Here is a 48,561-nt window from a genome sequence, read left to right as displayed (position 1 = left end):
GCGCCCCCCGCGCGCGGGCGGGGCGGGCGCGCCGCCCCCCGCGGCGCGGCCGCCGGCCCCGGGGGCGGCGGGCGCCCCCCCGGGCCGGGGGGCCCCCGACAGCGTACGGACCGGGGTGGGCTCCGCGACCGGCGCCGGGACCTCCACCTCCGGTCCCGCGACCTCCCGCCACACGGCGGGGCCGCCGCCCTCGTCGGCGTCGGTGCCCAGTAGCTTCCGGCAGTGCTCCACGATCTCCGCCGGGGTGGCCCGGTCCGCCGGATCGGCGGCCAGGCACCGGCCGATCAGCGGGCGCAACGCCTCCGGCAGCTCGTCCAGGTCGGGCGCCTCGTTCACGATCCGGTACAGCACGCTGAGCGAGGGGCCGTCCCCGTACAGCGGCCGCCCCAAGGCCGCGAACGCCGCCGTCTGCCCGAGCGCGAACACGTCGGTGGCCGCCGTGACCTCGTCCCCGGACGCCTGCTCGGGAGCCATGTAGGTCGGTGTGCCGACGGCCGCGCCGGTGGTCGTGTGGCGGGTGATGCCCGAGGCCAGCGAGATGCCGAAGTCGATCACGCGGGGCCCGTCGGCGGCCAGCAGCACGTTCGACGGCTTCATGTCGCGGTGCACGATCCCCGCGTCGTGGATGACCTGCAGCGCCTCGGCCACGCCCGCCACCAGCCACAGCACGGCCGGCACCGGCAGCGGTCCGCGCCGGGCGACGGCCTCGGTGAGCGAGGGGCCGGGCACGTACAGCGTGGCCAGCCAGGGCGGGGTGCCCTCGGCGTCGGCGTCGATCAGTTCGGCGGTGTACGCGCCCCGCACCCGGCGCGCCGCCTCCACCTCCCGGTGGAAGCGCCGCCGGAAGGAGGGGTCCCCGGCCAGCTCTGGCCGGACCACCTTGAGCGCCACCGGACGGCCGCCCCGGGTGTGCGACAGGTAGACCCGCCCCATGCCGCCCGCGCCCAGCCGGGCCGCTAGTCGGTAGCCGGCCACCACCTGCGGATCGTCCGCCTCGAGCGGCTGGAACATCTCGGCCGCGCTCTTCATGGGTCTTCTCCCCCTACGGTCTGCCGATCAGTAGATGAACTGATCAACGAGAGAGCTTAAGCGGCGGGCGGCGGCGGGAATCCGACGGGAGTCCGTGCGCGCCGCGGCGATGAGTCCGGGGCGGAGCGGGAGTCTGAACCGGTGCAACGGCAGCAGCAGCCGACACCGACCGCGATCCAGGAGCGCAGAGCCATGGGCAAGCTGACCCTCACCACCTTCCTCACCCTCGACGGTGTGATGCAGGCCCCCGGCGGGCCCGACGAGGACCGCCGGGGCGGCTTCGCGTACGGCGGCTGGGTGGTGCCCTTCTTCGACGACGCCGCGGGCGCGTTCGTCGACGAGAACTTCGACCGGGCCGGGGCGTTCCTGCTCGGGCGCCGGACGTACGAGATCTTCGCCGCGTACTGGCCGCAGAAGACCGACCCGGCGGACAAGATCGCGAGCCGGCTGAACAGCCTGCCGAAGTACGTCGCTTCGACCACCCTGAAGGACCCGGAGTGGGCCGGGACCACCGTCGTCGACGGGGAGGAGCCGCAGAGCGAGATCATGCGCGTCAAGGACGGCCTGGAGGAGGGCAAGGAGCTCCAGGTGCACGGCAGCGGACTGCTCGCGCAGTGGCTGCTGGCGCGGGACCTGGTGGACGAGATGCACCTGATGGTGTTCCCCGTCTACCTGGGCGGCGGACAGCGCCTGTTCCCCACCGGCGGGCTGCCGACTGCCTGCGAGCTGGTTTCCTCGCGCACGACCCCGAACGGGATCGCCATCCACACCTACCGCCCGAAGGGCCGTGCCACCTTCGGCACCTTCGACTGACGCGGAGGAGGGCGGGCGGGCCGCCGCGCCGCCGACCCCGCAGCCTCCTGAACGGGCCGCGGCCGGGCCCGCGGAGTGACCGGAAAGCGCCGGGCCAGAGGATCAACTGCCGCCGTAGGGTGGCCACATGCCTCAACCGGACATCAGCGGGAACTCCCCGGACTTCCAGGCCGACCCGTACCCCTTCTACGCCGGGCTGCGGGCCGCCGGTCCCGTCCACCCCGTCGGGGTCTCGGCGCCCGAGTACGCGCCGGGCTGGATCGTCGTCGGCCACGAGGAGGCCCGGCAGGCACTGAACCACCCGGACCTGGCCAAGGACTGGAGCAGCAGCCTGCCGGACGTGGCCCGCACCGCGGCCAACCTCAACATGCTGGAGTCCGACCCGCCCCGGCACACCCGGCTGCGGCGCCTGGTCGCCCGCGAGTTCACCACCCGCCGCGTCGAGGCGCTGCGCCCCCGCGTCCAGCAGGTCACCGACGAGCTCGTCGACGCGATGGCCGCCCGCCCCCAGCGCACCGCCGACCTCGTCGAGGCCGTCGCCTTCCCGCTGCCCATGACGGTGATCTGCGAGCTGCTCGGCGTCCCCGACCTGGACCGGGCCCGCTTCTCCTACTGGTCCAAGGAGGTCGTCGCCCCCTCCGGCGACACCCCGGACACCCGGGCCCACCGGGAGCTCAGCTCGTACCTCGGGGAGCTCCTCGCCAGCAAGGCCGAGGAGCCCGGCGAGGACCTGCTCAGCGCCCTGATCCGGACCCGGGACGAGGACGGCGACTCGCTCTCCCCGGACGAGCTGATCGGCATGGCCTTCCTGCTGCTGGTCGCCGGCCACGAGACCACCGTCCACCTCGTCGCCAACGGCGTCCGGGCCCTGCTCGCCCACCCCGCCCAGCTCGCCGACCTGCGCGCCGACTACGACGGCCTCCTCGACGGGGCGGTGGAGGAGATGCTCCGCTACGACGGCCCCGTCCAGAACGCCACGTACCGCTACGCCCGCCGGGAAGTGGATCTCGGCGGGACCACCATCCCGGCCGGGGCCACCGTCCTCGTCTCGCTGGCCGCAGCCGACCGCGACCCCCGCCGCTTCCCCGACCCGGACGCCTTCGACATCCGGCGCGCCCCGCAGGGCCACCTCGCCTTCGGCCACGGCCTGCACTTCTGCCTCGGCGCCCCGCTGGCCCGGATGGAGGGCCGGATCGCGATCCGCGCACTGCTGGAGCGGTTCCCCGGCCTGGCCGAGGACCCCGACGCCGGGCCGCCGGCCTGGATCGGCGGCAGCCTGATGCGGGGCGTGACCCGGCTTCCGGTGCGCTGGTAGCCGCTGCCCATGCCCGCACAGCTACGGCCGTCACGGTTCCGGCCGTCACAGGTCCGGCCGTCGCACGTCCGGTCGCCACAGCCCCGGCCGTCACACGTCCGGCCGTCACAGGTCCGGCAGCTCCGCCAGGGCCACCCGGCGTCGTTCCCGCCGCGACAGCTCGCAGGCCTCCGCCACCCGCAGCGCGGCGAGCGCCTCCCGGCCGTCGCAGGGGTTGGGTCCCTCGCCGCGGACCAGCCGGACGAAGGCCGTGAGCTCGGCCTCGTACGCGGGGCCGAACCGTTCCAGGAACCCCGTCCACGGCTTGGGGGCCGGGGGCGGGCCGTGCGGTTCCGTCGAGGCGATCGGCGTACGGTCGTCCAGCCCGGAGGAGACCTGGTCCAGTTCCCCGGCCAGCTCCATCCGCACGTCGTACCCGGCCCCGTTGCACCGCGTGCCCGTACAGGTCACCAGGGTGGAGTCGTCCAGGGTGAGCAAGGCCGCCGCCGTGTCCACGTCACCCACCTCGCGGAACCGGGGCGGACCCGCGTCCGAGCCGGTCGCGTACACGTCCGCGACCTCCCGCCCGGTCACCCAGCGGACCATGTCGAAGTCGTGGACCAGGCAGTCCCGGTACAGGCCCCCGGACGTGGCCAGGTACGCGGCGGGCGGCGGCGACGGATCGGCCGTCATCGTCCGTACGGTGTGCAACCGGCCCAGTGCCCCGGAGCGGACCAGCTCCCGCGCCGTACGGTAGCCCGCGTCGAAGCGGCGCATGAAGCCCAGCTGGAGCACCCCGTCCGCGGCGGCCACCTCGCGGAGCACCGCCAGGGTCCGGGGCAGGTCGGCGGCCAGCGGTTTCTCGCAGAAGACGGGCAGCCTGCTGCGGACGGCCCGCAGCACCAACTCGGCGTGCCCGTCGGTGGAGCAGGCCACGACGACGGCGTCCACGCCCCAGGTGAAGATCTGGTCCACGGACGGCGCGGCCGTGGCTCCCAGCCGGTCGGCGAGCCGGACGGCGCGCGCGGGATCGGCGTCGGCGAGCAGCAGCGAGCCGGCGTCCGGGTGGCGGGCCAGCGCCGCCGCATGGAAGGAGCCGATCCGTCCCGTTCCGATCAGCCCGATGCGCATGCACTCAACCTGGACCGCCCGGCGGAGGCTGTCAATCCGCATGGTGGCAGCAGAAGGGTGCGCGGGCGTCGGGAAGCCCCCGATGACCTCACATGCGCCCCTGTGGCGGATACTGGGCGGCTGAAACCGGAATGACCGCTTTGATATCGGCGGACGCGGCAGAGCAGCGCGCAGCGCAACGGTGCGCGGACGAGCACGGCACGAGGGAAGGGCACGCAGACGTGGCCAGGACAGGGACAGGGGTACGCGTCGTGGGCGCCGTGCTCGCGGCGGTACTGGGGGCCTCCCTCGTGGGCTGCAGCAGCACGGGCGGCAAACGCGCCGAGGAGCGGGCGAAGGCCGCCGCGGCGGGCCGGCCCGCCGTGTCCACCCCCCGCTGGACCTTCGCGATGATCACCCACGCGGGCGACGGCGACACCTTCTGGGACATCGTCCAGAAGGGCGCCAAGGAAGCAGCCGCCAAGGACAACATCAACTTCGTCTACGCCCACGACGACCAGGCGCAGCAGCAGGCCCAGTTCGTGCAGAACGCCATCGACCAGAAGGTCGACGGCATCATCGTGAGCCTGGCCAAGCCCGAGGCCCTCAAGGACGTGATCGGCAAGGCCGTCAAGGCCGGCATCCCGGTGGTCACCGTCAACTCCGGCTCCGCGCAGTCGGCGGAGTACGGCGCCCTGACCCACATCGGCCAGGACGAGCAGGTGGCGGGCGAGGCCGTCGGCACCGAGCTGACCAAGCGCGGCCGCACCAAGGCCGTCTGCGTCCTGCACGAGCAGGGCAACGTCGGCCACGAGCAGCGCTGCGCCGGGGCGAAGAAGACCTTCGGCGGCACGATGGAGAACCTGTACGTCGAGGGCACCAACATGCCCTCCGTCCAGGCCGCCGTCCAGGCGAAGCTCCAGGCCGACCCGTCCGTCGACGCGATCCTCACCCTCGGCGCCCCCTTCGCACCGACCGCCGTCAAGGCCAAGGAGGCCGCGGGCAGCAAGGCCGAGGTGGACACCTTCGACCTGAACGAGTCCGTCGCCCGCGACCTCAGGTCCGGCGCCCTCGGCTTCGCCGTCGACCAGCAGCCCTACCTCCAGGGCTACGAGGCCGTCGACCTGCTGTGGCTCTACCGCTACAACGCGGACGTGCTCGGCGGCGGCCGCCCGGTGCTCACCGGCCCGCAGATCGTGACCGGCGCCGAGGCCGCCGAGCTGGAGGAGTACATCAAGCGGGGCAGCCGATGACCACCCTCGCCCCCTCCCCGGCCCCCGGCCCGGCGCCCGCCCCGGGCGGCTCCGGCGACGAGCGGCTCGCGCCCTCCTCCCTGCTGCGCCGCCTGCTCGGCCGCCCCGAGCTGGGCGCGGTCGTCGGCGCCGCCGCCGTCTTCGTCTTCTTCTCCTTCGCCGCCCCCAGCTTCCTGCAGGCCTCCAGCCTCAGCACGATCCTGTACGCGGCCTCCACCATCGGGATCATGGCGGTCCCGGTGGCGCTGCTGATGATCGGCGGCGAGTTCGACCTCTCCGCCGGCGTCATGGTCACCACCGCGGCCCTGGTCAGCTCGATGTCCAGCTACCAGATGACCGCCAACGTGTGGGTCGGCGTCGGGGTGTCCCTGCTGGTCACCCTGGCCATCGGCTTCTTCAACGGGTTCATGCTGACCCGCACGAAGCTGCCGAGCTTCATCATCACGCTCGGCACCTTCCTGATGCTCACGGGCCTCAACCTCGGCTTCACCAAGCTGATCAGCGGCACTGTCTCCACCAAGCGCATCTCCGACATGGAGGGCTTCCCCTCCGCCCGCGCGCTCTTCGCCTCCCAGTGGACCGTCGGCGAGGTCACCCTCAAGGTCACCGTCCTGTGGTGGATCGCCCTGGTCGCCGTCGCCACCTGGATCCTGCTGCGCACCCGCGCCGGGAACTGGGTCTTCGCGGTCGGCGGGGCGGCGGACGCGGCCCGTGCCGTCGGCGTCCCGGTCGTGAAGACGCGGATCGGCCTCTACATGGGCGTCGCCCTGTGCGCCTGGATCTCCGGCCAGCACATCCTCTTCTCGTACGACGTCGTCCAGTCCGGCGAGGGCGTCGGCAACGAGCTGCTGTACATCATCGCGGCCGTCATCGGCGGCTGCCTGCTGACCGGGGGCTACGGATCCGCGATCGGCGCGGCCGTCGGCGCCTTCATCTTCGGCATGACGAGCAACGGCATCGTCTACGCCCAGTGGAACCCGGACTGGTTCAAGTTCTTCCTGGGCGCGATGCTGCTGCTGGCCGTGCTCCTCAACGCATGGGTCCGCAAGCGGGCGGAGGCACGGGCATGAGCACGGCACGGGCGAACACGGGCACGCCCCTCGTGAAGCTGACCGGCGTCAGCAAGCACTACGGCACCATCCGCGCGCTCCAGGACGTCTCCCTGGAGGTCTCCGCGGGCGAGATCACCTGCGTCCTCGGCGACAACGGCGCGGGCAAGTCCACCCTCATCAAGATCATCGCGGGGTTGCACCGGCACGATGCCGGCACCTTCGAGATCGAGGGCGAGGAGACCGTCCTCGCCAACCCGCGCGCCGCCCTCGACCTCGGCATCGCCACCGTCTACCAGGACCTCGCCGTCGTCCCGCTCATGCCCGTCTGGCGGAACTTCTTCCTCGGCTCCGAGCCCACCCGGGGCCGCGGCCCCTTCCGCCGCCTCGACGTGGACCTCATGCGCGCGACCACCCGCGCCGAGCTGCTGCGCATGGGCATCGACCTGCGCGACGTCGACCAGCCGATCGGCACCCTGTCCGGCGGCGAGCGGCAGTGCGTGGCCATCGCCCGCGCCGTCCACTTCGGCGCGAAGGTCCTCGTCCTCGACGAGCCCACCGCCGCCCTCGGCGTCAAGCAGTCCGGGGTCGTCCTCAAGTACGTCGCGGCCGCCCGCGACGCCGGCCTCGGCGTGGTCCTCATCACCCACAACCCGCACCACGCCCATTTGGTCGGGGACCGCTTCGTCCTGCTCAAGCGGGGCACCATGGCGGGCAGTCACACCCGCGACTCGATCACCCTCGACGAGCTCACCCGGCAGATGGCCGGCGGCTCCGAGCTGGACGAGCTGAGTCACGAGCTGGAGCGGGTGGCAGAATCGGACCGGCACCCCGCATCCGACCCCGCCGCAGACGGCACCGCACACGGCACCACCGCACCCTGAGGGACGACACGACTCGATGAGCACGTACCGGGACTTCACGCTCTCCCACCGGGGGTCGGCGCGGGGCACCGTCCTGCGGACCATCGGGACCCGTGAGCGCCGGTCGCACCTGACCGCCCCGCGCGTCCCCACCGTCGGCATCGACATCGGCGGCACCAAGGTCATGGCGGGCGTCGTCGACGCCGACGGCGTGATCCTGGAGAAGATCCGCACCGAGACCCCCGACAAGTCCAAGAGCCCCAAGGTCGTCGAGGACACCATCGTCGAGCTCGTGCTGGACCTGTCCGACCGGCACGACGTCCACGCCGTGGGCATCGGTGCGGCCGGCTGGGTCGACGCCGACCGCTCCCGCGTCCTCTTCGCCCCCCACCTGGCCTGGCGCGACGAGCCGCTGCGCGACGCCCTGCAGTCCCGCCTCGCCGTCCCCGTCATGGTCGACAACGACGCCAACACCGCCGCCTGGGCGGAATGGCGCTTCGGAGCCGGCCGCGGCGAGGACCACCTCGTCATGATCACCCTCGGTACCGGCATCGGCGGCGCCATCCTGGAGGGCGGCCAGGTCAAGCGGGGCAGGTTCGGCGTCGCCGGCGAGTTCGGGCACATGCAGGTCGTGCCCGGCGGCCACCGCTGCCCCTGCGGCAACCGCGGCTGCTGGGAGCAGTACAGCTCAGGCAACGCCCTGGTGCGCGAGGCCCGCGAGCTGGCCGCCGCCGACTCCCCGGTCGCGCACAACATCATCGCCCGGGTCGGCGGCAACATCCCCGAGATCACCGGACCTCTGATCACCGAGCTCGCCCGCGAGGGCGACGCCATGTGCGTCGAGCTGCTCGAGGACATCGGCCAGTGGCTCGGGGTGGGCATCGCCAACCTCGCCGCCGCCCTCGACCCCTCCTGCTTCGTCATCGGCGGCGGTGTCAGCGCCGCCGACGACCTGCTGATCGGCCCCGCCCGGGAAGCCTTCCGACGCCACCTCACCGGCCGCGGCTACCGGCCCGAGGCCCGCATCACCAAGGCCGAGCTCGGACCCGAGGCCGGTATGGTCGGCGCCGCCGACCTCGCCCGGCTCGTCGCCCGCCGCTTCCGCCGCGCCACGCGCCGCCGCGTCGAGCGGTACGAGCGCTACGCGCAGCTGGGCCGGCGCGTCACCCCACGCCCCGAGGACCAGGAAAAGAAGCAGTGACACCCCCCACCCTGCCCCGCCAGGCGTCCGCCCCCGACGAGGTGGCGCCGCCGACCGCGCCGACCGCGCCGAGCACGCCGACCGCGCCGACCCCGGCCGAGGACCGCAAGCACGTCGTCCGGCGCCGGTGGATCACCGCCGTCATCATCCTGCTGCTGATCGGCGTGCCCGCCGGCTACCTCGCCGTGTCCGCCCAGCAGAGCCGCGCCAGTGGCCGCGACAAGGCCGCCAAGGTCGGCGCCACCAAGGTGCGGCCCGGCTGGCCCTCCCGGGTGCAGCGCAGCATCTACGACGTCCCCATCCCGCTCAAGGCCTGGCGGGTGGGCTTCCTGGAGACCAACAACTGGCACACCAGCCGGCTGTACGTGCAGTTCGCCGTCACCCCGGCCGAGCTGGACGCCTTCCTCGAAAGCCTCGGCACCAGCCGTTCCGCGCTGACCCCCGAGGTCTCCGTCTCCGCGCACGACGCCGCCGTCGCCGGCTGGAGCTGGGGCCCGTCCAACAGCTGGTACGGGATCACCCTGGGGCAGCCCGCGCCGCGCCCCACCCGCGACGTCACCGTCGACCTCACCGACCCGGCCAAGCCCCGCGTCTACGTGGTCTCCACCGCCGTCCCGTAGCCGCCGGGCCCGGCGGGCGCTGGCCGCCGAGCGGCCTCGGGGACGTGGGGCACGTCTCCGCGCCGCCGGGCACGGCACCTCGCCGCGTTGCCGCGGAAACGCACCCCACTTCCCCGAGGCCGCTTAGCCTGGGATCATGAAGCTCACCAAGCGGCTGCACTCCTGCGTCCAGCTGGAGAAGGACGGGCGCGTGCTCGTCATCGACCCCGGCGCCTTCAGCGAGCCCGACGCGGGCCTCGGCGCCGACGTCCTGCTCGTCACGCACGAGCACCCGGACCACTTCGACGAGGGACGGCTGCGGGCCGCCCTCGACGCCAACCCCGCCGCCGGACTGTGGACCCTGCGCAGCGTCGCGGACCGCCTCGCGCCCGCCTACCCGGGCCGCGTGCACACCGTGGGCGACGGCGACGCCTTCACCGCGGCCGGCTTCGAGGTGCAGGTGCACGGCGAGCTCCACGCCGTGATCCACCCCGACGTCCCCCGGGTCACCAACGTCGGCTACCTCGTCGACGGCTCCCTCTTCCACCCCGGCGACGCGCTGACCGTCCCCGGCACCCCGGTGGAGACGCTGATGCTCCCCGTGCACGCCCCGTGGAACAAGGTCGCGGAAGTGATCGACTACGTCCGCGAGGTCAAGCCGGTCCGTGCCATCGACATCCACGATGCCTACCTCTCCGACATCGCCCGGCCCATCTACGACACGGCCCTGGAGAACCTGGGCGGAGCGCCGCACAGCCGGATGGCAGCAGGCGAGAGCGCCGCCCTCTGAGCGCCGCCCTCTGAGCGCCGCCCGCTGAGCGCAGGCCTCCGTGCGCAGGCCTCCGTGCGCCGGCCTCCGTGCGTCGGCCGGGTGTCGGCGCCGGGCGGTAGGTTGTCTGGTATGCGTATCGCCACCTTCAACGTCAACTCGATCACCGCCCGGCTGCCGCGGCTGCTGGCCTGGCTGGAGTCCTCCGGCACCGATGTGCTCTGCGTCCAGGAGACCAAGTGCACCGCCGAGCAGTTCCCCTTCGACGAGCTGCGCGAGCTGGGGTACGAGGCGGCCGTCAACGCCACCGGCCGGTGGAACGGCGTCGCCCTGATCTCCCGGGTCGGTCTGGAGGACGTGGTCGCGGGCCTGTCGGGCGGGCCCGACTACGAGGGCGTGCAGGAGCCCCGGGCGATCTCCGCGACCTGCGGCGGCGTCCGCCTGTGGTCGGTGTACGTGCCCAATGGCCGCGAGGTCGAGCACGACCACTACGGCTACAAGCTGGACTGGTTCGGCGCTCTGACCACCGCCGTCGCCGAGGACGCCGCCGGCCCCCGGCCCTTCGCGGTGCTCGGCGACTTCAACGTGGCCCCCACCGACGAGGACGTCTACGACGTGGCGGCCTTCGCGGGCCTCACCCACGTCACCCCCGCCGAGCGGGCCGCCCTGGAGGCACTGCGCGCCGCCGGCCTGTCGGACGTGGTGCCCCGCCCGCTGAAGTACGACCGCCCGTACACGTACTGGGACTACCGCCAGCTCTGTTTCCCCAAGAACCGCGGCATGCGCATCGACCTGGTGTACGGCAACGGGCCGTTCACCAAGGCCGTCAAGGACGCCTACGTGGACCGCGAGGAGCGCAAGGGCAAGGGCGCCTCCGACCACGCCCCCGTCGTTGTGGATCTCGACCTCGACGCGTAACGGCGGATTCAGGCGCGCCCTGTGGCCAGCAGGGCGCCGCGGTGCCAGGCTGGGCGGCATGAACATCCCCTTCCTGGACCACTGGCTCAACCGGAACGACACGGAACGGGGTGGTGCGGGACTCGCCGCCGCCCTCGCGCAGGACCCCGAAGGCGTCAGCGAGTTGTTCTCGGAGTGCGAGATGCTGCGCGTCCAGGCCCGCGCGGCCGGACTCGAACTCGACGAGACCCCGGCCTCCTTGGAGGCGCTGGACCAGCTGATGCCGCGCTGGCGCCGGGACCCCGAGCTCGTGCCGTGGCTCGGCAACGACGCCGGCCTCTACCTCGGCACGGTGATCATCCGGACCCGCCCGGGTGCGGGCTGGCAGGTGCGCCCGGACGGGCAGCCGGTGATCCTCCTGGCCTCGGGTCGGGAGCTGAACGTGGTGGAGTCCGGGGTGTCCTGGGCGATGACGGGATCCCCCGAACTCTCCCAGGCCTACGCCGAAGCCTCCGAAGGCTTCTAGACCCCGGGAACCGATCACCGGAGCCGCCGACCGGAACCGGAACCGGAACGGAGACCGTATGGCCGTCGACATCGTCTTCGAGACCCACTCGCTCACCGAGGACAACGAACGGGGCATCGCCACCGGCCTGCTGCCCGGCAGGCTCTCCGCGGCGGGCCGGCGCCTCGCCGCCGAGCTCGGCGAACGCCGCCGGGACGACGGTCTCGCGGCCGTCTTCGTCTCGGACCTGCACCGGGCGGTGGAGACCGCCGACATCGCCTTCGCCGGCAGCCCCGTCCCCGTGCACCGCGACCCGCGGCTGCGGGAATGCGACTACGGCACCCTGAACGGCCGCCCGGTGGCCGATCTGGCCGGCCGCCGCGCCCGGCACGTCGACACCCCCTTCCCCGGCGGCCAGAGCTACCGGCAGGTCATCGAGGCCACCGCCGACTTCCTCCGCGACCTGGCCGCCGCCCGGGGCGGTCAGCGCGTCCTCCTCATCTCCCACTCGGCCAACAAGTGGGCGCTCGACTGCCTCCTGCGCGGGGCCTCGATCGAGGACCTGGTGGACGCACCGTTCGACTGGCGGGAGGGCTGGCACTACACCCTCCCCGCGGACTGGGTGCCGGCGGAAGCCGCCCCCGGTGCGCCCGGCCCCGGGCGTGTCGACGGGTGAAGTGCGGCCGTTGCCCGGATAGTTGAGCCTGGCCTCGGCACACGACCAAGGGGGCGGGCATGGCCGTCGAACCGCTGATCGAGCTGCGGGACGTGAACAAGCACTACGGGCAGCTACACGTCCTGAAGGACATCAACCTCACCGTCGGCCGCGGGGAGGTGGTGGTGGTCATCGGCCCGTCCGGCTCCGGCAAGTCGACCCTGTGCCGGACCATCAACCGGCTGGAGACCGTCGAGTCGGGCACGATCACCCTCGACGGCCAGCCGATGCCCGCCGAGGGCAAGGACCTGGCCGCGCTGCGCGCCGAGGTCGGGATGGTCTTCCAGTCCTTCAACCTCTTCGCGCACAAGACGGTCCTCGCCAACGTCTCGCTCGCGCAGGTCAAGGTCAGGAAGCGCGGCAGGGCGGAGGCCGACCGGCGCTCCCGGGAGCTGCTGGAGCGCGTCGGCCTCGCCGACCAGGCCGCGAAGTTCCCCGCGCAGCTCTCGGGCGGCCAGCAGCAGCGGGTGGCCATCGCCCGCGCCCTGGCCATGGACCCCAAGGCGCTCCTCTTCGACGAGCCCACCTCCGCCCTCGACCCAGAGATGATCAACGAGGTGCTGGAGGTCATGCGGCAGCTGGCGGCGGAGGGCATGACCATGGTCGTGGTCACCCACGAGATGGGCTTCGCCCGCTCCGCCGCCAACCGCGTCGTCTTCATGGCCGACGGCACGATCGTCGAGGACCGCTCGCCGGAGGAGTTCTTCACCGCTCCCGCGAGCGACCGCGCCAAGGACTTCCTCTCCAAGATCCTCAAGCACTGAGCTCAGCGCAGGGGGACCGCCACGTACGACGGGTCGGTGGCGGGGGAGGTGAAGGTGAGCTGGGCGCCGAAGGGGTTGTACTCCGCGTAGAGGGGGTCGACGGTGTCGATGACGAGGGCCAGCCGGTGGCCGGCCGGGACGTCGTACGCCGTCGAGAACAGGTCCAGGTCCACGCCGAAGGAGCGACCAGGGGTCTTGCCGTGGAAGGTGTACGGGGCGTGGGTGACCAGCTTGCCGATGCCGAGCGGGCCCACGTCGTAGAGGTACGCGACGAAGGTGCCGTCGGCCTTGGTGGGCGTGACGGTGGTGTGCAGTCGCGCCGTGCCGCGGACCTGCTTGTCGCTGCCGTACCGCTCCGACTGCCAGACGGCGGCGAAGGTGCGCGGCAGCAGCGGGATGGACGCCGTCGGCGGGATCTTGACGAACTGGTCCAGGGCGCTGGAGAGGAGGACGACGCCGCCGTCGGCCCCGGTGTTGACGCCGGTGAAGAGGTGCTCGGTGTCGTTCAGCGCGAGCTTCTCGGTGGCGGCCGCGCCGACCGACTTCCAGTCCGCGTAGCCCTCGTAGCCGCCGGCGCTGCGGGACTTGATCTGCACCGGGGCCTCGGTGTCCACCCCGTTGCGCTCGCCCTTGAGGTGGCGGTCGAACCAGCGGCGGGCGTTGGTCCAGGTGTCGTTGGGCAGGCCGAGCAGGCCCGTGCCCTCGGCGGTGGCGTGGTCGCCGGGGCGGAACTCCAGCCGCTTGGGACCGGTCAGCTTCTCGAAGAAGGAGGCGTACTGGTTGGGCGGGAAGATGGTGTCGCCCCAGGCGTTGCCCAGCATGACCGCGGTGCCGTTGGCGTTGATGCGGTCGACCTGCTCCGAGGCCGAGCGCACCCGGCCCCACTCGATCATCTCGTGCTCCCGGTCCAGGCGGGAGCTCATGAAGTCGGCGAGGATCTTGTCGAGTTCGGGGCCCGGGCGGCCGGTGGCGCGGCCGACGGCGCCGAGCAGGCCGGCGGCCTGGAGGTGCTGGGTGCGGCCGGAGTAGATGGACTCGATGAGGTCGGCCCAGCCGCTGAGCGCCACCACGGTCGTGATCCGCGGGTCGTGTGCGGAGGCGAGCAGGCTGATGCCCGCCCCGTACGAGACCCCGCCCACGCCGATGCGGCCGGCGTCGGCGGGGGTGTGGGCCAGCGCCCAGTCGATGACGGCGGAGACGTCGGCGACGTCCGGCGGGCCGGCCACCTCGATCTGCCCGCCGGAGAGCCAGAAACCGCGGGAGGCGTAACTGACCACGACGTAGCCCGAGTCGGCGAGCTTCTTCGCCTGGGCGATGTATTCGATCTGCGGCATGCCCCAGCTGCCGGGCAGCACGATCAGCGGGTACGTCCGGCCCGCCCCGGCGCCGGCCGGGGCGAACACGTTGCCCTTGAGGGTGATGCCGCCCGACCCCGGGATGTCGTGGAAGGTGAGCCCGGGCACGGCCGCTGACGCCGCGGCGGAAGGGTCGGTGGGGGAGGGGGCCGGTGCCGCCGCCCGGGCCTGCTGGGGGGTCAGCCCCAGGGCGGCCACGGTCAGGGCAGCAGCCACGGCCGCCGCGGTGGGGGTGCGGACCATCGTGGGCTCCTCGCATGCGCCTACGTCGAAGTGACCCGACGGTAACGGGAGTTGCTTACCTCAGGTAACCCATCAGTAAGTTACGCGAGGGTAACGATTGATCGAATTCCCCGTGAGATCGCGGCGGACGCGGCGGCCCTGTCGGCCCCGGTGGAACGGTCGTCCCTGGTCAGCCGTTCTGCGGGGCGCCGTTCAGCGCGCTCTTGGCCTTCCACTCGTCCCAGGACAGGTTCCACTCGCCGTACCCGTTGCCGATGTCCGCCTTGCCCTTGGAGCCGTTCCCCGTCACCTCGACCGCGTCGCCGACCTGGGACGAGTCGAACAGCCACTTCGCGTCGGAGTCGCTCATCCCCACGCAGCCGGAACTGGCGTTGGCCCGGCCGAAGTTTCCGGCGTTCCACGGCGCGGCGTGGATGTACATGCCCGACCAGGTCACCCGCATCGAGTAGTCGACCAACTTGTCGTAGGAGTCGCCCAGCCCGACGGTCTGGGAGTCCATCCGGATGGTGCCCTCCTTGGTCATCAGCACCATCTTCCCGGACCAGGAGGCCTTCTTGCCGCCGGGCGTGCCTGCCGAGACCGGGATCGTCTTCACGGTCTGGCCGTCCTCGACCACCGACATCTTCTTGCTGTCGAGGTCGACCTGCAGCCTGCGGTCCTTGCCGATCTTGAAGTTGGTGTCGTAGTCGCGCACGAAGTAACCGCCGCCCTGGCCGGAGTCCACGCCGTTCAGGCTCATCTCGACCTTGACCTCGGTGCCCGACTTCCAGTACTCCTTCGGCCGCCAGTCCACGCGGTCGTTGCCGGCGTGGTCCTTGACCCAGCCCCAGGAGCCCTCGGTGTTGTTCGAGGTGGTCACCTTCAGGCGCTTCTCCACCTCGGCCTTGTTCTTCACCGGGTTGTCGAAGACCAGCGAGACGGGCTGGGCCACGCCCACCGTGGAGCCCTTGCCGGGGACGATCGAGACCTTGTTCACCTTGTCCGCGGCCGCGGTCTTGAACTGGGCGCTCGCGTTCTGGCTGTTCGTGTCCTGCGCCTCGACCTTGTAGTCCGTGCCGGGCGCCGCGTTGCGCTCCGAGGTCCAGGTCCGGCCGTCGTCGGCTATCTTCCCGGGCAGCTCGCCGCCCTTGCCGTCGGACACCTTCACCTGGGCGAACTTGCCCGCGGTGAGCGTGACCTTCACCGGCTCGCCGGGCTTGGCCTGGTCGCCCGTGAGGTTCACGGAGATCGCCATGGGCGGCTGGTTCTTCGGGTCCGCCGCGCCGTCGGCCTTGTCGCCCCCACCGGAGCCGCCCGTGCAGGCGGTCAGCGCTGCGGCCATGAGTGCGGTGCCCGCCAGCATGGCGTGGCGGCGGTGTGCGAAACGGCGTGTGCGGCTCAACGAAAACCCCTCCAAAGCAACGGTCGTCCGGATTGGGAGATGCGGACAGGGCGACTCTAGGTTGCGTAAACCGCGGAAAAGATCTGACTTTCCGCTTGTGACACGGACCGCAGCGAAACGGTCATCATTCGGTCACGAACGCCGCGCAGGTCCGTCACGGACGCCTGTGAGGCTCCTGTGCATCCCGCCCCGGACGTACAGGAAGGCCGATCCGCCGTGTGCGCACTGCTCGCGACCCCCGCCCACCGGAAGCGGGAGCTGGAGACCCGCTCCCTGACGGCGGCCGAATACCGTGCCTTCCTCGACCGGAACCGGAATGCAAGCTTTCTGCAGTACCCGTCCTGGGCCGGGGTAAAGGACCTGTGGCGCTCGGAAACGGTCGGATGGCACCACCCCGACGGGGAAATCGCCGGAGCCGCGCTCGTGCTCTACCGCCAATTCCCCGGCACCCGGAAATACTTCGCCTACCTCCCCGAGGGCCCCGTCGCGGACTGGGCCGACCCGGACCTCGATCGCTGGCTCACCCCGCTGCTGCGCCACCTGCGCGCGGCCGGCGCCTTCGCCGTGCGGATCGGGCCCTCTCCCGCTTACCGCCGCTGGGAGGCCGCCACCCTCAAGGCCGCCGCCGGCCCCGGTCGGCGGCTGTCGGACGTCCTGGCCGCCGAGGTCGACCCGGTCGGTGCCGCACTCGCCGACCGGCTGCGCACCCGGGGCTGGCGGCGCTGCGGCGGCGAGGACGACGGCGACGCCCAGCCCCGCCACGTCTTCCGCGTCCCGCTGGCCGGCCGCACCGTGGACGACCTGTGGTCCGGGCTCAACCAGGAGTGGCGGCGCAACGTGCGCAAGGCCGAGAAATCCGGTGTCCGGGTGGTCCTCGGGACCGCCGCCGACCTGCCCGAGTTCCACCGGCTGCTGGGCGTCACGGAGGAACGCGACGGCTTCCGGCTCGGCCGCTCCCTGGCGTACTACGAGCAGCAGTACGCGGCACTCAACGCCGAGGCCCCGGGCCGGATGCGGCTCTACCTGGCCGTCCACGAGGGCGAGGTCCTCGCCGCCCACACCATGATCACCGCCGGTCGCCGGGTCTGGTACCAGACCGGCGCCTCCGCCGACCACCGCCGCGAGGTGCGCCCCAGCAACGCCCTGCAGTGGCACATGATGCGCGACGCACACGCCCTCGGAGCGGACGAATACGACATGCGCGGGATACCCTCCACTCTTGACCCCGCCGAACGCTCATTCGGACTGCTGCGCTGGAAGCTCGGTACCGGCGGACACGTCGTCGAAACGCTCGGAGAGTGGGAGATACCGTTGGAGGGATACGCCAACACGGCGTTCTACAAGGCCTTCCAGGCCTACCTGGCCCGCCGGTGACGGCCGCCGCACCCGCCGCCGATGCCGCGGCCAGCGCCGCCGGCGCGCACCACACCACGCCCGCCGCCGCAGCCCCCACGACCTCGGTGCTGCGCAGCGGAGCGCTGATGGCCGCCGGCTCGATCGTCTCCCGCGCCACCGGGTTCGTCCGCTCCGCCGTCGTCGTCGCCGCGCTCGGCACCGGGCTGCTCGGCGACGCCTACGCCGTCTCCAACACCGTCCCGAACATCCTCTACATGCTGCTCGTCGGCGGCGCCCTCAACGCCGTCTTCGTGCCCGAGCTGGTCCGCGCCGCCAAGGAGCACCAGGACCGCGGCGCCGCCTACACCGACCGGCTGCTGACCGCCTGCACGACCGTGCTCGTGCTGCTCACCGCCGTCGCCGTGCTGGCCGCGCCGCTGATCGTGGCCGCGTACACCCCGTACACCGGCAGCCAGGCGAGCACCACCGTGGCCCTGGCCCGCTACTGCCTCCCGCAGATCCTGTTCTACGGCCTGTTCACCCTGCTCGGGCAAGTGCTGAACGCCCGTGGCCGGTTCGGCGCGATGATGTGGACCCCGGTCCTCAACAACCTCGTCATCATCGGCGTCTTCGGCCTCTTCCTGTACCTCTCGCACCACGGCGCACAGGGGCTCACCGCCGGCGAGACCCGGCTCCTCGGCCTCGGCACCACCGCCGGCATCGTCGTCCAGGCCCTCGCCCTCATACCCTCCCTGCGCGCCGCCGGCTTCCGCTGGCGCCCCCGCTTCGACTGGCGCGGCCAGGGCATGGCCCGGCCGCTGCGCAACGCGGGCTGGCTGGTCATGCTCGTGTTCACCAACCAGATCGGCTACTGGGTCGTGACCCGCCTGTCCACCACCGCCGGCCGGCAGGCCGTGGAAGCCGGCCTCGCGGGCGGCGCCGGCTACACCGCCTACAGCAACGCCTACCAGCTGTGGATCGTCCCGCAGGGCATCATCACCGTCTCCCTCGTGACCGCCCTCATGCCCCGGATGAGCGCCGCCGCCACCGACGGCGACCTCGCCGCGGTCCGCCGCGACGTGTCGTACGCGCTGCGCTCCAGCGCCGCCCTCGTCGTTCCGGCCGCAGCGCTCTTCGCCGCCCTCGCCCCCTGGGTGATGGGCAGCGTCTTCGGGTACGGCCGCACCGGCGCCGCCGACATCGAGGTCATGGCGGGCATGCTCGTCGCGTTCGCCCCCGGCCTGATCGCCTTCTCCGGCCAGTACGTCCTCTCGCGCGGCTTCTACGCCCTCTCCGACACCCGGACCCCGTTCTTCCTCAACCTGGTCATCGCCGGGCTGAACGCCGGACTCTCCGCCGCCGCCTACCTGCTGCTGCCCCCGCGCTGGTCCGTCACCGGCATGGCCGCCGCCTACACCGTCGCGCTCTTCGCCGGCCTCGCCCTCACCGCGTACGTCCTCGCCCGCCGGCTCGGCCCGCGCCGGAGCGGCCCCGCAGCGGACCCCGCAGCGGACCCCGCCACCGCGCTCGGCACCCACCTGCGGCTGCTCGCCGCCGCCCTGCCGGCCGCCGCCGCCGGGTACGCGGCCGCCCGCGTCGCCGACCGGTACGGCCTCGGCGACCTCACCGCGGCCGGAGCGGGAACCGCAGTGATCGCCCTCGTCGTCGTCCTCCTCGCCGGGCCGCTGCGCCTGACCGGGATCACCGATCTGCTGCGCTCCCTGCGGCGCCGGACCGGCCGCCGCTAGCCGGGGGACACCGACCACCACCACCCTTGGACACGACCGGATGCCACGCGTACTGCTGATCGAGGACGACCCCTCCGTACGGGAGGGGGTGGGCCTGGGCCTGCGCCGCCGGGGCCACGAGGTGAGCGCCGCCGACACCGGCGAGGCCGGCCTCGCCCTGATGGGGAGCTTCCGCCCGGAACTGGTACTGCTCGACCTCATGCTCCCCGGCATCAACGGGGTGCAGGTCTGCCGCCGGATCCGCGAGACCAGCCAGGTCCCGATCATCATGCTGACCGCCCGCGGCGACGACTTCGACATCGTCGTCGGCCTGGAGGCCGGGGCCGACGACTACATCGTCAAACCCGCCCGCACCGAGGTCATCGAGGCCCGTATCAAGGCCGTCCTGCGCCGCCTCGGCGACACCGCGACCGCCGCCCGGCCCGGGGTGGAGTTCCACGCGGAGCTCGCCATCGACCGCGCCGGCCTGACCGTCGCCAGGAACGGCGCACGCGTCCCCCTCGCCCCCAGCGAGCTCAAACTGCTGCTGCACCTGTCCGCCTCGCCCGAGCAGGTCTTCTCCCGCCAGCAACTGCTGGAGTACGTGTGGGAGCACAGCTACCACGCCGACGCCCGGCTCGTGGACGCCTGCGTCCGCCGGCTGCGCCACAAGCTGGAGGACCCCGCCGCGGCCCCCCGCTACATCCAGACCGTCCGCGGCTTCGGCTACCGCTTCGGCCCCCTGTAGGCACCCCGGTGGGACGCATCGCACGCATCGCCCCCCTCGGGCTGCGCACCCGGCTGATCGCGGCCTTCCTGCTGGTCGCCGCGATCAGCGCGGTGAGCACGGCCGCCCTCACCTACCAGCAGGCCCGCAACGCCGTCCTCAAGCAGAGCCAGGACACCGCCGTCAGCACGCTGCGCGACCTGGTCGAGAGCCAGTCCGTCACCCTGCCGATGGACCAGCCGCAGCTCCAGCGCATCGTGAGCGAGCTCGGCAAGCGCGGCAAACCGCACCCCTGGACCGTCTTCGCCGAGTACGGCAGCCTGCGCGCCTCCAGTTTCGGCGACCCCGTCTCCACCGTGGTCACCGACCAGCTCCGCCGGCAGGTCGGCAAGAACCCGCACGGCGCCTTCCAGCGGGTCGTCGACGACAGCGGCGCCCCGTTCGTCGCCGTCGGGATGCCCGCCGTCTTCGAACGCCAGGGCGTCCGCCGGCCCACCGGCCTCGTCGTCTTCGCCACCATGCCGCTGGTCACCGAGCGCCAGACCGTGGAGGCCATGGTCGAAGCCGCCAAACAGGGCGCCGTACCCGGCCTCGCCATCGCCGTCGTCCCCGCGCTCCTCGCCGCCCGCAGCGTGCTGCGCCCCGTACGGGACATGCGCTCGGCCGCCGAGCACCTGGGCCGCGGCCGCCTCGACACCCGGATCGAGGTCCGCGGCGCCGACGAACTCGCCGGACTCGCCCGCACCTTCAACGAGACCGCCGGCGCCCTCGAACGGTCCGTGAGCGAACTGCGGGAGGCCGAGACCCGGGCGCGGCGCTTCGCCTCCGACGTCTCCCACGAACTGCGCACCCCGCTCGCCGGGATGCTCGCCGTCACCGAGGTCCTCGACGAGGACGCCGAGCGCCTCGACCCCGACACGGCCGCCGCCCTCCGCCTGATCAGCGCCGAGACCGGCAAACTCGCCGTCCTCGTCGAGGACCTGATGGAGATCTCCCGCTTCGACGCCCGCGCCGCCGAGCTCAACCTCGACGACGTCGACGCCGCCGAAGCCGTCCGCAAGTCCCTGGAGCGCCGCCACTGGGACGACGAACGCGTCGTCACCGACCTGCCGCGGCAGGTCCGCGCCCGGCTCGACCCCCGCCGCTTCGACGTGGTCCTCGCCAACCTCGTCGGCAACGCCCTGCGGCACGGCAGCGCCCCGGTCCGCGTCACCGTGCGGACCGAACCCCGGCCGGGCGGGCCCCGGCTCCTGATCGAGGTCGCCGACAGCGGGCCCGGCATCGCCCCCGAGGTGCTGCCGCACATCTTCGACCGGTTCTTCAAGGCCGACGCCGCCCGCACCCGTTCCGCGGGCAGCGGCCTCGGCCTCGCCATCACCCTGGAGAACGTCCGCCTGCACGGCGGGACCCTGCGCGCCGCGAACGGGCCCGCCGGGGGAGCCGTGTTCACCATCGACATGCCGCTGGAGGCCGACGCGTGACCAGGAGCGTGACGAGGAGCGTGACCCGGACGCGCCCGGCGGCCGCCGCCGGACTCCCCGCCCTGCTCGCCTGCACGGTGCTCGCCGGCTGCGGGATCAAGCCCACCGGGGTCGTCGAGAGCGGCGCCCCCGCCAAGGTGACCGTGGCCGCGCCCGCCGCACGGCCGCTCGTGTACTTCGTCGACCCCGAAGACCGGCTCCTCGCCACCCCGCAGGTGGCGTACGCGGGGGACGGGCTGGACGTCGGCCTGGTCCGGCTGCTCGCGGGCCCCGCCGAGGAGGACAAGGCCGCCGGGCTGCGGACCGCGCTGCCCCGCGTCGACTTCAAGACGGCCACCGGGACCCGGGTCGTCGCCACCGCGCAGGACGTGATCGAGGTGCGGCTCCCGTTCAAGGTCGGCGGCCTGTCGGAACTCGCCCGCCGCCAGGTCGTGTGCACCGCGCTCTCCAACAGCGCCTCGCACGTCCGCGCCGCGCTGCGCGGCACGGACACCGTCCTGCAGGCCCAGCAGTGCACCACGGGCGTCGTCCTCTGACCGGAGGCACCCGGCCGGTCAGCTGCCGGAGCCGCGGTCTCTTGCGGGGAACGCCCCGCGCCGCCACCGTGGGCGCATGCATCCCCCCGCCGCCCCGCGGCCCGAAGCCGACCTCCCCGACATCGCCGACCTCCCCGACGTCTTCGACCCCCGCATCTACGCCACGGGCATCCCGCACGACGGCTACCGGCTGCTGCGCGACCGGCACCCGGTGGCCCGGCAGGACGAGCCGGAGATCCAGGGCTGGCCGGCCGGACCCGGCTTCTGGGCGGTCACCCGCCACGCCGACGTGGTCCGCGTGCTCCGCGACCACACCACCTACTCCTCCTGGCTGGGGGCCACCCAGATCCGCGACCCCGACCCGGCCGACCTGCCCTTCCTGCGCCGCACCATGCTCAACCAGGACCCTTCCCCCGGGCCCTGCGGGCCCGGGCGGACCGCTACGGACCACGGCCGGCTGCGCCGCCTGGTCTCCCGCGCCTTCACCCCCGCCCGCGTCGACGCCTTCGCCGCCCGGGTCCGGGAGCGGGCCCGTACGCTGCTCGCCGAAGCCCGCGCGAAGGCCGAGGACGGGGCCGCCGACGTCGTCGCCGCCGTCACCGACGAGTACGCCCTGCTGAACCTGACGGACCTGCTGGGCATCCCGCCCGGCGACCGTGCCCTGCTGCTGGAGTGGACCGTACGGGTCATCGGCTACCAGGACCCCGAGGACGCGCCCGAACCCCTGCGCGGCCCCGACGGCACGCCCCTCAACCCCCGGTCACCGGCGCTGCTGGGCGAGATGTTCGGCTACGCGCGCGAACTGGCCGCCCACAAGCGCCGCCACCCGGGCGACGACGTGATGACCTCCCTCGCCGAGGCCGGACTCGAACCGGCCGAGCTGGAGATGTTCTTCTTCCTGCTCACCGTCGCGGGCAACGACACCGTGCGCAGCGCGGCCCCCGGCGGACTGCTCGCCCTCGCGCAGGCCCCGGACGCGTACCGCAGGCTGGCCGCCGGGGAGGTGCCGGCCGGCCGGGCCGTGGAGGAGCTCCTGCGCGTCCACCCGCCCGTGCTCAGCTTCCGCCGCACCGCGGCCGTCGACACCGAACTCGCCGGTCAGCCGATCCGGGCCGGGGACAAGGTGGTGGTCTTCCACGCCTCCGCCAACCACGACGAGCGCGTCTTCGCCGATCCCGGCCGCCTCGACCTCGACCGGTTCCCCAATCCGCACGTCTCCTTCGGGGACGGCCCGCACGTCTGCCTCGGCGCCCACTTCGCCCGGCTCCAGCTGCGCGTCCTCCACGAGGAGTGGCGTGCGGCCATGCCCGCGCCGGAACTCGCCGGCCCGCCGCGCCGGCTGGTGTCGAACTTCATCAACGGGATCACGCGGCTGCCGCTGCGGGTGTCCGGGCCGGCTCGGTGACGTCCGCGAGCAGCTCGGTCACGTCCGGGCCGTAGGCGTCGGAGTTGGTCACCTTCAGCACGACGCAGAACGAGTCCCCCCGGTACTTGCGGGCCAGCTCCCGGTGGTTGCGGGCCAGGTACCGGGCGCCCGCCTGGTTGCTGATCGCCGTCTGCCCCGATATCAGGAACACCGGTCGGGTTCCCGGACCGGTCGTCAGTCGGGCCAGCAGCACGTGCTCCGCCCGGCCCTTGTCGTAGCGGTACGCCTCTGCTCCGACGTGGATCGCCAGGCGGTCCGGTTCCGGCTCCTCGAACGCGCCGATCCGCACGCCCGGCAGCATGGTGGACAGGTGGGCCACCGTCCGGGCGTTCGAGGAGGGGCCGCCCACACAGAATTCCGTGCGTTCGCCGACGCCCTGGCGGACCTCGTCGTGGGAGACGAGCTGGAGGGTCGCGCCACAGTCCTTGATCAGGGCCGATATCTCCAGCAGCGCGAAGGCGTCGTTACGGTGTACCGACCACGCATCGGCGTCCGGCTTACGGTTGACCACGAACAGGCAGTCCGAGCCGGTGGGCAGGCCGAAGAGCGCCTGTTTGCGGCGCAGCGCGCGGCGCCACAGGAAGGTCCGCGCGAACCAGCCGAAGCCGCCGCTGACGGCGGTGGCCACCACCCCGAGCACGATGTTGCGCAGGTCGTCGTTCATGCGCGGGATGCTAGCCCGTACCGGGTCTTCCTGACGCGGGGGGTTCGGTGAAGTTACAGTGCCGACCGCAGCCCTGTCGCAGGGGGCCTGACAGGCCGTCGACCGGAGGTACGCCATGCGTCGTCCCGCTCCACGCCACTTAAGCCTCGCCGCCGCCCTCGCCGGGGCGCTCGTGTCCACCGGCGCCGCGGCCCCGCCGTCGACGGCCGGTGGACCTCCGGCCAAGGTGCCCGTCGCCGTGGGCTACGGCGGGGTCGTCGCCAGCGTCGACCCCGACGCCACCGCCGTCGGCATCGCCGTCCTGCGGGCCGGCGGGAACGCGACGGACGCCGCGGTCGCCACGGCCGCCGCGCTCGGCGTCACCGAGCCGTACTCCGCCGGCATCGGCGGGGGCGGCTACTTCGTCCACTACGACGCCAGGACCCGCCGGGTGCAGACCATCGACGGCCGCGAGACCGCGCCGAAGTCGGCCACCGCCGGGCTCTTCCTGGAGAACGGGGTGCCCATCCCGTTCGCCGAGGCCCAGACCAGCGGCCTCTCGGTCGGTGTCCCCGGCACGCCCGCCACCTGGCAGAGCGCCCTGGACGCCTGGGGAACCCGCCCGCTGTCCAAGCTGCTGAAGCCCGCCGAGAAGCTGGCCCGCGACGGGTTCAAGGTCGACGCCACCTTCCGCGCCCAGACCGAGGCCAACGAGGCCCGCTTCAAGGACTTCCCGGCCACGAGCGAGCTGTTCCTGCCGGGCGGCGCCCTGCCGGTGGTCGGCTCCACCTTCAAGAACCCGGACCTGGCGGCCACGTACGCCGAGCTCGCACGCAACGGCGCCGGAGCGATGTACCGGTGGCCGCTCGCCGACGAGATCGTCAACACCGTCCGCAAGCCCCCCGTCGGCCCGTCCGCCACCCGCACCGTCCGTCCCGGCGACCTCACCACCCAGGACATGCGCGCCTACGGGACCAAGCGGCAGGAGCCGACCCGGATCGAGTACCGCGGGCTCGACGTCTACAGCATGGCGCCGTCCTCCTCCGGCGGCACCACCGTGGGCGAGGCCCTGAACATGCTGGAGCGCACCGATCTGCGAGCCCTCTCCGAGGTGCAGTACTTCCAACACGTGATCGAGGCCTCCCGGATCTCCTTCGCCGACCGGGGTCGGTGGGTCGGCGACCCGGCCTTCGAGCAGGTGCCCACCCGCCAGCTGCTGTCGCAGCGGTTCGCCGACGCGCGCGGCTGCCTGATCAACCCGGAACACGCCCTGACCAGCCCGCTGGCGCCGGGTGACCCGTACCACCCGAAGCCCTGCGACGCCCCGGGCCGGCCCGCGCCGACCACGTACGAGGGCGAGAACACCACGCACCTGACGGTCGCCGACCGCTGGGGGAACGTCGTCTCGTACACCCTGACCATCGAGTCCACCGGCGGCAGCGCGATCACCGTGCCCGGCCGCGGCTTCCTCCTCAACAACGAGCTGACCGACTTCTCCTTCGCCCCGGCCGCGCCAGGGGTACCCGACCCGAACCTGCCCGGCCCGGGCAAGCGGCCCCGCTCGTCCATGTCCCCGACGATCGTGCTGGAGCACGGCCGGCCGGTCCTCGCGGTGGGCTCGCCGGGCGGCGCCACCATCATCACCACCGTCCTGCAGGTCCTCACCGAGCACCTGGACCGGGGCTTGCCGCTGGTCGACGCGATCGCCGCGCCGCGGGCCAGCCAGCGCAACCAGCCCACCACGGAGCTGGAACCCGCCCTGTGGAACAGTCCGCTGCGCGGCCAGCTGGAGAAACTGGGCCAGGCGTTCCGGCTGAACCAGGAGATCGGCGCAGCCACCGGCGTCCAGCGGCTCCCGGACGGGCGCTGGCTCGCGGCCACCGAGAAGACCCGGCGGGGCGGCGGCTCGGCCATGGCGGTCCACCCGCACGGCAAGCCGTAACACGATCAGAGCGCGGTGAGGATCCTCGGGCCGTCGGCGGTGATCGCGACCGTGTGCTCCGCGTGCGCGGCACGGCTGCCGTCGACGGTCCGCAGGGTCCAGCCGTCCCCGTCGCAGCGGTATTCGTCCCCGCCGCCCGCCGTCACCATCGGCTCGATCGCCAGGACCATGCCCGGGCGCAGCTCCATGCCGCGCCCGGGCCGGCCCTCGTTGGGCACGGACGGGTCCTCGTGCATGCTGCGGCCGATGCCGTGGCCCCCGAAGTCCTCCGGGATGCCGTATCCGGCGGCGCGGCAGACCGTGCCGACGGCGTGCGCGATGTCCCCGATCCGGTTGCCGGGCACGGCGGCGGCGATACCGGCGGCCAGGGCCGCCTCGGCCGTCTCGATCAGCCGCAGGTCGGCGGGGCGGGGGCGGCCGACGGTGAAGCTGACCGCCGCGTCCCCGACCCAGCCGCCGAGCCGGGCCCCGCAGTCGATGCTCACCAGGTCGCCGTCGCGGAGCCGGCGGCCGTCCGGGACGCCGTGCACGATCGCGTCGTTGACGGAGGCACAGATCACCCCCGGGAAGGGGACCGGCGCGAAATGCGGCCGGTAGCCGAGGAAGGGCGAGGTCGCCCCCGCCCCGGCGAGGACGCCGCGGGCCACCCGGTCCAGCTCCAGCAGGGACACCCCGACGCGCGCGGCATCCCGTACGGCCGCCAGGGCGTGGGCGACGACCCGGCCCGCGGCGCGCATCTCGTCGATCGACTGTTCCGTCTTGATCTCTACCATGCCAATAACTATACCGGTAAACCTATACCGGTAAAGATGTAACGGTAAACTTATACCGGGATGATTGTTGGGTCGACCGGTACGATGGGCCCATGGTGCGAACCCCCCTGACCCCGGAAGAGCGCGAGCGCGGCGAGCGCCTCGGCACGTTGCTGCGCGAGGCCCGCGGCGGGCGCAGCATGGTCGAGGTCGCGGCGACGGCCGGGCTCTCCGCCGAGACCCTCCGCAAGATCGAGACGGGCCGGGCGCCCACCCCGGCCTTCTTCACCGTGGCCGCCCTCGCCGAGGCGCTCGGCCTCTCGCTGGACGACGTCATCCGCCGCTGCGCGCTCGTCCCCGCCTGACCCGTTCCGGTGCCCGCGGGCTGTCGTTCGGGCGGCCGCGCGGGCCGAACGGCGCAATCGGCGGGGCCCGCGGCCGGGCGCGGGGCAACGTGAAGGGGTGTCAGCCAGCAACGCAGCCGAACGACTCGGACTCGGACTCCTCGGTGCCCTCCTGGCGGGCGGCCTGCTGGTCGCCGCCTGCGCCGTCCCCGACGGCCGGCCCGCAGACCCGGGCCGCCACCCGGCCGCACCCCCGACCGCCCCCGACGGGAGGGCCATGGCAAGGTGACACGGCGGGTCGGGGCGCACCGAACCGCGGGCATTCGGGTGAATGGTCGCCCCTCAGCCCGGGGTGAAGCGTTTCGGCAGGTCAGGGCCCTCCTACGCTGCACGGCATGCACAACCGCACCACCGCGGCCGGCATCGCCGCCGCCTCCTCCTTCCTGCTCCTGTCCGTCGTCGGCCCGGCCGATGCACATCCCGTGCCCGGCCAGCTGTCCTACGCGTACACCGACGGCGACGACCGCCCGGCCGCGGACGTCCTCCGGGCCCCGGAGAGCGGGGTGTGCATCGACCTGCCGGCCCTCGGCGACGCCCCGGCCGTGCACCTGCACAACGACAGCCCCGCCACGGTCAAGCTCTTCGGCACCCGCGACTGCCTCGGCCACCCCCTCGCCACGGTGCACCCGGGCGACCGCTCCGCGGTCCACACCTTCTCGGTCTGGCTGGAACTGCCCCGCTAGGGCGTAGGGGCCGCCCCGGAGACGGGGTGCGGGCGGTGGCGTAGCCTCGGGGGATGACCCTCGAAGAGCTCGGGCGGGCGAAGTACGTCAGCCTCACCACCTTCCGGAAGGACGGCACGCCCGTCGCGACGCCCGTGTGGGCCGTGGCCGACGCCGGCGAGCTGTACATCTGGACCCGGTCCGATTCGTGGAAGGTCAAGCGGATCCGGAACAACGGCCGGGTCACCCTCCAGCCGTGCGACGTGCGCGGGCGGGTCGCGCCCGGCGCGCCGGTGATCGAGGGCCGGGCGCGGCTGCTCGACGAAGCCGGGCTGAAGCGGGTGCGGCGGCTGATGTCGCGGAAGTACACGTGGCAGTTCTGGTCGGTGGACGTCCCGGGCGCGCTCGTTCGGTTCGGGCGGCGCCCGCACACGGGGATCGCCGTCAAGGTGTGAGATTCCCGTAGCCCGCCCGTAACAACGGTGGGTTCCAATGCCGGCATGGAGACCGCGGCTTCGCTGGTGATCACGCAACTCTCGGACTACTTACGCGGGTTGACGCAGAGACTGGACCCCGAGGCAGGATGGTACGGGGAGTTCCTGCGCCGGGACGCCGAGGGGCTGCGGGCCTGCCTGGACGGGGCCGCGATGCCGCCGTGGGACGTGGTGGAGTCACTGCTCGGCGATCTCGCGGGGGCGCGGGGGGCCGAGTTCGCGGCGCGGGAGACGCAGTACGCGGCCCGACTCCGGGCGGAGGCCGCCGCCGCGTGGGACCGGCTCCCGGGCGGGGCCGAGGAGTTGCAAACCCTGGCCGTGGCCGCCGCCGAGCAGCGGGAGGCCGCGGAGGCTGCGGCACGGTCCCTGACGGCGCGGCTCGCCGCCACGGCGGACCGGGCGGAGGCCGAAGCGGTCGCCGGGGAGCTCGCCTGGCTCCGGGACGACGCGGCCCGGGCCGCATCCCGGCACGAGGACCTCACGACCCGCCTGACGGCCCTGACCACCACCCCCGACCCGCTCCCCGCAGTGCCCCGCCAGCGCAGCAATGCGCCGGCCGCGCCTGCCGCCGCACCTCCCGCCGCAACACCGTCGTCCGGGGAGCCCGGCGGAGGCACGTGCCGTTACGGGACACCGCGGGAGCCTGCCGAGCAGCTCCCGGGGCGGGAGCCGCCCGAGGGGTCGGGCGGGGTCCCGGGGCCGGCCTCCGGTGGCGGGGCGCCGGGCCGGGTGCGGCGGGCCGAGGGGCGGTGGCTGCGGGGCGGCGGCACCGCCCGCAAGGCCGGAGGGGCGCGGTACGCCGGCTCGGCGGCCCCCACGCCGACCCCCTTCACCCCGCCCCCCGGGCATCAGGCCGGCCCCGCCGCCGCCCCGCCGCGCGGCGCCCGCTTCGGCCACCTGGAGCCGGACACCCGGTCGCAGCCCCAACCCCACCCGCAACCCCAACCCCAGCCCCAGGACGCCGGTCCGCCAGCGGGTCCGCCGCACGACGCCCGCTTCGGGCAGCCGGAGCCGCAGGGGGCCGGGGCAGCACCGCCCGGCGGGCGGAGGGTCGGGGGCGCGGTGGCGGAACTGATCGCGTTGCGGGCCCAGGGGCGCAGTGGCGAGGCGCACGTGCTGCTGTGCGAGGCCGCCGCCTGGCCGCCCGGGCTGCTGCCGGAGCTCGCCGTCGAGCTGGCCCGCGCCGGGCTGGGCGCCGACTGGGCCACCCTGCTGTGGGAGGCGGCCTCGCTCCCGCCCGAGCGGCTCGCCGCGGTGGCCGCGGCCCTCGGCGCGGCAGGCCGGACCGCCGACTGCGAGGCGCTGCTGCGCCAGGGCGTGTCCCGTCCCGCCGCCGAGATCGCCGAGGCGGCCCTGGCCCTGGCGGAGGCGGGCCGGCTCGTCGAGGCCGACGCCCTGCTCGGCGCCTTCGTCCGGGTCCGCTCCGCCGAGGAGGCGGCCCGCCTCGCCCGCCGGGACCCGCAGTGGTTCGTCCCGCGCCTGCTCAGGGCTGCCGAGACCGCTTCCGCCGGGCGTCACCGCGACCTCGTGCACGCCCTCCGCGTCGGCAAACTCTTGGCTTCCTGAACACCGCTCCTGAACACCGCTCCTGCACAACAATTGATCGGAGCCGACCGTTTCGCGACCCAATCCGACCGACTGCGCCATCAGTGCAAGGCGGTCTTGCCCCGCGGTGTGACGAGGCCTACGTTCTAGTCCCTACGCACACCATCTACGTGCGTAGAAGTCGGCGTTCCCGTCGCGAGGAGCAGCTCATGGCCCAAGTCGTCCGCGCCGCACTCGTCCAGGCCACCTGGACCGGAGACACCGAGTCGATGATCGCCAAACACGAGGAGCACGCCCGCAGAGCGGCCGCCGAGGGCGCGCGGATCATCGGCTTCCAGGAGGTCTTCAACGCCCCCTACTTCTGCCAGGTCCAGGAGCCCGAGCACTACCGCTGGGCGGAGCGGGTCCCGGACGGGCCGACGGTCCGCCGGATGCAGGACCTCGCCCGCGAGACCGGAATGGTGATCGTCGTCCCGGTCTTCGAGATCGAGGACTCCGGCTTCTACTACAACACCGCCGCCGTCATCGACGCTGACGGCAGCTACCTCGGCAAGTACCGCAAGCACCACATCCCGCAGGTCAAGGGCTTCTGGGAGAAGTACTACTTCCGCCCCGGCAACCTCGGCTGGCCCGTCTTCGACACCGCCGTCGGCAAGGTCGGCGTCTACATCTGCTACGACCGCCACTTCCCCGAGGGTTGGCGGGCGCTGGGCCTGGCCGGCGCGCAGCTGGTCTACAACCCGTCCGCCACCCACCGCGGCCTGTCCGCCCACCTGTGGCAGCTGGAGCAGCCCGCGGCGGCCGTCGCCAACGAGTACTTCGTCGCCGCCATCAACCGGGTCGGCCGGGAGGAGTACGGCGACAACGACTTCTACGGCACCAGCTACTTCGTCGACCCGCGCGGCCAGTTCGTCGGCGAGACGGCCGGCGACAAGGAGGAGGAACTCCTCGTCCGCGACCTCGACTTCGGCCTCATCGAAGAGGTCCGCACCCAATGGGCGTTCTACCGCGACCGCCGCCCCGACGCCTACGGAGGGCTCGTACAGCCGTGACCAACCCGATCCCCCTGCTCAGCCGCCACCGCTCCGTCCTGCCCGACTGGCTCGCGCTCTACTACGACCGCCCCCTCGAACTCACCCACGGCGAAGGCCGCCACGTCTGGGACGCCGACGGCAACCGCTACCTCGACTTCTTCGGCGGCATCCTCACCACGATGACCGCCCACGCCCTGCCCGAGGTCACCAAGGCCGTCAGCGAGCAGGCCGGGCGGCTCATCCACTCCTCCACCCTCTACCTCAACCGGCCGATGATCGAGCTGGCCGAGCGGATCGCCGCCCTGTCCGGCATCCCCGAGGCGCGGGTCTTCTTCACCACGTCCGGCACCGAGGCCAACGACACCGCCCTGCTGCTGGCGACCGCGTACCGCCGCTCCAACCAGATCCTGGCGATGCGCAACAGCTACCACGGCCGGTCCTTCTCCACCGTCGGCATCACCGGCAACCGCGGTTGGTCCCCGACGAGCCTGTCGCCGCTCCAGACGTACTACGTCCACGGCGCGGTCCGCACCCGCGGCCCCTTCGCCGGGCTGTCCGACGAGGCGTTCACCGCGGCCGCCGTCGCCGACCTGGAGGACGTGCTCGGCCAGGCCCGCGGCTCCGTCGCCGCCCTGATCGCCGAGCCGATCCAGGGCGTCGGCGGCTTCACCTCCCCGCCCGACGGCCTGTACGGGGCCTTCCGCGAGGTGCTGGACCGGCACGGCATCCTGTGGATCAGCGACGAGGTGCAGACCGGTTGGGGCCGTACCGGCGAGCACTTCTGGGGCTGGCAGGCGCACGCCCGCAGCGGCCCGCCGGACATGCTCACCTTCGCCAAGGGCATCGGCAACGGCATGTCCATCGGCGGCGTCGTCGCCCGCGCCGACATCATGAACTGTCTCGACGCCAACTCCATCTCCACGTTCGGCGGTTCCCCGGTCACCATGGCCGCCGGCCTCGCCAACCTCGGCCACCTGCTGGAGCACGACCTCCAGGGCAACGCCCGCCGCGTCGGCGGCCTGCTCCTGGAGCGGCTGCGCGCCATCGCCGCCACCGTGCCCGCCGTACGGGAGGTACGCGGCCGGGGGCTGATGGCCGGGGTGGAGCTGACCCGGCCCGGCACCGACCGCGCCGACCCGGACGCGGCCGCCGCCGTCCTGGAAGCCGCCCGCGAAGGCGGTCTGCTGCTCGGCAAGGGCGGCGGGCACGACACCAGCGTGCTGCGCATCGCGCCGCCGCTGTCCCTCACCGTCGCCGAGGCGGAAGAGGGTGCCGAGATCATCGAACGGGCCCTGCGCAGCATCGTGTAGCCGGGAGGCACCGCACATGTCCATCCGCACCCTGATCCGCGGCGGCCTCGTCATCACGGCCGCCGACGAGCTCCACGCCGACGTGCTCGTCGAGGACGGCCGGGTGACCGCCCTCGCGGCGCACGGCTCCGACACCGCCGAGGGCTGGACCGCCGGCGCGGGCCGCGTCCTCGACGCGTCCGGGAAGTACGTCATCCCCGGCGGGGTCGACGCCCACACCCACATGGAGCTGCCCTTCGGCGGCACCTTCGCCTCGGACACCTTCGAGACCGGGACCCGGGCCGCCGCCTGGGGCGGCACGACCACCATCGTCGACTTCGCCGTGCAGAGCGTGGGCCGCGCCCTGCGCGAGGGGCTCGACGCCTGGTACGACAAGGCCGACGGCAAGTGCGCCGTCGACTACGGCTTCCACATGATCCTCTCGGACGTCAACGAGGGCACCCTGAAGGAGATGGACCTCCTCGTCGACGAGGGCATCACCTCCTTCAAGCTCTTCATGGCCTACCCGGGGGTCTTCTACAGCGACGACGGGCGGATCCTGCGCGCCATGCAGCGGGCCACCGGCAACGGCGGGCTGATCATGATGCACGCCGAGAACGGCATCGCGATCGACGTGCTCGTCGAACAGGCCCTCGCCCGCGGGGAGACCGACCCCCGCCACCACGGAGAGGTCCGCAAGGCGCTGCTGGAGGCCGAGGCCACGCACCGGGCGATCCAGCTCGCGCGTGTCGCGGGCTCCCCGCTGTACGTCGTCCACGTCTCGGCGGAGGAGGCGGTGGCCGAGCTGGCGGCCGCCCGCGACAAGGGCCTGCCGGTGTTCGGGGAGACCTGCCCGCAGTACCTCTTCCTGTCCACCGACAACCTCGCGGAGCCGGACTTCGAGGGCGCCAAGTACGTCTGCTCCACACCGCTGCGGCCGCGCGAGCACCAGGCCGCGCTGTGGCGGGGCCTGCGCACCGACGACCTCCAGGTGGTCTCCACCGACCACTGCCCGTTCTGCTTCAAGGGGCAGAAGGAGCTGGGCCGCGGCGACTTCTCGAAGATCCCGAACGGCCTCCCGGGCGTGGAGAACCGGATGGACCTCCTCCACCAGGCGGTCCTGGACGGGCACATCACCCGTCGCCGGTGGATCGAGATCGCCTGCGCGACCCCGGCCCGGATGTTCGGCCTCTACCCGCAGAAGGGCACCATCGCCCCCGGCTCGGACGCCGACATCGTGCTCTACGACCCGCGCGCCGAGCAGGTCATCTCCGCACGGACGCACCACATGAACGTGGACTACTCGGCGTACGAGGGCAAGCGGGTCACCGGCCGCGTCGACACCGTGCTCTCCCGCGGCGAACTCGTGATCGACCGGCGCGAGTTCACCGGGCGGGCCGGCCACGGAACCTTCGTGCCGCGCTCCACCTGCCAGTACCTGTAGGCCGCGCGGGGGACGCCGCCCCCCGCCCCCGTACGCGTCCCGTACGCCGTACCCCGCACCCGTCGCACCCCGCCCCGTACGCCGCACCGCCCACGCAAGGAGCCGCCCATGGACTTCGGCCTCGTCCTGCAGACCGACCCGCCCGCCTCCCAGGTGATCAGCCTGATGAAGCGGGCCGAACGCAACGGCTTCCGCTACGGCTGGACCTTCGACTCGGCCGTGCTGTGGCAGGAGCCCTTCGTCATCTACAGCCAGATCCTGGCCAACACGACGAAGCTGACCGTCGGCCCGATGGTCACCAACCCCGGCACCCGCACCTGGGAGGTCACCGCCTCCACCTTCGCCACCCTCAACGACATGTACGGCAACCGCACGGTGTGCGGCATCGGCCGCGGCGACTCGGCGATGCGCGTCGCCGGGCGCAAACCCAACACCCTCGCCCGGCTCGGCGAGGCCATCGACGTCATCCGGGACCTCGCCGAGGGCCGTCAGGCCGAGGTCGACGGCCAGCCGGTGCGGATCCCGTGGGTGAAGGAGGGCCGCCTCCCCGTCTGGATGGCCGCGTACGGGCCGAAGGCCCTGGCCCTCGCCGGACAGAAGGCGGACGGGTTCATCCTCCAGCTGGCCGACCCCTACCTCACCGAGTGGATGGTGCACTCGGTCCGCACCGCCGCCGAGGAGGCCGGCCGCGACCCGGACGCCATCACCATCTGCGTGGCCGCGCCCGCCTACGTGGGCGAGGACCTGGCCCACGCCCGCGACCAGTGCCGCTGGTTCGGCGGCATGGTCGGCAACCACGTCGCCGACCTGGTCAGCCGGTACGGCGAGCACTCGGGCATGGTGCCCGCCGCCCTCACCGACTACATCAAGGCCCGCCAGGGCTACGACTACAGCCACCACGGGCGGGCCGACAACCCGTCCACGGACTTCGTCCCCGACGAGATCGTCGACCGGTTCTGCCTGCTGGGCCCGGCCGAGGCGCACATCGAGAAGCTGCGTGCCCTGCGCGCCCTGGGCGTCGACCAGTTCGCCGTCTACGACATGCACGACGCCAAGGAGGCCACCATCGACGCGTACGGGCAGCACATCATCCCGGCGCTGGGCGGCTGACCTCCACGGCGGCCCGCCTCTGCCGGGGCCGGCCTCCGCCGGGGCCGGCCTCCACGGCAGGGCCCCGGTACGACGGGCGTCGGGCGTCGTACCGGGGCCCCGAACGTGAGCGGCGCCGCGAGCGCGACCGCACGGACCGGAGGTGGGCGGTCAGCCGCCGTACCGGGCCCGGAACCACCAGGCGGCCAGGGTGATCACCGTGGTCCCGGCGCCGTAGGACGCACCCCGGACGAACTGGTGCGCCGCCATACGGCGGCGGCGGGCCGCCCAGGCCGCCAGCCGGCGCACCCGGTCACGGGACGTCCGGTAGCCGCGGGCCGGGCGGGACAGGAGACGGAAGAGGAAACCGGAATTCACTGTGTGCTCCTTGGCGTGATCGTCCGTGTACACCTGCGAGGGGATGCCGGACCGGGAGCCGCGGGGAGTCCGCGCCCGCCGGCCGGCAGGGGTGGGTGTACGTGTAACAGGGTGTCGATCACGGCCCCGGCCCGGCCAGGACAGATGTCCCTCGCCCGCCGGGAGGGTTCACGGGTACGCGGCCCGGACGGCCTCGTCGAGGAAGAACTGCCAGTTCCCCGCGGCATAGCGGACGAGGTCGACGAAGGGGGTCCGGCTCTCGGGCAGGCCGATGTCGAACTCGGTGAGGTCCTGGTACATCTCGGGGATCAGCCTGCCCACCGTACGCGGCGCGTACCCGGCGAGCGCCCCGATCTCCTGCCGGGTGCGCGCCCCCAGGGCGACGGCCCGCCAGATGGCCCGCTTGGTCTCGTCCTCCAGCAGGATCCGGCTGGTCGACCGGGCCTTCCCGGAGGGGAGGTAGGGATTGAGGACCGGGTCGACGTAGGGCGCGCCGGCGACCGCCTGCCGTGCTGCCGCCTCCAGGACGTCCAGGCGCCCTGTTCCCGGGCTCTTGGAGCAGTAGCTGCGCACGCCGAGGTCCTGGTACGAGTACAGCAGGTGGAGCCGTCGGTTGGCCTCGCCCGAGGTCCAGACGACGGTGGGCACCGGTGCCGGACGGCTCTGGAGGGTGCGGATCGCGGTCAGTCCGCTGACCAGCAGGGCGTCCCCGCGGATGCGGAGGCCCCCGGACAGCCTGAGTGTGTCGAAGTCCTTGTTGAGGTGCTCGTACAGGAGGTCGACGACGGCCACGTCGAAGCGCTCCGTGTCCAGCAGGCCGTCCAGCCCCAGGGGGTCGCGTACGGCCGTCACCAGGTGGCCGTACTCCCGTTCGAGTTCCCTGCCCACTGCACCGGCCAGCAGATCGGAGTCCTCCACGAGGAGGATCCGCATGCCCTGCTTCATGTCGACGTCCTCTTGCTCTGAAGCGGAATGGTCAGTTTCATCGCGGTGCCGGTCCCGCCCGTGCCGGGGTGCGCGGTCAGGTCGCCGCCCAGCGAACGGGCCGCGCCGCGCAGTCGGTTGAGGCTGCGTGACGCGTCGTCCAGCACGCCGTCGGGCAGTCCCGGGCCGTTGTCCGCCACCTCCAGCGAGATCCCGTCCCGGCTGAGGTCGCAGTCGATGTCCACTGCGGTCGCGCCGTACTTGGCCGAGTTGGACAGCAGGTCGCCCAGCGCCCGCCCGACCAGGACGGCGACGGGCCGGGCGACGGAGGCCGGCCCCACCCGCGGCGTGGAACCGACGCACAGCACACCGGAGAAGGTGCGGATGCGCTCGCTGAGCAGGGTGGCCAGCGGCACCTGGTCCCGCGTCAGGAGCAGCTCGATCCGGTAGCTGCCGACCGCCTGCTCCAGTTCGTCGAGCTTCTCCTGGACACGCGGTGGATCCTGGACGTCGGCCCTGATGGCCGCGATGCCCGACTTCACGTGGGAGTGCAGGAACTCGAAGAACTCGGAGAAGTTCTGCTGCTGGACCTCGATCTGTTTCTCCGCGGCCGCCATGCACATCTTGCTGATCGCCATGCCGAGGATGAAGCCGACGGAGAGCCACATCACGGAGACGCCGGCCGAGGCGGCGTGCGCCCAGGTGATCCTGCCGTTGTTCCCGTACGCCAGGAGCAGGAAGAACGCGAAGTACCCGGCGAGTGCCGCCGCCTCGACGGCCCGCCGCCACGGCACCAGCCGGCCCGACGGCCACGGGTAGTAGGCGAGGAACAGCCACATCGGTGCGGAGTAGTTGCACCCCGGCACGCAGAGGATCGACTGCCCGTACGTCCCGGGATCGGACATGGCCATCAGGAGCGAGTTGACCAGCAGGGCCTGCACCGGATACCCGATCGTCCACCAGCCGCCGCGGGCCAGCGGGCCGTGGCCGCGCCACCAGAACGGGACGAAGGCGAGGTGTGCGCACGCCAGCCAGAAGACGATCGTGTCCCCCCGGCCGCTGTACGGATCGAACACCGAGCTGACGAACAGCGTCATCGCCTGGAACACCGGTCCGGACCATTCGAGGTTCCCGACCATGTACTTGATCGTCGTGCTGGTCAGTTGCTCCCGGTCCGCAAGGCGGCGGACCTCCGCGTCTGTGGCCACAGGACCGCCCAGGACGTGCTCACCGCGGAACGGGACCGACCGGGGGCCGGCCCGGCCCGCGCAACCGGTGGGACGTGGACGATCGTTGCACACCCCGCGGCGCGAGGAGAGGACAACTGTCCTTCAGCCCAGGTGCGTTCCCCGGCCACGCTGGCGCAGTCGCGTGAGACGCCGCGTCCCGCACGCGCGGGCCGGCGTGTCCCGGCAGCAGGACCGACACAGTTCCGAGGAGTGCACGTGGCAAAGATGCTGGATACCTCGCTCCGCACCGACGCCGCCGGCCCGTCCGGCAGCCGCCCGCTCAACTACGTCCGTTTCCTCCGCAACCCCGCCCGCTACCTCCTCGACCGCGTCGCGCCGCTGGCCGCCGAAGGCCTCACGCCCGTCAGCGGCCGCAACGGCGCGCTGCTGGTCGCCCGCGGCCAGGACGCCGTGAAGGCCTTCTTCACCGACGAGGGGGCGTTCGAACGGGCGGACGGCGGGATCTTCTCCCTGCCGGCCGGGCACAGCTGGTCCGGCATGTTCGACACCGTCCTGACCGCCAACGGCCAGGACCACCGGCGCCGCCGGAAGCTGATCGCACCGGCGTTCCACGGCAGCCTGGCCGATGGATGGGCGCGCGTGTTCGAGGACACCTTCCGGGCGTCGCGGTTCGCCGACGCCGATGCGGGCACGTTCGACCTCGTCGCGGAGTGCCGGCGCATCGCCAGGGCCAACATGCTGGTCTGTCTCCTCGGCCTGCGACCCACCCCCGGGAACCTCCGCCTGGCCGCCGACATCACCGACCTGCTGAACTCCATGTTCAACCCCTCCGTGATCCTGTTCCGGTCGTACCGCACGTGGACGCCCTACGGGCGCTGGGCCCGGCGGGTCGAGAGCGCCTACCGGCGCCTCACCGCCCTGGTCGAGCACAGGCGGCAGGAGCCGCCGCAGCGGGACGCCCTCTCCGTGCTGTGCCACACGGTGGACGAGGAGGGCGGGACCCTCACCACCCAGGAGATCGCGGCGGAGCTGCACGGCCTGTTCGCGGCGGGATACGAGACCACGGCGAGCGCCATGGCCTGGTCGGCACTGACCGCCATGAGCCGGCCCGACCTCGTGCCGGACGGCCTGGACGCCGTGGTCAAGGAGACGCAGCGGATGCTCCCTCCGGTGGCCCTTTCCCTGCCGCGCAGGGCGCGCCGCGAGGTCCGCCTCGGCGGGTCGGGGCCCGCACCCGCGGGCGCGGTGGTGTTCGTCTCGCCGCTGCTGGAGCACCGCGACCCGGAGGTCTACGCCGATCCCCACCGGTTCCGGCCGGAGCGCTGGAAGGACCTGCGCCCCCTGCCGTACGCGTTCCTGCCCTTCGGGATCGGAAGGCGTCGGTGCCCGGGCGCCGGGTTCGCCGACCTACAGGTACGGACCACCCTCCGACTGCTCTTCGAACGGTCCGGCTGGCAGCTCAGGGACACGCACATCGGCTTCCGGACCGAGAGCGGCGTGATCCTGCTGCCCGACCGCCCCCTCCCGGTACGGCGGGGCCGGGGCCGGACGCTGGAGCGGATCACGGGCCCGCTGGCGGCCGTCTGGCAGCCCGTCGGCTGACGCGCAGCGACGCGTCCGAGGCCGGCCGGGCCCCGGGGAGGTCACCCCGGCACGGGCGGAGCCGTAGGGTCCGCGGAGCCGGACGGCTCCGTGAGGCGCGGGTCGAGAGCGATCTGCTGCGGGGTGTAGCAGTCGGCCGTCTCCACGGCGACCTCGGCGCCGCACCCCGCACAGGCCAGGTTCGGCCCCTGCGAGCCGCTCGGCCCGCAACAGCCCTGCCGTCGCCGCGGGATCGGCTCGACCCCGCGGACGTCGTCCGGGCCGATCACCGCGCTGCGCAGCCCGGAGCCGGGCCGGACCCGCGGGGCCGGCACGCCCTTCGGCGGGTGCGCCCAGGACAGGTGGTAGGGCTCCGGGTCGTAGGCGAAGGTGCCCGGGGCCAGCCGCGGCGGGCAGTCCTCCCCGTCCGGCACGGCGAACGGCAGCGGCGCCTCGTCCAGCGGCGGTAGCGGGACCTCCCGTACCGGTGCGGTCAGGGCGGTCCCACAGGCCGCGCAGCGGAATACGATCACCCCTCCATCCTGCCCCACTCCCCCGGACGGGTTCACCCGATGGTCACCGCGGGTACGGCCTCCCTTCCGGGAATGCGGTGGGGATCGCGGGCCGGGCGTGGTCTGATGGGGGCATGATCGAACAGTTCCTGGCACGTGACCTGTCCGCCGTCGAGGAGGCCGTCCGCAAGGCGGCCGCCGCCGAGATCATGCCGAGGTTCCGGCAGCTCGCCGAGCACGAGGTGGACGAGAAGAGCGGCCCGCACGATCTGGTGACCGTCGCCGACCGGAAGGCCGAGGAGCACCTCACGGCCTCCCTCACCCGGCTGCTGCCCGGCTCGGCCGTCGTCGGCGAGGAGGCCGTGCACGCCGACCCGACCGTGTACGGGGCACTGCGCGGCGACGCCCCGGTCTGGATCGTGGACCCCGTCGACGGCACCCGACAGTTCGTGTCCGGCGACCCCCACTTCTGCACCCTGGTCGCGCTCGCCCACCACGGGGAGGTCCTCGCCTCCTGGACCTTCGCCCCGGCGCTGGACGAGATGGCCACCGCCGTGCGCGGGCAGGGCGCGTACCTGGGGGAGGAGCGCCTGTACTGCGGGTCCCCGGACCCCGGCGCCGACCTGCGCGTCGCCATGGCGCACCCGCTGTACACCACCGACGGCGACAAGCGGATCCTGTCCCGCCTGGACGTGCCGGGCGTCGCCGCCCGCCCCTGCGGTTCGGCCGGACTGGAGTACCTGAAGGTGGCCCGCGGCGAGATGGACGGCCTCGCCTTCACCTGGCCCTCGGCCTGGGACCACGCGGCCGGGCTGCTGCTGGTCGCCGAGGCCGGCGGCGCGCAGAGCACCGTCGCCGGGGTGCCCTTCCGTATCGACCGGGACAACGAGCTGCCCTTCGCGGTGGGCCGCGACGAGGCCACGGTCGCACGGATCCGCGAGCTGCTGCGCGGCGCGTGACCCCGCACCCGATCCCGATCCCGCCCCGACCCCGCCCGACCCTGATCTGACGAACCCGGGGGCCGCCGAGGCCGTCCCCGGGGCCCGCGGAGGCGGTCCGAATATCCTGGGGGCGGTGCCGCCACCGGACGAAGGAGTCGCACAGTGCCGTTGATTCTCGATGCGGTCGTGGTCGGGGCGGGGCCCAACGGGCTGACAGCCGCCGTCGAACTGGCCCGGCGCGGCTTTTCGGTGGCCGTTTTCGAAGCCGCGGAGGCCGTCGGCGGCGGCGCCCGCACCGAGGAGCTCACCCTCCCCGGATTCCGGCACGACCCCTGTTCGGCGGTCCACCCGTTGGGCGCCGGCTCCCCGGCATTCGCCGCGATGCCGCTGAAGCGGTACGGGCTGGAGTGGGTACACGCCCCGCTGCCGATGGCGCACCCCTTCGACGACGGCACGGCCGCCGTGCTGTCCCGCTCCGTCGCCGAGACCGCCGCCTCCTTCGGGCCGCGCGACGCCGGCGCCTACCGGCGGCTCGTCGCGCCGTTCCTCGGCCGATGGGACACCCTGGCCCGGGACTTCATGTCCCTGCCCGCCACCGCCCTGCCCCGCGACCCGGTCACCCTGGCCCGCTTCGGGCTGGCCGGACTGCCGCCGTCCACCTGGCTGATGCGACGCTTCCGGGACGAGCGGGCCAAGGCCCTGTTCGCGGGGCTCGTCGCCCATGTCATCGCCCCGCTGGGCGGCATCGCCACCGGCGCCGTCGGTCTCGTCTTCGCCCTCGCCGCGCACGCGGGCGGCTGGCCCATGGCGCGCGGCGGCTCCCAGGCGGTCTCCGACGCCCTTGCCGGCTACCTCGCCGACCTCGGCGGCAGCGTCCACACGGACTTCGAGGTCAAGCGCCTGGACGAGCTCCCGCCGGCCCGCGCGTACGTCTTCGACACCTCGCCGACCGCACTGGCCCGCATCGCCGGCCTGGGGCGGGCGTACGACGGCTACCGGTACGGCGCCTCCGTCTTCAAGATCGACTACGCGCTGTCCGGGCCGGTGCCGTGGACCGCCGAGGCCCCGCGCCGCGCCGGCACCGTCCAGATCGGGCCGCGCGCCCGCGACATCGATGCCGCCCTGCAACTCGCCTCCGGCGGGCGGGCCCCCCGCACCCCGTTCCTGATCACCGCTCAACCCAGCCTCGCCGACCCGGGCCGGGCACCCGAGGGCAAGCACGTCTTCTGGGCGTACGGGCACGTCCCCGCAGGCTGGGACGGCGACCTCACCGACGCCGTCGAACGCCAACTGGAGCGCTTCGCGCCGGGCTTCCGCGACCTGGTGCTGGCCCGGGCCACGGCCGGCCCGCCGCAGCTCGCCGCCCGCAACCCCAACTACATCGGCGGGGACATCGCCTGCGGCGCGGCCTCCGGGCTCCAGCTGCTGCTCCGCCCGAAACTGTCCCTGTCCCCGTACACGACCTCCCACCCCGCCGTCTTCCTCTGCTCTTCCGCCACCCCGCCCGGCCCCGGTGTGCACGGCATGTCCGGCCACAACGCCGCCAAGGCGGTCTGGCGGCACCTGCGAAAGGCAGCCCCCTGATGGTCCGCATCACCCTCGTCCAGGGCGACATCACCGCCGAGCAGGCGGACGCGCTGGTCAACGCCGCCAACTCCTCGCTGCTGGGCGGCGGGGGAGTGGACGGAGCCATTCACCGGCGCGGCGGCCCGGAGATCCTGGAGGCCTGCCGGGCCCTGCGCGCCTCCCACTACGGCAAGGGCCTCCCGACGGGCCGGGCCGTGGCCACGACCGCGGGCCGCCTGCACGCCCAGTGGGTGATCCACACCGTGGGCCCGGTCTGGTCCGCCACCGAAGACCGCTCGGACCTCCTGGCCTCCTGCTACCGAGAGTCGCTGCGCGTCGCGGACGAACTGGGAGCCCGTACGGTCGCCTTCCCGGCCATTTCCACCGGCGTGTACGGCTGGCCGATGGACGACGGCGCCCGCATCGCGGTGGAAACGGTCCGCGCGGCGAACACCGCCGTCGAGGAGGTCCGCTTCGTCCTCTTCGACGAGGCGGCGTACGCGGCCTTCGCCGAACAGGTCCACTGACGGCACTCGGCCCTTGCGCCGCACGTCCGCCTCGGGGGTCACGGTCCCCGGAGCGGTGCTCCCCGTACGCGCAGTCAGCGTACGGGCACACAGGGTGGACGGTACGGTGTGGCGTCCGTCACCCTGAGTGAGTCGAGCGCGGGATGATCCCGCGGGTGCGTACGTGGAGGTGGCCGCGGATGACGGTGGTCGAGGGTGAAGCGGGCGGGGCGTGCGGGGACGGGGAGCGGGAGCCGGACCCGTCGGACAGTCTGCGGACGTTCGGCGCGGTGGTCCAGGCCCTGAGGGAGCACGCCGGGCTCAGCCGGGTGGAGTTCGGCACCAGGGTCCGGTTCTCCAAGCACACGGTGGAGTCGGTGGAGCTGGGCCGGCGGATGCCGGACGAGGCGTTCGTGGAACGGGCGGAGGCGGCCCTGGGCGACACGGGCGCGCTCAGGAAGGCGGCCAGGCACCTGACCCGGGGCGAACCGGGACTGGCAGCGTGGTTCCGGCGGTGGGCGCGGCTGGAGAAGATGGCGGTCAGCCTGTACACGTACGAGTGCCGGCTGGTGCCGGGGCTGTTGCAGTCGGAAGCGTATGCGCGGGCGGTGTTCGAGAACCACATTCCGCTGCTGACGGACGAACAGTTGGAGGCGCAGGTCACGGCTCGGCTGGACAGGCAGAAGATGCTCCGTGAGCGGCCGCATGTGCCGTTCAGCTTCATCGTGGAGGAGCATGTCTTTCGGCGAAGGTTCGACTCGGCGGCCACGATGCGAGAACTGCTGGATCACGTCCTGGAACAGACGCGGCCGCGCAATGTGAAGCTTCAAATCGTGCCGCTGGAAGCCGGGTTGCACCCATGTCTGGACGGGCCCGTGCGGCTGCTGGAAACGCCGGAAGGGCGTAGGCTCGCGTACTCCGAGGGGCAGGAGAACGGGCGGCTCATCACTGACCCAAAGGAGGTGAGCCTCCTTCACCAGCGCTATGACACACTGCGCTCACAGGCCCTGACTCCCCAAGAATCGCGGGGCCTGCTGGAGCAACTGCGAGGAGTGCTATGAGCGTGACGGAACTCGTCTGGTTCAAGTCCAGCCACAGCGGCTCGGCGGGTGACGACTGCGTGGAGGTGGCATTCGCCGCGCAGGCCATCCATGTGCGGGACTCCAAGGACCTCGCACGCCCGGCTTTCGCGGTCGGCCGTGAAGGCTGGGCTCGGTTCGTGCAGTACGCCGTCGACCGCTGAGCGGCCGTCGGCGCCCGAACTGCGCGGCCCGGCGGGACGAACCATCCCGTGCGGGCCGCGGTACGTGCCTCAGGGCTGCACGGTCTCATCGTCGTTGACGCTGCGGCACCTTCTGCGGTCAGGTCCTCGCCTTGCGCAGGCGCTGGCAGCCGCGCAGTTGGTCGCGGCCGTCGGAGTCGCAGACCTCGAACCACACGTTCTTCGCGCCGTAGCGGATGTCGTCCTTGCCGGCGTCGGGTTCGCCGTCCGGGTTGTCGGTGAGGTCGACGGTGTGGGTGCCGAAGCGGTCCTCGTAGTGCATCCGGAGCTTGCCGCCCCAGCCGTCCTGGTAGGCGTCGGGTTCGTCACGGGAGTACGGCGTCACGTACTCGATCCCGAACCAGCCGTCCCCGGTGTCCCAGAAGCGGTAGCCCACGCTGGCCGCCGTCGTGCCCTTCAGGGACCGCCCCTCGAAGAGGGTGAATCCGGTGGCGGGCTGCTTCGCCGGTGTCGCGGATGGCGGGGTGTCCTCGGCGGGAGGGCTCTGGGCGGCGCCGGGGATTCCTTTCGCCAACCCGTAGCCCAGTCCCAGTGCGGCCACCGCTGTGCCGAGCACCGCCAGGACACGGCGTGACCGTAATCGTCCGGCGGGTACGGTCCCCGGCGCGGGATCGGACTGCGGGGAGCCGGCGGACGCCGCCGGCGCCGCGGTCGACCCGGCATCGGCCTCCGCCTCGGCGGCGAGCCGTTCCCGGGCGGCGAGCCACGCGTCCGTCTCGGGTTCGTGGCCGCACGCCGCGACGAAGGCGGCCAGCATGTCGGGGCGCGGCAAGGAGGGGCGGGTCAGGACGTACGAGATCGTGCTGCGCGTCAGGACCCGCCCTTGTGTCGCAGCTCGGTTCTCCAGCTGGCGATAGCTCAGACCGGAACGGTCCTGGAGCTTCCTCATGAGTGCCACGAGCTCGGCGGCGTTCCGGGCGCGGCTCGGGTCGATGTCTTCGTGGAGTCCCATGGGCGGAATCCTCGGCGACGGGCCGGGGCGGGGAAAGGTCGCATCGGACACCCGCGCACGTCGGCCGCACTCGGCCCGGTGACGGGCCGGTGCGGGTGCCGGGTGCGGGGGATCAGGTGGCGGAGAGCAGGATCTCCGTCGACTTGATCAGTGCGACGACGGGAGAGCCGACGGCCAGAGCGAGCGCCTCCACCGCCTCGTTGGTGATCACCGAGACCAGGCCGCCGCCCTCCACGTCCACCTGGACGGAGGCCATCGAGCCGCCGACGGCGATGCCCGCGACGGTCCCGGCGAGCTGGTTGCGGATGGAGATGCCCTCCACGTGATCGGTGGCCAGGGCCACCTCGGTGGCCTTGACCAGCGCTTTCACCGGGATGCCGGGGGCGATGCCGAGGTCTTTGACGGCCCCGGCGGTGACGGCGGCCGTGATGTGCTGGCCGCCGTCCAGTCGGACCTTCACCGTCGCCATGGCCTCGTCCGCGGTGACGGCCGTGACGGTGCCGGGGATCCGGTTGCGGATGCTCAGGCTCATGAGTCGCCCGTCCTCGTGGTGGTGTCGGTGTGGTGTGCTCGGGTGCTGCGCCGGTCCGGCAGGACCGATCAAGATCGACCGTAGTGGGCGTCCCGCCGGCCCCGGCTCGGCCCCTCGCAGCGGCCCGCCGGAATCACCCGCCCGGCCCGGGAACCGGCCGTCGTGGTCCGCGGCGTCCCCGCCGGCCCGCCCGTTCACGCCCGCCCGCTATCGTCTGCCGCGGTCGGGGCCCGGACGGGGCTCCGCGGCGAGGGGAGCAGGGCATGGCGGATCCGGCGGCTGCGGCCGGGGGGCCGGACGAGCTGCGGCGGCGGCTGGGGGTCACCGACGCGGTGGTCATCGGCCTGGGCTCGATGATCGGCGCGGGGATCTTCGCCGCCCTCGCCCCCGCCGCACGTGCGGCGGGATCGGGGCTGCTGGTCGGGCTGGCCCTGGCGGCCGTGGTCGCGTTCTGCAACGCCACCTCCTCCGCCCGCCTCGCCGCCCGCTACCCGGCCTCCGGCGGCACCTACGTGTACGGCCGCGAGCGGCTCGGGGAGTTCTGGGGGTACCTCGCCGGGTGGGCCTTCGTCGTCGGCAAGACCGCCTCCTGCGCGGCGATGGCCCTGACCGTCGGCTCGTACGTGTGGCCCGGCCAGGCGCACGCGGTGGCCGTCGCGGCCGTGGTGGCGCTGACCGCCGTGAACTACGCCGGGGTGCAGAAGTCGGCCCTGCTGACCCGGGTGATCGTGGCGGTGGTCCTGGCGGTGCTCGCCGCCTTCGCCGTCACCGCCGCGACCTCGCAGGCGACGGACCCGGCCCGGCTCGCCATCGGCACCGCAGCGGGCCCCGGCGGGGTGCTCCAGGCCGCGGGCCTGCTGTTCTTCGCGTTCGCCGGATACGCGCGCATCGCCACCCTCGGCGAGGAGGTCCGCGACCCGGCGCGCACGATCCCGCGGGCCGTCCCGATCGCGCTCGGCATCACCCTCGCCGTGTACGTCCTGGTCGCGCTCGCCGTCCTGGCGGTGCTCGGCCCGCAGGGGCTGGCGGACTCCGCGGCCCCGCTGGCGGACGCGGCCCGCGCCGCGGGCGCCGAGTGGCTCGTACCGGTCGTGCGGGTCGGGGCGGCGGTGGCCGCGCTCGGCTCGCTGCTGGCGCTGATCCTGGGCGTCTCCCGCACCACCCTGGCCATGGCCCGGGACCGGCACCTGCCGCACGCGCTGGCCGCCGTCCACCCGAGGTTCAAGGTCCCCCACCGGGCCGAGCTCCTCGTCGGCGGCGTGGTCGCCGTCCTGGCGGCGACCGCCGACGTGCGCGGCGCCATCGGCTTCTCCTCCTTCGGGGTGCTCGCGTACTACGCCGTCGCCAATGCCTCGGCGTGGACCCTCACCCCGGACGAGGGCCGGCCGCCCCGGATCGTCCCCGTCCTCGGCCTGGCCGGCTGCCTGGTCCTGGCCTTCGCCCTGCCGGCCTCCTCGGTGGTCTCCGGGGCCGCGGTGCTCGCCGCCGGAGCGGCCGCCTTCGGAATCCGCAAGGCCGTGGGACAGCGCATCCGGTAGCCCCGGCGCACCCCCGTGCCATGCGCCATTACCGGCCAACTCTCCTCTGCGCAAGGGGTGGTGAGTGTGTGCCGGGGGTGTGTGGTGGTGCGCAGGATCTCGACATGGTCACAGGTCACCCGGGTTCCGGAAATGGATCTTAGGGCTGCCTTACCTAAGTTGTATGGTGGCGCTCAAGAACCCGACACAGGGGAGGGACGCGGTGGCGTTAGGCGACGTCCGGCTGGTGGCGGAAAGACTCGACGTCGGGCATGCGGGCCGACCGGTGCTCAAGCAGGTGGACTTCTCGCTCCGCTCCGGAGCGATCACGGTGCTGGTCGGCCCCAATGGCTGCGGGAAATCGACCCTGTTGCGCACGGTGGCCGGACTGCTGCCCCCCATCGGCGGCGAGGTGCGCGTCGACGACGCGCCGCTGCGCTCCTTCGGCCGCCGGACCCTGTCCCAGCGCCTGGCGTTCCTGCCGCAGACCTCGCAGGCCCCCGCCGGGGTCACCGTGCGCGAGCTGGTCCGCCACGGCCGCTACGCCCACCGCGGCGCCCTCTCCCGACACACGGGCGAGGACACCGAGGCGATCGACTGGGCCCTCGACGTCACCGACGCCGCCCCCCTCGTCGACCGGCGGCTCGACGAACTCTCGGGCGGCGAGCGCCAGCGCGCCTGGCTGGCCATGGTGCTGGCGCAGCGGGCCGGCGTGCTGCTGCTGGACGAGCCCACCACCTACCTGGACATGCGCCACCAGTTCGAAGTCCTCGACGTCGTACGCCGGCTGGCCCGCGAGCACGCCATCGCCTGCGGCGTGGTCCTGCACGACCTGATGCAGGCCGCGGCCTACGCCGACGAGGTCGTGGTCGTCGCCGGCGGCGGGATCACGGCCGCGGGGGATCCCGCCGCCGTGCTGACCCCCGAGGTCATCGACCGGGCCTTCGGCCTGCGCGTGAGCGTCGTCCGCGACCCGGCGACCGGGTACCTCGCCTGTTTCCCGCAGCGGCCGGCAGCCGAGTCCGAGCCGGCAGCCGAGTCCGAGCCGCCCGCCGAGTCCGTGCCGTCCGCCGAGGCCGCGCCCCCCGCCGGCTGAGACCACCCCCGGTCCGGCGCCCGCGGCGCCGTTCGACCGCAACACCCCCCTTCCTTCACTGAGGAGAGATTCGCCATGCAGAGGATGTCGCGCGCCTTGACGACGGCGGGTGCCGCCCTGGCACTGATGCTGGCCGCGGTCGCCTGCGGGTCCGGGACGGTCGGCGAAACCGCGGACCCCAAGAAGAGCGGGGACGCGCCCGCGGGCGCCGCCATCGTCCTCGACACGGCCCAGGGCAAGGTCACCCTGGCCAAACCCGCCACCAAGGTGGTGACGTTGGAATGGACGTACACCGAGGAGCTGGTCGCGCTCGGGGTCACGCCGGTGGGGAACGCCGACAACAAGGGCTACGGCACCTGGATCACCGCCAAGGGCGCCGCCCTGCCGCAGGACGTCACCGACGTCGGCACCCGCAACGAGCCGAGCCTGGAGAAGATCCGGGCCCTCCAGCCGGACCTCATCGTGATCGACAACGACCGCTCCAAGGCGAACCTGAAGCAGCTCCAGGAGATCGCTCCGGTGGTGTCGTTCACGTACACCACCAAGCCGCAGCTCCAGACCATGAAGAAGAACTTCGCCGAACTGGCCAAGGCCGTCGGCAAGCAGGACAAGGCCGCCGAGGTCACCGGCCAGATCGACGCCCGGGCCGCCGACCTCAAGGCCCGCCTCGACAAGGCCGGCAAGGGCGGCCTGAAGTACGCCGTCGGGCAGGGCTTCACCGCCAACGGCACCGCAACCGTCCGCATGCTCACCGACGACGCCATCGCCCCGCAGGTGCTGAACCTCGCCGGACTGAAGAACGGCTGGAAGGGCGAGCCCGACGCCTGGGGCATGACCACGGTCGGCGTCGAGGGCATGACCAAGGTGGAGGGCGACGCCACCTTCCTCTACGTCGCCGCCGAGAAGGACAACCCGTTCACCGGGGCCCTCGCCGCCAACGCCGTGTGGAAGGGACTCGACTTCGTCAAGAGCGACAAGGCCGTCCCGCTCGACCCCGGCACCTGGCTCTTCGGCGGCCCGCTCTCGGCGCTGCACATCCTCGACGAGACCGGCAAGGCCCTGAAGGTCTGATGGCTCCGGACACCCTCACGGCAGCCGCCGGCCCCCGGCCGGGGGGCCGCCCGCCCGCCCGGGGGCGCACCCGCGCCCGGCTCACGGGCGGCGCCCTGGCGCTGGGGCTGTGCCAGGTGGCCCGGGTCCACCACCGGCCGGGC

49 protein-coding genes are annotated in these 48,561 nt (G+C 73.1%); 37 read left to right on the top strand and 12 right to left on the bottom strand.

Going from position 1 to position 48,561, the window contains the following annotated elements; all coding sequences use genetic code 11:
* Positions 1-1,029: serine/threonine-protein kinase (locus ACFVGY_RS23145; RefSeq protein ID WP_385680291.1), on the bottom strand; the 1,029-nt coding region annotated here is incomplete at its 3' end.
* A gap of 192 nt (positions 1,030-1,221) precedes the next feature.
* Between ACFVGY_RS23145 and ACFVGY_RS23140 the strand changes: the two genes are divergently transcribed.
* Together ACFVGY_RS23140 and ACFVGY_RS23135 are read left to right on the top strand one after the other, a co-directional pair.
* Entirely contained in the window at positions 1,222-1,842 is a 621-nt protein-coding gene (locus tag ACFVGY_RS23140) for a dihydrofolate reductase family protein (RefSeq protein WP_385680289.1), read from the top strand.
* A gap of 127 nt (positions 1,843-1,969) precedes the next feature.
* Positions 1,970-3,157, top strand: a complete 1,188-nt coding sequence (locus ACFVGY_RS23135; RefSeq protein WP_385680287.1) for a cytochrome P450 — start codon at positions 1,970-1,972, stop codon at positions 3,155-3,157.
* A 105-nt stretch (positions 3,158-3,262) separates the two neighbouring features.
* Here the strand turns inward: ACFVGY_RS23135 and ACFVGY_RS23130 are convergent, their stop codons facing one another.
* Positions 3,263-4,267, bottom strand: coding sequence for a Gfo/Idh/MocA family oxidoreductase (locus ACFVGY_RS23130; protein ID WP_385680353.1), 1,005 nt, complete (start codon positions 4,265-4,267; stop codon positions 3,263-3,265).
* Positions 4,268-4,518: 251 nt separating this feature from the next.
* Between ACFVGY_RS23130 and ACFVGY_RS23125 the strand changes: the two genes are divergently transcribed.
* From ACFVGY_RS23125 to ACFVGY_RS23080, 10 genes are all read left to right on the top strand, one after another.
* The gene (locus ACFVGY_RS23125) at positions 4,519-5,499 is read left to right on the top strand and encodes a sugar ABC transporter substrate-binding protein (RefSeq protein ID WP_385680285.1); all 981 of its coding nucleotides are present in this window, start codon (positions 4,519-4,521) and stop codon (positions 5,497-5,499) included.
* Positions 5,496-6,569 carry an ABC transporter permease gene (locus ACFVGY_RS23120; RefSeq protein WP_385680283.1) on the top strand — a complete coding sequence of 358 codons (1,074 nt, stop codon included), beginning with the start codon at positions 5,496-5,498 and terminating at the stop codon, positions 6,567-6,569. Before ACFVGY_RS23125 ends, ACFVGY_RS23120 begins: the two co-directional genes overlap by 4 nt.
* Positions 6,566-7,432 (top strand): ATP-binding cassette domain-containing protein, encoded by an 867-nt coding sequence (locus tag ACFVGY_RS23115; protein ID WP_385680281.1) that lies wholly within the window; start codon positions 6,566-6,568, stop codon positions 7,430-7,432. The genes ACFVGY_RS23120 and ACFVGY_RS23115 overlap by 4 nt, the downstream gene beginning before the upstream one ends.
* A 16-nt stretch (positions 7,433-7,448) precedes the next feature.
* The gene (locus ACFVGY_RS23110) at positions 7,449-8,612 is read left to right on the top strand and encodes an ROK family glucokinase (RefSeq protein ID WP_385680279.1); all 1,164 of its coding nucleotides are present in this window, start codon (positions 7,449-7,451) and stop codon (positions 8,610-8,612) included.
* Complete coding sequence (locus ACFVGY_RS23105) at positions 8,609-9,232, top strand: hypothetical protein (RefSeq protein ID WP_385680277.1); 624 nt, start codon at positions 8,609-8,611, stop codon at positions 9,230-9,232. The genes ACFVGY_RS23110 and ACFVGY_RS23105 overlap by 4 nt, the downstream gene beginning before the upstream one ends.
* A 136-nt stretch (positions 9,233-9,368) precedes the next feature.
* Positions 9,369-10,001, top strand: coding sequence for an MBL fold metallo-hydrolase (locus tag ACFVGY_RS23100; RefSeq protein WP_385680275.1), 633 nt, complete (start codon positions 9,369-9,371; stop codon positions 9,999-10,001).
* Positions 10,002-10,112: 111 nt separating this feature from the next.
* Complete coding sequence (locus ACFVGY_RS23095; RefSeq protein WP_385680273.1) at positions 10,113-10,898, top strand: exodeoxyribonuclease III; 786 nt, start codon at positions 10,113-10,115, stop codon at positions 10,896-10,898.
* Between the two features lie 58 nt (positions 10,899-10,956).
* Complete coding sequence (locus ACFVGY_RS23090; protein WP_385680271.1) at positions 10,957-11,403, top strand: DUF6278 family protein; 447 nt, start codon at positions 10,957-10,959, stop codon at positions 11,401-11,403.
* Between the two features lie 58 nt (positions 11,404-11,461).
* Positions 11,462-12,058: a histidine phosphatase family protein gene (locus tag ACFVGY_RS23085; protein WP_385680269.1), complete on the top strand. Its 597-nt coding sequence runs from the start codon at positions 11,462-11,464 to the stop codon at positions 12,056-12,058.
* Positions 12,059-12,117: 59 nt separating this feature from the next.
* Complete coding sequence (locus ACFVGY_RS23080; RefSeq protein WP_385680267.1) at positions 12,118-12,861, top strand: amino acid ABC transporter ATP-binding protein; 744 nt, start codon at positions 12,118-12,120, stop codon at positions 12,859-12,861.
* 2 nt (positions 12,862-12,863) lie between these two features.
* Here ACFVGY_RS23080 and ACFVGY_RS23075 read toward each other — a convergent pair whose 3' ends face one another.
* Positions 12,864-14,459 (bottom strand): CocE/NonD family hydrolase, encoded by a 1,596-nt coding sequence (locus ACFVGY_RS23075; RefSeq protein ID WP_385680265.1) that lies wholly within the window; start codon positions 14,457-14,459, stop codon positions 12,864-12,866.
* Between the two features lie 169 nt (positions 14,460-14,628).
* A complete protein-coding gene (locus ACFVGY_RS23070) occupies positions 14,629-15,840 on the bottom strand; it encodes an Ig-like domain-containing protein (protein ID WP_385680263.1) in 1,212 nt (403 codons plus the stop codon).
* A gap of 216 nt (positions 15,841-16,056) precedes the next feature.
* Between ACFVGY_RS23070 and ACFVGY_RS23065 the strand changes: the two genes are divergently transcribed.
* The 6 genes from ACFVGY_RS23065 (at position 16,057) to ACFVGY_RS23040 (ending at position 23,051) form a co-directional block, all read left to right on the top strand.
* Positions 16,057-17,214, top strand: a complete 1,158-nt coding sequence (locus ACFVGY_RS23065) for a lipid II:glycine glycyltransferase FemX (RefSeq protein WP_385680261.1) — start codon at positions 16,057-16,059, stop codon at positions 17,212-17,214.
* Positions 17,211-18,923, top strand: coding sequence for a murein biosynthesis integral membrane protein MurJ (gene murJ, locus ACFVGY_RS23060; RefSeq protein WP_385680259.1), 1,713 nt, complete (start codon positions 17,211-17,213; stop codon positions 18,921-18,923). Before ACFVGY_RS23065 ends, murJ begins: the two co-directional genes overlap by 4 nt.
* Positions 18,924-18,963: 40 nt before the next feature.
* Positions 18,964-19,650 carry a response regulator gene (locus tag ACFVGY_RS23055; RefSeq protein WP_385680257.1) on the top strand — a complete coding sequence of 229 codons (687 nt, stop codon included), beginning with the start codon at positions 18,964-18,966 and terminating at the stop codon, positions 19,648-19,650.
* 17 nt (positions 19,651-19,667) lie between these two features.
* The gene (locus ACFVGY_RS23050; protein ID WP_385680351.1) at positions 19,668-21,110 is read left to right on the top strand and encodes an ATP-binding protein; all 1,443 of its coding nucleotides are present in this window, start codon (positions 19,668-19,670) and stop codon (positions 21,108-21,110) included.
* A gap of 20 nt (positions 21,111-21,130) precedes the next feature.
* Positions 21,131-21,646, top strand: a complete 516-nt coding sequence (locus tag ACFVGY_RS23045) for a hypothetical protein (RefSeq protein WP_385680255.1) — start codon at positions 21,131-21,133, stop codon at positions 21,644-21,646.
* A gap of 76 nt (positions 21,647-21,722) precedes the next feature.
* Positions 21,723-23,051 carry a cytochrome P450 gene (locus ACFVGY_RS23040; protein WP_385680253.1) on the top strand — a complete coding sequence of 443 codons (1,329 nt, stop codon included), beginning with the start codon at positions 21,723-21,725 and terminating at the stop codon, positions 23,049-23,051.
* Here ACFVGY_RS23040 and ACFVGY_RS23035 read toward each other — a convergent pair.
* On the bottom strand, positions 23,011-23,736 hold the full coding sequence (locus ACFVGY_RS23035; RefSeq protein WP_385680251.1) for a hypothetical protein: 726 nt from the start codon (positions 23,734-23,736) through the stop codon (positions 23,011-23,013). The genes ACFVGY_RS23040 and ACFVGY_RS23035 overlap by 41 nt on opposite strands.
* Before the next feature lie 115 nt (positions 23,737-23,851).
* Here ACFVGY_RS23035 and ggt point away from each other — a divergent pair, with 115 nt between their 5' ends.
* Positions 23,852-25,657, top strand: a complete 1,806-nt coding sequence (ggt, locus tag ACFVGY_RS23030; protein ID WP_385680249.1) for a gamma-glutamyltransferase — start codon at positions 23,852-23,854, stop codon at positions 25,655-25,657.
* 5 nt (positions 25,658-25,662) lie between these two features.
* On the opposite strand, the gene map is transcribed toward ggt, so the two are convergent.
* On the bottom strand, positions 25,663-26,430 hold the full coding sequence (gene map / locus ACFVGY_RS23025; protein WP_385680247.1) for a type I methionyl aminopeptidase: 768 nt from the start codon (positions 26,428-26,430) through the stop codon (positions 25,663-25,665).
* 92 nt (positions 26,431-26,522) lie between these two features.
* Here map and ACFVGY_RS23020 point away from each other — a divergent pair, with 92 nt between their 5' ends.
* The 9 genes from ACFVGY_RS23020 (at position 26,523) to ACFVGY_RS22980 (ending at position 34,391) form a co-directional block, all read left to right on the top strand.
* A complete protein-coding gene (locus ACFVGY_RS23020) occupies positions 26,523-26,774 on the top strand; it encodes a helix-turn-helix domain-containing protein (RefSeq protein WP_385680245.1) in 252 nt (83 codons plus the stop codon).
* Positions 26,775-26,871: 97 nt separating this feature from the next.
* The gene (locus tag ACFVGY_RS23015) at positions 26,872-27,042 is read left to right on the top strand and encodes a hypothetical protein (RefSeq protein ID WP_385680243.1); all 171 of its coding nucleotides are present in this window, start codon (positions 26,872-26,874) and stop codon (positions 27,040-27,042) included.
* A gap of 106 nt (positions 27,043-27,148) precedes the next feature.
* Positions 27,149-27,496 carry a hypothetical protein gene (locus ACFVGY_RS23010; RefSeq protein ID WP_385680241.1) on the top strand — a complete coding sequence of 116 codons (348 nt, stop codon included), beginning with the start codon at positions 27,149-27,151 and terminating at the stop codon, positions 27,494-27,496.
* Between the two features lie 53 nt (positions 27,497-27,549).
* Positions 27,550-27,930, top strand: a complete 381-nt coding sequence (locus ACFVGY_RS23005; RefSeq protein WP_385680240.1) for a PPOX class F420-dependent oxidoreductase — start codon at positions 27,550-27,552, stop codon at positions 27,928-27,930.
* A 45-nt stretch (positions 27,931-27,975) separates the two neighbouring features.
* Positions 27,976-29,535, top strand: a complete 1,560-nt coding sequence (locus ACFVGY_RS23000; protein WP_385680238.1) for a hypothetical protein — start codon at positions 27,976-27,978, stop codon at positions 29,533-29,535.
* Between the two features lie 188 nt (positions 29,536-29,723).
* Positions 29,724-30,566 (top strand): nitrilase-related carbon-nitrogen hydrolase, encoded by an 843-nt coding sequence (locus ACFVGY_RS22995; protein WP_385680236.1) that lies wholly within the window; start codon positions 29,724-29,726, stop codon positions 30,564-30,566.
* Positions 30,563-31,858, top strand: coding sequence for an aspartate aminotransferase family protein (locus ACFVGY_RS22990; protein WP_385680234.1), 1,296 nt, complete (start codon positions 30,563-30,565; stop codon positions 31,856-31,858). The genes ACFVGY_RS22995 and ACFVGY_RS22990 overlap by 4 nt, the downstream gene beginning before the upstream one ends.
* 16 nt (positions 31,859-31,874) lie before the next feature.
* Positions 31,875-33,281, top strand: coding sequence for a dihydropyrimidinase (hydA, locus tag ACFVGY_RS22985; RefSeq protein WP_385680232.1), 1,407 nt, complete (start codon positions 31,875-31,877; stop codon positions 33,279-33,281).
* 108 nt (positions 33,282-33,389) lie between these two features.
* Positions 33,390-34,391 (top strand): TIGR03842 family LLM class F420-dependent oxidoreductase, encoded by a 1,002-nt coding sequence (locus ACFVGY_RS22980; RefSeq protein WP_385680230.1) that lies wholly within the window; start codon positions 33,390-33,392, stop codon positions 34,389-34,391.
* Positions 34,392-34,541: 150 nt separating this feature from the next.
* Here ACFVGY_RS22980 and ACFVGY_RS22975 read toward each other — a convergent pair whose 3' ends face one another.
* From ACFVGY_RS22975 to ACFVGY_RS22965, 3 genes are all read right to left on the bottom strand, one after another.
* Positions 34,542-34,748, bottom strand: coding sequence for a hypothetical protein (locus tag ACFVGY_RS22975; RefSeq protein ID WP_385680228.1), 207 nt, complete (start codon positions 34,746-34,748; stop codon positions 34,542-34,544).
* 168 nt (positions 34,749-34,916) lie between these two features.
* Entirely contained in the window at positions 34,917-35,693 is a 777-nt protein-coding gene (locus tag ACFVGY_RS22970) for a hypothetical protein (RefSeq protein ID WP_385680227.1), read from the bottom strand.
* Positions 35,690-36,880 carry a sensor histidine kinase gene (locus tag ACFVGY_RS22965; RefSeq protein WP_385680226.1) on the bottom strand — a complete coding sequence of 397 codons (1,191 nt, stop codon included), beginning with the start codon at positions 36,878-36,880 and terminating at the stop codon, positions 35,690-35,692. Before ACFVGY_RS22965 ends, ACFVGY_RS22970 begins: the two co-directional genes overlap by 4 nt.
* A gap of 246 nt (positions 36,881-37,126) precedes the next feature.
* Between ACFVGY_RS22965 and ACFVGY_RS22960 the strand changes: the two genes are divergently transcribed.
* Complete coding sequence (locus ACFVGY_RS22960) at positions 37,127-38,464, top strand: cytochrome P450 (protein WP_385680349.1); 1,338 nt, start codon at positions 37,127-37,129, stop codon at positions 38,462-38,464.
* Between the two features lie 41 nt (positions 38,465-38,505).
* On the opposite strand, the gene ACFVGY_RS22955 is transcribed toward ACFVGY_RS22960, so the two are convergent.
* The gene (locus ACFVGY_RS22955; RefSeq protein ID WP_385680224.1) at positions 38,506-38,976 is read right to left on the bottom strand and encodes a hypothetical protein; all 471 of its coding nucleotides are present in this window, start codon (positions 38,974-38,976) and stop codon (positions 38,506-38,508) included.
* A 113-nt stretch (positions 38,977-39,089) separates the two neighbouring features.
* On the opposite strand from ACFVGY_RS22955, the gene ACFVGY_RS22950 reads away from it, so the two are divergent.
* The 5 genes from ACFVGY_RS22950 to ACFVGY_RS22930 all read left to right on the top strand — a co-directional run bounded on the left by ACFVGY_RS22950 (position 39,090) and on the right by ACFVGY_RS22930 (position 43,211).
* Positions 39,090-39,914 (top strand): inositol monophosphatase family protein, encoded by an 825-nt coding sequence (locus ACFVGY_RS22950; RefSeq protein WP_385680222.1) that lies wholly within the window; start codon positions 39,090-39,092, stop codon positions 39,912-39,914.
* A 144-nt stretch (positions 39,915-40,058) separates the two neighbouring features.
* On the top strand, positions 40,059-41,480 hold the full coding sequence (locus ACFVGY_RS22945) for a phytoene desaturase family protein (RefSeq protein WP_385680220.1): 1,422 nt from the start codon (positions 40,059-40,061) through the stop codon (positions 41,478-41,480).
* Positions 41,480-41,989: an O-acetyl-ADP-ribose deacetylase gene (locus tag ACFVGY_RS22940; RefSeq protein ID WP_385680218.1), complete on the top strand. Its 510-nt coding sequence runs from the start codon at positions 41,480-41,482 to the stop codon at positions 41,987-41,989. The genes ACFVGY_RS22945 and ACFVGY_RS22940 overlap by 1 nt, the downstream gene beginning before the upstream one ends.
* A gap of 179 nt (positions 41,990-42,168) precedes the next feature.
* A complete protein-coding gene (locus ACFVGY_RS22935) occupies positions 42,169-43,029 on the top strand; it encodes a Scr1 family TA system antitoxin-like transcriptional regulator (protein ID WP_385680217.1) in 861 nt (286 codons plus the stop codon).
* Positions 43,026-43,211: a DUF397 domain-containing protein gene (locus ACFVGY_RS22930; RefSeq protein WP_385680215.1), complete on the top strand. Its 186-nt coding sequence runs from the start codon at positions 43,026-43,028 to the stop codon at positions 43,209-43,211. Before ACFVGY_RS22935 ends, ACFVGY_RS22930 begins: the two co-directional genes overlap by 4 nt.
* A 118-nt stretch (positions 43,212-43,329) precedes the next feature.
* On the opposite strand, the gene ACFVGY_RS22925 is transcribed toward ACFVGY_RS22930, so the two are convergent.
* Together ACFVGY_RS22925 and ACFVGY_RS22920 are read right to left on the bottom strand one after the other, a co-directional pair.
* On the bottom strand, positions 43,330-44,202 hold the full coding sequence (locus tag ACFVGY_RS22925; RefSeq protein ID WP_385680213.1) for a helix-turn-helix domain-containing protein: 873 nt from the start codon (positions 44,200-44,202) through the stop codon (positions 43,330-43,332).
* 112 nt (positions 44,203-44,314) lie between these two features.
* Positions 44,315-44,734 (bottom strand): molybdopterin-binding protein, encoded by a 420-nt coding sequence (locus ACFVGY_RS22920; RefSeq protein ID WP_385680212.1) that lies wholly within the window; start codon positions 44,732-44,734, stop codon positions 44,315-44,317.
* Between the two features lie 263 nt (positions 44,735-44,997).
* On the opposite strand from ACFVGY_RS22920, the gene ACFVGY_RS22915 reads away from it, so the two are divergent.
* The 3 genes from ACFVGY_RS22915 (at position 44,998) to ACFVGY_RS22905 (ending at position 48,418) form a co-directional block, all read left to right on the top strand.
* On the top strand, positions 44,998-46,272 hold the full coding sequence (locus tag ACFVGY_RS22915) for an APC family permease (RefSeq protein ID WP_385680210.1): 1,275 nt from the start codon (positions 44,998-45,000) through the stop codon (positions 46,270-46,272).
* Positions 46,273-46,474: 202 nt separating this feature from the next.
* Positions 46,475-47,347 carry an ABC transporter ATP-binding protein gene (locus ACFVGY_RS22910; RefSeq protein WP_385680208.1) on the top strand — a complete coding sequence of 291 codons (873 nt, stop codon included), beginning with the start codon at positions 46,475-46,477 and terminating at the stop codon, positions 47,345-47,347.
* A 75-nt stretch (positions 47,348-47,422) separates the two neighbouring features.
* Positions 47,423-48,418: an ABC transporter substrate-binding protein gene (locus ACFVGY_RS22905; RefSeq protein WP_385680206.1), complete on the top strand. Its 996-nt coding sequence runs from the start codon at positions 47,423-47,425 to the stop codon at positions 48,416-48,418.
* Positions 48,419-48,561: the final 143 nt, after the last annotated feature.

Source organism: Streptomyces sp. NPDC127106 (assembly GCF_042677605.1).
GTDB lineage: Bacteria > Actinomycetota > Actinomycetes > Streptomycetales > Streptomycetaceae > Streptomyces.
This window is presented reverse-complemented; position numbering and strand designations above follow the sequence as displayed.

Coding starts and splice junctions, on each gene's coding strand:
- ACFVGY_RS23140 (WP_385680289.1), top strand. CDS start 1,222: ATGGGCAAGCTGACCCTCACCACCTTCCTCACCCTCGACGGTGTGATG.
- ACFVGY_RS23135 (WP_385680287.1), top strand. CDS start 1,970: ATGCCTCAACCGGACATCAGCGGGAACTCCCCGGACTTCCAGGCCGAC.
- ACFVGY_RS23130 (WP_385680353.1), bottom strand. CDS start 4,267: ATGCGCATCGGGCTGATCGGAACGGGACGGATCGGCTCCTTCCATGCG.
- ACFVGY_RS23120 (WP_385680283.1), top strand. CDS start 5,496: ATGACCACCCTCGCCCCCTCCCCGGCCCCCGGCCCGGCGCCCGCCCCG.
- ACFVGY_RS23115 (WP_385680281.1), top strand. CDS start 6,566: ATGAGCACGGCACGGGCGAACACGGGCACGCCCCTCGTGAAGCTGACC.
- ACFVGY_RS23110 (WP_385680279.1), top strand. CDS start 7,449: ATGAGCACGTACCGGGACTTCACGCTCTCCCACCGGGGGTCGGCGCGG.
- ACFVGY_RS23100 (WP_385680275.1), top strand. CDS start 9,369: ATGAAGCTCACCAAGCGGCTGCACTCCTGCGTCCAGCTGGAGAAGGAC.
- ACFVGY_RS23095 (WP_385680273.1), top strand. CDS start 10,113: ATGCGTATCGCCACCTTCAACGTCAACTCGATCACCGCCCGGCTGCCG.
- ACFVGY_RS23090 (WP_385680271.1), top strand. CDS start 10,957: ATGAACATCCCCTTCCTGGACCACTGGCTCAACCGGAACGACACGGAA.
- ACFVGY_RS23085 (WP_385680269.1), top strand. CDS start 11,462: ATGGCCGTCGACATCGTCTTCGAGACCCACTCGCTCACCGAGGACAAC.
- ACFVGY_RS23080 (WP_385680267.1), top strand. CDS start 12,118: ATGGCCGTCGAACCGCTGATCGAGCTGCGGGACGTGAACAAGCACTAC.
- ACFVGY_RS23075 (WP_385680265.1), bottom strand. CDS start 14,459: ATGGTCCGCACCCCCACCGCGGCGGCCGTGGCTGCTGCCCTGACCGTG.
- ACFVGY_RS23055 (WP_385680257.1), top strand. CDS start 18,964: ATGCCACGCGTACTGCTGATCGAGGACGACCCCTCCGTACGGGAGGGG.
- ACFVGY_RS23040 (WP_385680253.1), top strand. CDS start 21,723: ATGCATCCCCCCGCCGCCCCGCGGCCCGAAGCCGACCTCCCCGACATC.
- ACFVGY_RS23035 (WP_385680251.1), bottom strand. CDS start 23,736: ATGAACGACGACCTGCGCAACATCGTGCTCGGGGTGGTGGCCACCGCC.
- ggt (WP_385680249.1), top strand. CDS start 23,852: ATGCGTCGTCCCGCTCCACGCCACTTAAGCCTCGCCGCCGCCCTCGCC.
- map (WP_385680247.1), bottom strand. CDS start 26,430: ATGGTAGAGATCAAGACGGAACAGTCGATCGACGAGATGCGCGCCGCG.
- ACFVGY_RS23020 (WP_385680245.1), top strand. CDS start 26,523: ATGGTGCGAACCCCCCTGACCCCGGAAGAGCGCGAGCGCGGCGAGCGC.
- ACFVGY_RS23010 (WP_385680241.1), top strand. CDS start 27,149: ATGCACAACCGCACCACCGCGGCCGGCATCGCCGCCGCCTCCTCCTTC.
- ACFVGY_RS23005 (WP_385680240.1), top strand. CDS start 27,550: ATGACCCTCGAAGAGCTCGGGCGGGCGAAGTACGTCAGCCTCACCACC.
- ACFVGY_RS23000 (WP_385680238.1), top strand. CDS start 27,976: ATGGAGACCGCGGCTTCGCTGGTGATCACGCAACTCTCGGACTACTTA.
- ACFVGY_RS22995 (WP_385680236.1), top strand. CDS start 29,724: ATGGCCCAAGTCGTCCGCGCCGCACTCGTCCAGGCCACCTGGACCGGA.
- hydA (WP_385680232.1), top strand. CDS start 31,875: ATGTCCATCCGCACCCTGATCCGCGGCGGCCTCGTCATCACGGCCGCC.
- ACFVGY_RS22980 (WP_385680230.1), top strand. CDS start 33,390: ATGGACTTCGGCCTCGTCCTGCAGACCGACCCGCCCGCCTCCCAGGTG.
- ACFVGY_RS22970 (WP_385680227.1), bottom strand. CDS start 35,693: ATGAAGCAGGGCATGCGGATCCTCCTCGTGGAGGACTCCGATCTGCTG.
- ACFVGY_RS22960 (WP_385680349.1), top strand. CDS start 37,127: ATGCTGGATACCTCGCTCCGCACCGACGCCGCCGGCCCGTCCGGCAGC.
- ACFVGY_RS22950 (WP_385680222.1), top strand. CDS start 39,090: ATGATCGAACAGTTCCTGGCACGTGACCTGTCCGCCGTCGAGGAGGCC.
- ACFVGY_RS22940 (WP_385680218.1), top strand. CDS start 41,480: ATGGTCCGCATCACCCTCGTCCAGGGCGACATCACCGCCGAGCAGGCG.
- ACFVGY_RS22935 (WP_385680217.1), top strand. CDS start 42,169: ATGACGGTGGTCGAGGGTGAAGCGGGCGGGGCGTGCGGGGACGGGGAG.
- ACFVGY_RS22930 (WP_385680215.1), top strand. CDS start 43,026: ATGAGCGTGACGGAACTCGTCTGGTTCAAGTCCAGCCACAGCGGCTCG.
- ACFVGY_RS22925 (WP_385680213.1), bottom strand. CDS start 44,202: ATGGGACTCCACGAAGACATCGACCCGAGCCGCGCCCGGAACGCCGCC.
- ACFVGY_RS22920 (WP_385680212.1), bottom strand. CDS start 44,734: ATGAGCCTGAGCATCCGCAACCGGATCCCCGGCACCGTCACGGCCGTC.
- ACFVGY_RS22915 (WP_385680210.1), top strand. CDS start 44,998: ATGGCGGATCCGGCGGCTGCGGCCGGGGGGCCGGACGAGCTGCGGCGG.
- ACFVGY_RS22905 (WP_385680206.1), top strand. CDS start 47,423: ATGCAGAGGATGTCGCGCGCCTTGACGACGGCGGGTGCCGCCCTGGCA.